At 48.5% G+C, this 57,368-nt stretch carries 54 protein-coding genes and 1 other RNA gene (1 of these 55 running past the window's edge); 34 read left to right on the top strand and 21 right to left on the bottom strand.

The genetic code is table 11. The features are described from left to right. Positions 1 to 330: 330 nt before the first annotated feature. Positions 331 to 1,605, top strand: coding sequence for a CinA family nicotinamide mononucleotide deamidase-related protein (locus tag M0415_RS17065; RefSeq protein ID WP_041416675.1), 1,275 nt, complete (start codon positions 331 to 333; stop codon positions 1,603 to 1,605). A 97-nt stretch (positions 1,606 to 1,702) separates the two neighbouring features. Here the strand turns inward: M0415_RS17065 and M0415_RS17070 are convergent, their stop codons facing one another. Next, positions 1,703 to 2,248, bottom strand: a complete 546-nt coding sequence (locus M0415_RS17070; protein ID WP_249556424.1) for a YceB family lipoprotein — start codon at positions 2,246 to 2,248, stop codon at positions 1,703 to 1,705. Next, positions 2,248 to 4,917 carry a phosphoenolpyruvate carboxylase gene (gene ppc / locus M0415_RS17075; RefSeq protein WP_249556423.1) on the bottom strand — a complete coding sequence of 890 codons (2,670 nt, stop codon included), beginning with the start codon at positions 4,915 to 4,917 and terminating at the stop codon, positions 2,248 to 2,250. Before ppc ends, M0415_RS17070 begins: the two co-directional genes overlap by 1 nt. Positions 4,918 to 5,587: 670 nt before the next feature. On the opposite strand from ppc, the gene argC reads away from it, so the two are divergent. The 5 genes from argC (at position 5,588) to argH (ending at position 11,035) form a co-directional block, all read left to right on the top strand. After that, on the top strand, positions 5,588 to 6,568 hold the full coding sequence (gene argC, locus M0415_RS17080) for an N-acetyl-gamma-glutamyl-phosphate reductase (protein ID WP_249556422.1): 981 nt from the start codon (positions 5,588 to 5,590) through the stop codon (positions 6,566 to 6,568). Between the two features lie 31 nt (positions 6,569 to 6,599). Beyond that, entirely contained in the window at positions 6,600 to 7,382 is a 783-nt protein-coding gene (gene argB / locus M0415_RS17085) for an acetylglutamate kinase (RefSeq protein WP_249556421.1), read from the top strand. A 12-nt stretch (positions 7,383 to 7,394) separates the two neighbouring features. Beyond that, a complete protein-coding gene (locus M0415_RS17090; protein ID WP_249556420.1) occupies positions 7,395 to 8,300 on the top strand; it encodes an ornithine carbamoyltransferase in 906 nt (301 codons plus the stop codon). 60 nt (positions 8,301 to 8,360) lie between these two features. Further along, a complete protein-coding gene (locus tag M0415_RS17095) occupies positions 8,361 to 9,584 on the top strand; it encodes an argininosuccinate synthase (RefSeq protein ID WP_011624428.1) in 1,224 nt (407 codons plus the stop codon). 83 nt (positions 9,585 to 9,667) lie between these two features. After that, complete coding sequence (argH, locus tag M0415_RS17100; RefSeq protein WP_086904086.1) at positions 9,668 to 11,035, top strand: argininosuccinate lyase; 1,368 nt, start codon at positions 9,668 to 9,670, stop codon at positions 11,033 to 11,035. 61 nt (positions 11,036 to 11,096) lie between these two features. Here the strand turns inward: argH and M0415_RS17105 are convergent, their stop codons facing one another. Continuing rightward, complete coding sequence (locus M0415_RS17105; protein WP_249556419.1) at positions 11,097 to 13,616, bottom strand: penicillin-binding protein 1A; 2,520 nt, start codon at positions 13,614 to 13,616, stop codon at positions 11,097 to 11,099. A gap of 191 nt (positions 13,617 to 13,807) precedes the next feature. On the opposite strand from M0415_RS17105, the gene M0415_RS17110 reads away from it, so the two are divergent. From M0415_RS17110 to M0415_RS17150, 9 genes are all read left to right on the top strand, one after another. After that, positions 13,808 to 14,887, top strand: a complete 1,080-nt coding sequence (locus M0415_RS17110) for a pilus assembly protein PilM (protein WP_249556418.1) — start codon at positions 13,808 to 13,810, stop codon at positions 14,885 to 14,887. Then, entirely contained in the window at positions 14,875 to 15,459 is a 585-nt protein-coding gene (locus M0415_RS17115) for a PilN domain-containing protein (protein WP_011718627.1), read from the top strand. Before M0415_RS17110 ends, M0415_RS17115 begins: the two co-directional genes overlap by 13 nt. Beyond that, entirely contained in the window at positions 15,456 to 16,082 is a 627-nt protein-coding gene (locus M0415_RS17120) for a type IV pilus inner membrane component PilO (RefSeq protein WP_248968594.1), read from the top strand. The genes M0415_RS17115 and M0415_RS17120 overlap by 4 nt, the downstream gene beginning before the upstream one ends. Next, on the top strand, positions 16,082 to 16,597 hold the full coding sequence (locus M0415_RS17125; protein ID WP_011718625.1) for a pilus assembly protein PilP: 516 nt from the start codon (positions 16,082 to 16,084) through the stop codon (positions 16,595 to 16,597). The genes M0415_RS17120 and M0415_RS17125 overlap by 1 nt, the downstream gene beginning before the upstream one ends. Before the next feature lie 21 nt (positions 16,598 to 16,618). Then, positions 16,619 to 18,673 carry a type IV pilus secretin PilQ gene (locus M0415_RS17130; protein WP_249556417.1) on the top strand — a complete coding sequence of 685 codons (2,055 nt, stop codon included), beginning with the start codon at positions 16,619 to 16,621 and terminating at the stop codon, positions 18,671 to 18,673. Positions 18,674 to 18,892: 219 nt separating this feature from the next. After that, a complete protein-coding gene (gene aroK, locus M0415_RS17135; protein ID WP_011718623.1) occupies positions 18,893 to 19,408 on the top strand; it encodes a shikimate kinase AroK in 516 nt (171 codons plus the stop codon). Positions 19,409 to 19,413: 5 nt separating this feature from the next. Further along, entirely contained in the window at positions 19,414 to 20,493 is a 1,080-nt protein-coding gene (gene aroB, locus M0415_RS17140; protein ID WP_089066711.1) for a 3-dehydroquinate synthase, read from the top strand. A gap of 18 nt (positions 20,494 to 20,511) precedes the next feature. Continuing rightward, on the top strand, positions 20,512 to 21,927 hold the full coding sequence (locus M0415_RS17145; RefSeq protein ID WP_249556416.1) for an AAA family ATPase: 1,416 nt from the start codon (positions 20,512 to 20,514) through the stop codon (positions 21,925 to 21,927). Between the two features lie 48 nt (positions 21,928 to 21,975). Beyond that, the gene (locus M0415_RS17150) at positions 21,976 to 22,815 is read left to right on the top strand and encodes a Dam family site-specific DNA-(adenine-N6)-methyltransferase (protein ID WP_011718620.1); all 840 of its coding nucleotides are present in this window, start codon (positions 21,976 to 21,978) and stop codon (positions 22,813 to 22,815) included. A gap of 24 nt (positions 22,816 to 22,839) precedes the next feature. Here the strand turns inward: M0415_RS17150 and M0415_RS17155 are convergent, their stop codons facing one another. Beyond that, positions 22,840 to 23,025 (bottom strand): DUF2970 domain-containing protein, encoded by a 186-nt coding sequence (locus tag M0415_RS17155; RefSeq protein WP_011624416.1) that lies wholly within the window; start codon positions 23,023 to 23,025, stop codon positions 22,840 to 22,842. Beyond that, a complete protein-coding gene (locus tag M0415_RS17160; RefSeq protein ID WP_249556415.1) occupies positions 23,025 to 23,390 on the bottom strand; it encodes a hypothetical protein in 366 nt (121 codons plus the stop codon). Before M0415_RS17160 ends, M0415_RS17155 begins: the two co-directional genes overlap by 1 nt. 262 nt (positions 23,391 to 23,652) lie before the next feature. Between M0415_RS17160 and rpe the strand changes: the two genes are divergently transcribed. The 3 genes from rpe to trpS are packed head-to-tail and all read left to right on the top strand — an operon-like array spanning position 23,653 to position 26,049. Next, on the top strand, positions 23,653 to 24,330 hold the full coding sequence (rpe, locus tag M0415_RS17165; RefSeq protein WP_249556414.1) for a ribulose-phosphate 3-epimerase: 678 nt from the start codon (positions 23,653 to 23,655) through the stop codon (positions 24,328 to 24,330). Continuing rightward, a complete protein-coding gene (locus tag M0415_RS17170; protein ID WP_249556413.1) occupies positions 24,330 to 25,013 on the top strand; it encodes a phosphoglycolate phosphatase in 684 nt (227 codons plus the stop codon). Before rpe ends, M0415_RS17170 begins: the two co-directional genes overlap by 1 nt. Positions 25,014 to 25,050: 37 nt before the next feature. Further along, entirely contained in the window at positions 25,051 to 26,049 is a 999-nt protein-coding gene (trpS, locus tag M0415_RS17175) for a tryptophan--tRNA ligase (RefSeq protein ID WP_011718615.1), read from the top strand. A 372-nt stretch (positions 26,050 to 26,421) separates the two neighbouring features. On the opposite strand, the gene M0415_RS17180 is transcribed toward trpS, so the two are convergent. Continuing rightward, complete coding sequence (locus M0415_RS17180) at positions 26,422 to 27,294, bottom strand: LysR substrate-binding domain-containing protein (RefSeq protein WP_249556412.1); 873 nt, start codon at positions 27,292 to 27,294, stop codon at positions 26,422 to 26,424. 120 nt (positions 27,295 to 27,414) lie between these two features. Between M0415_RS17180 and M0415_RS17185 the strand changes: the two genes are divergently transcribed. Further along, positions 27,415 to 28,335 carry a DMT family transporter gene (locus M0415_RS17185; protein WP_249556411.1) on the top strand — a complete coding sequence of 307 codons (921 nt, stop codon included), beginning with the start codon at positions 27,415 to 27,417 and terminating at the stop codon, positions 28,333 to 28,335. Between the two features lie 18 nt (positions 28,336 to 28,353). Here the strand turns inward: M0415_RS17185 and dolP are convergent, their stop codons facing one another. From dolP to M0415_RS17205, 4 genes are all read right to left on the bottom strand, one after another. After that, positions 28,354 to 28,920 (bottom strand): division/outer membrane stress-associated lipid-binding lipoprotein, encoded by a 567-nt coding sequence (gene dolP / locus M0415_RS17190; RefSeq protein ID WP_249556410.1) that lies wholly within the window; start codon positions 28,918 to 28,920, stop codon positions 28,354 to 28,356. Beyond that, positions 28,917 to 29,510, bottom strand: coding sequence for a phosphoheptose isomerase (locus M0415_RS17195; RefSeq protein WP_011070670.1), 594 nt, complete (start codon positions 29,508 to 29,510; stop codon positions 28,917 to 28,919). The genes dolP and M0415_RS17195 overlap by 4 nt, the downstream gene beginning before the upstream one ends. Positions 29,511 to 29,616: 106 nt before the next feature. Beyond that, the gene (locus M0415_RS17200) at positions 29,617 to 29,943 is read right to left on the bottom strand and encodes a YraN family protein (protein WP_023266395.1); all 327 of its coding nucleotides are present in this window, start codon (positions 29,941 to 29,943) and stop codon (positions 29,617 to 29,619) included. Further along, the gene (locus M0415_RS17205) at positions 29,940 to 31,826 is read right to left on the bottom strand and encodes a penicillin-binding protein activator (RefSeq protein ID WP_249556409.1); all 1,887 of its coding nucleotides are present in this window, start codon (positions 31,824 to 31,826) and stop codon (positions 29,940 to 29,942) included. Before M0415_RS17205 ends, M0415_RS17200 begins: the two co-directional genes overlap by 4 nt. Before the next feature lie 88 nt (positions 31,827 to 31,914). Between M0415_RS17205 and rsmI the strand changes: the two genes are divergently transcribed. Both rsmI and rnpB read left to right on the top strand, forming a co-directional pair. Beyond that, positions 31,915 to 32,760, top strand: a complete 846-nt coding sequence (gene rsmI, locus M0415_RS17210) for a 16S rRNA (cytidine(1402)-2'-O)-methyltransferase (protein WP_249556408.1) — start codon at positions 31,915 to 31,917, stop codon at positions 32,758 to 32,760. A 75-nt stretch (positions 32,761 to 32,835) separates the two neighbouring features. Then, an RNA gene (gene rnpB / locus M0415_RS17215) (RNase P RNA component class A) lies at positions 32,836 to 33,189 on the top strand. 116 nt (positions 33,190 to 33,305) lie between these two features. On the opposite strand, the gene M0415_RS17220 is transcribed toward rnpB, so the two are convergent. The 3 genes from M0415_RS17220 to M0415_RS17230 all read right to left on the bottom strand — a co-directional run bounded on the left by M0415_RS17220 (position 33,306) and on the right by M0415_RS17230 (position 36,979). After that, a complete protein-coding gene (locus M0415_RS17220) occupies positions 33,306 to 33,812 on the bottom strand; it encodes a hypothetical protein (RefSeq protein ID WP_249556407.1) in 507 nt (168 codons plus the stop codon). 132 nt (positions 33,813 to 33,944) lie between these two features. Continuing rightward, complete coding sequence (locus M0415_RS17225; protein ID WP_249556406.1) at positions 33,945 to 35,585, bottom strand: BamA/TamA family outer membrane protein; 1,641 nt, start codon at positions 35,583 to 35,585, stop codon at positions 33,945 to 33,947. 173 nt (positions 35,586 to 35,758) lie between these two features. Then, the gene (locus tag M0415_RS17230) at positions 35,759 to 36,979 is read right to left on the bottom strand and encodes a threonine/serine exporter family protein (protein ID WP_011624395.1); all 1,221 of its coding nucleotides are present in this window, start codon (positions 36,977 to 36,979) and stop codon (positions 35,759 to 35,761) included. Between the two features lie 155 nt (positions 36,980 to 37,134). Between M0415_RS17230 and M0415_RS17235 the strand changes: the two genes are divergently transcribed. Beyond that, the gene (locus M0415_RS17235) at positions 37,135 to 37,533 is read left to right on the top strand and encodes an MAPEG family protein (protein WP_249556405.1); all 399 of its coding nucleotides are present in this window, start codon (positions 37,135 to 37,137) and stop codon (positions 37,531 to 37,533) included. Positions 37,534 to 37,745: 212 nt separating this feature from the next. Then, positions 37,746 to 40,091 (top strand): YgiQ family radical SAM protein, encoded by a 2,346-nt coding sequence (locus M0415_RS17240; RefSeq protein WP_249556404.1) that lies wholly within the window; start codon positions 37,746 to 37,748, stop codon positions 40,089 to 40,091. A gap of 203 nt (positions 40,092 to 40,294) precedes the next feature. Here the strand turns inward: M0415_RS17240 and M0415_RS17245 are convergent, their stop codons facing one another. From M0415_RS17245 to speFL, 4 genes are all read right to left on the bottom strand, one after another. After that, complete coding sequence (locus M0415_RS17245) at positions 40,295 to 41,449, bottom strand: porin (protein ID WP_249556403.1); 1,155 nt, start codon at positions 41,447 to 41,449, stop codon at positions 40,295 to 40,297. 124 nt (positions 41,450 to 41,573) lie between these two features. Continuing rightward, positions 41,574 to 42,893: a putrescine-ornithine antiporter gene (gene potE, locus M0415_RS17250; RefSeq protein ID WP_249556402.1), complete on the bottom strand. Its 1,320-nt coding sequence runs from the start codon at positions 42,891 to 42,893 to the stop codon at positions 41,574 to 41,576. 85 nt (positions 42,894 to 42,978) lie between these two features. After that, positions 42,979 to 45,141, bottom strand: a complete 2,163-nt coding sequence (gene speF, locus M0415_RS17255) for an ornithine decarboxylase SpeF (RefSeq protein WP_011624390.1) — start codon at positions 45,139 to 45,141, stop codon at positions 42,979 to 42,981. A gap of 311 nt (positions 45,142 to 45,452) precedes the next feature. Continuing rightward, positions 45,453 to 45,569 (bottom strand): leader peptide SpeFL, encoded by a 117-nt coding sequence (gene speFL, locus M0415_RS21540; RefSeq protein ID WP_374897525.1) that lies wholly within the window; start codon positions 45,567 to 45,569, stop codon positions 45,453 to 45,455. Positions 45,570 to 46,036: 467 nt separating this feature from the next. On the opposite strand from speFL, the gene M0415_RS17260 reads away from it, so the two are divergent. From M0415_RS17260 to M0415_RS17285, 6 genes are all read left to right on the top strand, one after another. After that, on the top strand, positions 46,037 to 46,585 hold the full coding sequence (locus M0415_RS17260; protein WP_249556401.1) for a YbhB/YbcL family Raf kinase inhibitor-like protein: 549 nt from the start codon (positions 46,037 to 46,039) through the stop codon (positions 46,583 to 46,585). A 17-nt stretch (positions 46,586 to 46,602) separates the two neighbouring features. After that, positions 46,603 to 47,361: a helix-turn-helix transcriptional regulator gene (locus M0415_RS17265; RefSeq protein ID WP_249556400.1), complete on the top strand. Its 759-nt coding sequence runs from the start codon at positions 46,603 to 46,605 to the stop codon at positions 47,359 to 47,361. A 31-nt stretch (positions 47,362 to 47,392) separates the two neighbouring features. After that, positions 47,393 to 47,743 carry a YkvA family protein gene (locus M0415_RS17270; protein WP_249556399.1) on the top strand — a complete coding sequence of 117 codons (351 nt, stop codon included), beginning with the start codon at positions 47,393 to 47,395 and terminating at the stop codon, positions 47,741 to 47,743. A 178-nt stretch (positions 47,744 to 47,921) separates the two neighbouring features. Beyond that, complete coding sequence (locus M0415_RS17275; protein ID WP_249556398.1) at positions 47,922 to 49,319, top strand: hypothetical protein; 1,398 nt, start codon at positions 47,922 to 47,924, stop codon at positions 49,317 to 49,319. A 1-nt stretch (position 49,320) separates the two neighbouring features. Then, on the top strand, positions 49,321 to 50,358 hold the full coding sequence (locus M0415_RS17280) for an acyltransferase family protein (protein WP_249556397.1): 1,038 nt from the start codon (positions 49,321 to 49,323) through the stop codon (positions 50,356 to 50,358). 88 nt (positions 50,359 to 50,446) lie between these two features. Next, on the top strand, positions 50,447 to 51,049 hold the full coding sequence (locus M0415_RS17285) for a hypothetical protein (RefSeq protein WP_425383221.1): 603 nt from the start codon (positions 50,447 to 50,449) through the stop codon (positions 51,047 to 51,049). 78 nt (positions 51,050 to 51,127) lie between these two features. Here M0415_RS17285 and M0415_RS17290 read toward each other — a convergent pair whose 3' ends face one another. The 4 genes from M0415_RS17290 to M0415_RS17305 all read right to left on the bottom strand — a co-directional run bounded on the left by M0415_RS17290 (position 51,128) and on the right by M0415_RS17305 (position 53,701). Then, positions 51,128 to 51,709, bottom strand: a complete 582-nt coding sequence (locus tag M0415_RS17290; protein WP_249556396.1) for a YSC84-related protein — start codon at positions 51,707 to 51,709, stop codon at positions 51,128 to 51,130. A 138-nt stretch (positions 51,710 to 51,847) separates the two neighbouring features. After that, positions 51,848 to 52,780 (bottom strand): hypothetical protein, encoded by a 933-nt coding sequence (locus tag M0415_RS17295; protein WP_249556395.1) that lies wholly within the window; start codon positions 52,778 to 52,780, stop codon positions 51,848 to 51,850. A 55-nt stretch (positions 52,781 to 52,835) separates the two neighbouring features. Then, positions 52,836 to 53,237: a nitrous oxide-stimulated promoter family protein gene (locus tag M0415_RS17300; protein WP_249556394.1), complete on the bottom strand. Its 402-nt coding sequence runs from the start codon at positions 53,235 to 53,237 to the stop codon at positions 52,836 to 52,838. A gap of 104 nt (positions 53,238 to 53,341) precedes the next feature. After that, positions 53,342 to 53,701, bottom strand: coding sequence for a DsrE/DsrF/TusD sulfur relay family protein (locus M0415_RS17305; protein ID WP_249556393.1), 360 nt, complete (start codon positions 53,699 to 53,701; stop codon positions 53,342 to 53,344). Between the two features lie 252 nt (positions 53,702 to 53,953). On the opposite strand from M0415_RS17305, the gene M0415_RS17310 reads away from it, so the two are divergent. The 5 genes from M0415_RS17310 to M0415_RS17330 form a co-directional block, all read left to right on the top strand. Then, entirely contained in the window at positions 53,954 to 54,871 is a 918-nt protein-coding gene (locus tag M0415_RS17310) for a hypothetical protein (RefSeq protein ID WP_249556392.1), read from the top strand. A 217-nt stretch (positions 54,872 to 55,088) separates the two neighbouring features. Next, on the top strand, positions 55,089 to 55,400 hold the full coding sequence (locus tag M0415_RS17315) for a hypothetical protein (RefSeq protein WP_249556391.1): 312 nt from the start codon (positions 55,089 to 55,091) through the stop codon (positions 55,398 to 55,400). An 11-nt stretch (positions 55,401 to 55,411) separates the two neighbouring features. Beyond that, entirely contained in the window at positions 55,412 to 56,866 is a 1,455-nt protein-coding gene (locus M0415_RS17320; RefSeq protein ID WP_249556390.1) for a protein adenylyltransferase SelO, read from the top strand. A gap of 11 nt (positions 56,867 to 56,877) precedes the next feature. Continuing rightward, the gene (locus tag M0415_RS17325; RefSeq protein ID WP_086017278.1) at positions 56,878 to 57,171 is read left to right on the top strand and encodes a DUF3630 family protein; all 294 of its coding nucleotides are present in this window, start codon (positions 56,878 to 56,880) and stop codon (positions 57,169 to 57,171) included. Between the two features lie 10 nt (positions 57,172 to 57,181). Continuing rightward, on the top strand, positions 57,182 to 57,368 hold the start of the coding sequence (locus M0415_RS17330; protein WP_249556389.1) for a serine/threonine protein kinase. The gene runs 851 nt beyond the window's last position; the window shows 187 of its 1,038 coding nt (coding positions 1-187); the start codon lies at positions 57,182 to 57,184; its stop codon lies beyond the right edge, outside the window.

The raw sequence follows: 57,368 nt of genomic DNA on the forward strand, positions 1-57,368 counted from the left end.
TCAGAAGTGAAACGCAATCGCGCCGATGGTAGTGTGGGGTCTCCCCATGTGAGAGTAGGTCATCGCCAAGCGCCTAATTAAACAATAAAGCCAGCTGAATAAGCTGGCTTTTTTGTTTTTGGCGTTTGCCATTTTTAGATTGTGATTTTGAAATCATTCATTCCAATTTTCAGCCTCTTTAACTCGCACACTCCTAATGTTCGCTAAATCGCGACTTGTAACCTTATTTCCTTCACGCTACTGAACCCGACCTCCGATAGCGGGTATTGCTATTACTTCAGAGGTTACTTACCTTATGCAGTAATTTATTGGGGTAGCTAAGGATCTATGATGAAGTTAGAGATGATTTGTACTGGGGAAGAGGTGCTGTCGGGTCAGATTGTTGATACTAACGCGGCCTGGTTTGCCAGCACTATGATGGAGCATGGCATTGAGATCCAACGACGAGTGACTGTGGGGGATCGCCTCGAGGACTTAATTGCGGTTTTCCAAGAACGTAGCTTGCATGCCGATGTCATCTTAGTGAATGGTGGATTGGGGCCGACCAGTGATGATATGTCTGCAGAGGCAATGGCTAAGGCCAAGGGAGAGTCTCTGGTTGAGAATCGCGAGTGGCGTCAGCATTTAGAAGATTGGTTTACACGCAATAACCGTGAGATGCCCGTCAGTAATTTGAAGCAGGCGATGTTACCTGAGTCTGCAGTGATGGTGGATAACCCCGTCGGTACGGCATGTGGATTTAGAGTGAAGTTGAATCGAGCATGGTTATTCTTCACCCCAGGTGTGCCATTTGAACTCAAGCATATGGTGAAGGAACAATTTATTCCTTTTATCCGTGAAGAGTTTGACCTCGATGCTAAGGTGGCGCTGAAGAAGTTGCTGACCATAGGTCATGGTGAGTCTTCCCTTGCCGACAAAATTGAACCATTGGAGTTGCCTGAGGGGATTACCATTGGTTATCGCTCCTCAATGCCACATATTGAGATTAAGATCTTTGCCCGCGGTGAGAAGGCGATTGCTTTGCTGCCACGGGTGACTGGGCACATCAAAATGGTGCTGGGTACTGCGGTTGTCGCCGAAGATAAAGCGACGCTTGCCGAGGAAATCCATGCGAAGTTACTGAATTCTGGCTTGACCTTGAGTGTTGCCGAGTCTTGCACGGGTGGGATGATAACCAGTCAGTTAGTGGATTTCCCGGGCAGTTCTTCCTATTTACAACACGGTCTGGTGACTTATAGTAATGAGTCTAAGGTGCGAGTGTTAGGAGTTAATCCTGCAACCTTAGACGATCACGGCGCAGTGTCTATTCCCACGGTCGAAGAAATGGCTAAGGGCGCGCGTGCTATTTTAGACAGTGATTTTGCCTTAGCGACTAGTGGAATAGCGGGACCGGATGGTGGAACCGAAGAGAAGCCCGTCGGTACAGTAGCAATTGCCTTGGCTACCCGCAGTGGCGTCTACAGCCAAATGATAAAACTGCCGCGACGTTCACGGGATTTAGTGCGTAGCTTAAGTGCGGCAGTGGCCTACGATATGTTAAGACGTGAATTACTCACAGAAGCTGTGATTGTGGATTATCAATCGATAGGGCGTTTCAGCAAGTAACTTTTTGCGGACAGACGGGTTTAGTCAGTCTAGATGGATTAACAAAAATGCTCCCTCGGGAGCATTTTTTATGGCGAATGGTTTGCAACACAAGCCGTTATTTAGTGAATTTAAGGACCAATTTGCCAGGAACCACTTGAATACTCTCGGTCATCTTCGCCATCAACGCCTGATTACTGTCCTTCGTATCGAGCACATAAACAGGCTGATTCTCGAGGAAATGCCTTAAGTAGCCCATAACCTGTGGCGTCGCGCTACTGATGGCCTTTTCGATATCCTTGGGCGTTGATTCTACTTTCACCAATTCAAGCTGGCGCAGGTAGACGCTGTGGGTGGCACTGTCATACCAAGGCTTGGCCTCAAAGGTGGTTGAAAGTTGCGCCTTCAACGGAAAAATAGGATTAGTGATGGACACTTGAGTGGCCGCACTTACGCTCATAGTGTCAGGCTTTTCACCGAGTCTGACACTGATGTCGTTAATGCGCACTTGCGCGCCCACCAGTTGATTACCTTGTTTCACCTCAAAATGGATCTCTTTGCTGAGATACTGCTCCATTTCATGCTCGCTGATACTGTACTGCGTGACGCAGCCGCTAAGCAGTACAGATAATCCCAAGCAAAGGCTAAGCGTGAGTTTTTTCATTAACCTGTGTTTCTCATGCCCGCTGCGACACCGGCAATCGTCAGCATTAAGGCGAGTTGCACGTGTTCGGAAGCGGGAGCTTCGGTTGTTTCCTTGCGGGTACGAGCCAATAACTCGGTCTGCAGGAAGTTTAATGGATCGATATAGGGATTGCGCAGTTTGACTGATTCGCGATTCCACGGTGTATGCGCCATTAAGGTATCCGATTTAGTTAGCTCCAGCACCACTTTAATGCCGAGATCTAAACGCTGGCGTAAAGTTTCGCCTAAGTGATGTAGATTGGTCGGTACTAAGCAGCTTTCATAGTAACGCGCCAAGTTAGGTTCTGCCTTGGCGTATACCATCTCCAGCATGGAAATCCGTGTGCTAAAGAAGGGCCATTCGCGCTCCATATCCTGTAGCAAGCCCATTTCGCCACGTTGGCAGGCAGCCTGTAATGCTTCACCGGCGCCGAGCCATGCTGGCAACATTAAGCGGTTTTGTGACCAAGCAAAAATCCAAGGAATGGCACGTAAGCTCTCGATACCACCATCGACACGGCGTTTGGCTGGGCGACTGCCTAATGGTAGTTTGCCCAGTTCAACTTCCGGTGTGGCTGCACGGAAATAAGGCACAAAATCAGGCTCTTCACGGACAATACCGCGGTAAGCACTCACTGACTCCTCAGCAATTCGCTCCATACAATTGCGCCATTCCTGCTTAGGCTCGGGCGGTGGAAGCAAGGTCGCTTCTAATACCGCTGAGGTGTACAGGGCTAAGCTTTGCACCGCCAATTTAGGCAGGCCGAACTTAAAGCGGATCATCTCACCTTGCTCGGTGACGCGAATACGACCATCAACTGAGCCGGGCGGTTGTGACAGAATCGCTTTGTGAGCAGGGCCGCCGCCGCGACCAATACTGCCACCACGACCATGGAACAGCGTCAGCTTAACGCCAGCCTGTTTACAGACGGCGACTAACTGCTCCTGTGCACGGTATTGCGCCCAAGCGGCGGCCATTACACCCGCGTCTTTGGCCGAGTCAGAGTAGCCGATCATCACCTCTTGCATACCTTTGGTGTAACCACGGTACCAGTCGATATCGAGCAGTGCGGTAATACACTCGGCGGCGTTATTTAAGTCGCTTAAGGTTTCAAATAGCGGCACAACCCGCATTGGATGAGTACAGCCGGTTTCTTTGAGCAGCAATAATACGGTTAATACATCTGAAGGCTTGCTCGCCATCGAGATCACATAGGAACCCAATGCCTTAGCAGGATGTTTAGCAATTAAGCGGCAAGTGTTAAGCACTTCGGCCACGTCGGCGGAAGGTTGCCAGTTGCTCGGGATCAGCGGACGACGGTTACTGAGTTCGCGCAGTAAGAAGGCTTGTTTTTCAGTTTCATCCCAATGGTTAAAGTCACCCATCCCCAAATAGCGGGTTAATTCTGCAAGTACATCGCAATGACGGCCGGCGTCTTGGCGGATGTCGAGCCTTAACATATGGATGCCAAAACAAGCGAGTCGGCGCAGGATATCGAGCAGCAAACCGTTAGCTATCAAACGCATGCCGCAGTCACATAAACTCTTATACAGCATCTCTAGCGGCACTTTCAGGTCGCTTTCTTGCCAAATCAGCGTCGATTTATCCACTTCAGGATTGTGGCCCTCAATGCGGGCGTTTAAGTAGTCTATGGTGTCGCGCAGTTTTTGTCTTAGTGAGCGCAGCACAAAACGATAGGGTTCGCAGCTATTGTTGGTATACGCCATCAGCTCGCTGTTGGCTTCTTCCATCGATAACTCGCCAACCAGCAACACTATATCCTTGAGGAATAAACGGGCGGCGGCATGGCGATTACGATCTAGCACTTCTTGGGTGACTTTAGCGGTCACAAAGGGGTTGCCGTCGCGATCGCCACCCATCCAGCTTGAGAAGCGTACTGGCGCGATATCGATAGGCAATTGCTGGCCAGTGCGATCTTGCACTTGATCGTTGAGCTGCCTTAAAAAGTCGGGAACAGCATGCCAGAGAGATTCTTCAATCGTCGATAATCCCCAGCGGGCTTCATCCACTGGTGTTGGGCGTTCACGACGAATTTCATTGGTGTGCCAGATTTGGGCGATTAACTGGCGCAGACGCAGATTAATTTGGCGGCGCTCTCTGTCGGACAGTTGATTGTTTTCTTGCTCGGCGAGGCAATCCACAATCGCAGCATATTTTTGGATCAGTGTGCGGCGAGAGATTTCCGTTGGATGCGCGGTGAGGACTAAGTCGATATCCAGCGTCTTTAAGCAATCCAACATCTTGGTTTGATCGATGCGGCCATTAAGCATGCGGCCAAGCAACTGTTCGACCGGATCCGGTACGCAAACCAGTTCATCGCAGTTACGGCTAATAGTATGAAATTGTTCGGATAAGTTTGCTAAGTTGAGGAATTGGTTGAAGGCTTTGGCAAAAGGCACTAACTCTTCATCGGGGAGTGCGGTGAGCAGTTCTAGCATTTGCTCCCGTGCTGCTTCATCGCCACGGCGGGAATCTTTCGCGAGTTTACGAATTTGCTCAACCTTCTCGAGGAAAGAATCGCCGAGGTGGGTGCGCATTGTATCGCCCAGGATCTGCCCTAACATACTCACGTTCGATCTTAACGACGCATACATGTCGGTCACATTGTCTGCCACATTACCTGCCATAGTTACTCCGAATTGAAAAATATAAAAATCCGCAATATACCCAAACAACCTGTAGATGATGAAACTCGTCTCTTCAGGTCGCTTGGGTATATAGCCCGCTAGCACAATACCCACCACTGAGGGCAATGGTCAACAGCAGAACTTATAACTTATACGACTGGCCTATCTGATATGCAACTAATCACGATAATTGTTGAAGAATATTCAATATAAATGCGAGCTGACGCAATATTTTATTATGTTTAGTGGAAGTGAATATGAACTGCATCATTTGCGGCTTTGCGGGTATGTGTGTTCGGTGTTAATAAAAAGGACTGATTTTTCAGTCTTTCATCCATAGATAACTGAGTTATTAAGCAGTTAGTGAAGTATTGTGTTATTTGCTAAGCGTGCTTGAACACAGATAAAAGACAAAATTTAATAAAAATATATATTCACATATATTGCATAAATAGATCTTTGTGGTAGTCTAGCCAGCAGTTGAGATGAGTCACCCCTTGTGACCTGTAGAGTAAATATCATGATGTATAGCGCTAAGCCGTCAGTGAATAAAATAACGACCCATTACGATTTCCTACGACGATAGTCTTGTCATCATAGATATACGCTGGTGCGTGTACGCTATTCATCTATTCTTTAAGTCTCTTTGATTCGGTTTATAAAAATACATATGAAAAACATCGCCATTATCGGTGCCAGTGGTTACACAGGCGCACAACTAACAGCTTTAGTCCATGCGGAGTCTGAATTATCGATTCAGGGCCTGTATGTCTCTGAAAATAGTTTAGATAAAGGTAGAGCTTTAGCAGATTTGTACCCTGTCTATAGCCACATTGACTTAGCTCTGTCACCACTGACTGAAGAGGCGAAGACGAAGATCGTCGCCGAGGCGGATGCCGTGGTGTTAGCGACCGAGCACTCGGTGAGTTTGCATTTAGCGGCTTGGTTCTACAACCAAGGTTTAGCCGTGTTTGACTTAAGCGGTGCCTATCGTTTCAGCGATGTGGCGCAGTACCCTAAGTGGTACGGTTTTGAGCACGAATATCCCGAAGTGTTGGCCAAGGCAGTCTATGGTCTAGCCGAGTGGAATGTCAAAGAAGTCGCCGCGACTAAGATGATTGCTGTGCCAGGTTGTTACCCAACAGCATCATTAACGGCATTGAAACCATTAAAGAATTTACTGACGTCAGCCTATCCAGTGATCAATGCGGTTAGTGGTGTGACGGGCGCGGGTCGTAAGGCACAGCTGCATACCAGTTTTTGCGAAGTGAGCCTCACACCCTACGGCGTATTAGGCCACAGACATCAACCCGAGATTGCCACTCAACTGGGACAAGAGGTGATCTTCACGCCGCACCTTGGCAACTTCAAGCGCGGCATTTTAGCGACCATCACGGTACAGCTAAAACCAGGCACTACCACCGCCGATGTGGCTGCGGCATACAGTGTGTATGACCAAGCTCCGCTGGTAACGGTGAAACAGAACCAGTTCCCGAAAGTGGATGATGTGGTGCTGACGCCGAATTGCCACTTAGGTTGGAAGTTTGATGAGAACAGTGGCTACTTAGTGGTTGCCAGTGCCATCGACAATTTGATGAAAGGCGCGGCGAGCCAAGCCCTGCAATGCATAAAGATTCACTTTAACCTTTAACCGTTCATCCTTATTTAAGAGAGTCGTCAAGATGTCTACCAACAACTCAGTATTAGTTCTTAAAGTCGGCGGCGCCCTGCTGCAGTGTGAAATGGGGATGGCGCGTTTAATGGATACCGCAGCAGCAATGATCGCCAATGGTCAGCAAGTGCTGATGGTGCATGGCGGCGGCTGTTTGGTCGACGAGCAATTAGCCGCAAACGGCATGGAAACCGTCAAGCTAGAAGGCTTGCGGGTCACTCCGTCGGAGCAAATGCCGATTATTGCCGGTGCATTGGCCGGAACATCAAACAAGATCCTCCAAGGCGCAGCGACTAAAGCTGGGATTGTGAGTGTGGGCATGAGCTTAGCCGATGGCAACACGGTATCGGCCAAGATCAAAGATGAGCGTTTAGGGTTAGTGGGCGAAGTTTCTCCTAAAGACGCCACTTACCTCAAGTTTATTCTGTCCCAAGGTTGGATGCCGATTTGTAGCTCGATTGCCATGATGGACGATGGCCAAATGCTGAACGTGAACGCCGACCAAGCGGCGACGGTATTAGCTAAGTTGGTCGGTGGCAAGTTGGTGCTGTTATCGGATGTGTCTGGCGTGCTCGACGGTAAAGGTCAATTAATCCCTTCACTGAATGGTAAGCAGATTGCTGAGTTGGTTAAGCAAGGCGTGATCGAAAAGGGAATGAAGGTAAAAGTAGAAGCTGCGCTCGAAGTGGCGCAGTGGATGGGGCAGGCGGTTCAAGTTGCCTCATGGCGTGATGCAAGCCAATTAGTCGCATTAGCAAAAGGTGAGGCCGTGGGCACACAAATCCAACCATAAGCGGAGTAGGTTATGAAGCATTTACTATCGATAAAAGAGTTAACCCAGCAACAGTTGCTGGGTCTGATTACCTTAGCCAAGACGATTAAAGCGAATCCCGCTGAGTATCGTCATGCGCTGGACGGTAAGAGTGTGGTGATGTTATTTGAAAAGCCATCCCTGCGTACTCGTGTTAGCTTCGATATCGGTATTAACAAGCTCGGCGGCCACTGTTTATACCTAGACCAACAGAATGGTGCCTTAGGTAAGCGGGAATCGGTCGCTGACTTTGCTTCTAACCTATCCTGTTGGGCCGATGCCATTGTGGCGAGAACTTTCTCCCACAAGACCATCGAACAATTGGCCGAGTTTGGCACTGTGCCTGTGATAAATGCGCTTTCGGATTTATACCATCCCTGCCAAGCGCTGGCCGATTTCTTAACCTTGGCCGAGCATTTTGAAAATATCAGTGATGTTAAGTTAGCGTACGTAGGTGACGGTAATAACGTGACGAATTCATTGATGTATTGCGCGGCCATTCTCGGTGCCACCATGACAGTGATCTGCCCTGCGGGTCACTTTCCTGATGGCTACGTCGTGGCCGAAGTGCAAGAACTTGCCAGCCGATATGGCGGTAAGGTTGTACTGACTTCTGATATTGGTGCTATCGAAGGTCACGATGCTATCTATACTGATACTTGGATTTCCATGGGTGATCCAACACCGTTAGCGGAAATTAAGGATAAGTTTGCACCTTATCAGGTCAATAAGGGCTTGATGGCGAAAGCGGGTGCTCACTTCTTTATGCACTGCTTACCCGCTCACCGCGGTGTTGAAGTGACCGATGAGGTGATGGATGGCGAAGGCTCCTTGATACTGCAACAAGCAGAGAATCGGATGCACGCCCAAAACGCAGTACTGGTAACCCTATTTAGTTAATTTAACCCTGTTTAGCAGCCTACTTTCTCCAAGGTGAGAAACGAGTTATAGGAATTTAAGATGTCTATCGAGAACAAAAACACTGGCGTGAAAAAAGTCGTTTTAGCCTATTCGGGTGGTCTAGATACTTCGGCCATTATTCCTTGGTTAAAAGAAACCTACGACAACTGTGAAATCATCGCCTTTTGCGCTGACGTAGGTCAGGGTGAAGAAGAGTTAGTGGGTCTTACTGAAAAGGCATTAGCTTCTGGCGCATCTGAATGCCATATCGTCGATCTGAAAGAAGAATTCGTTAAAGATTACATCTACCCAACCATGGCAACGGGTGCTATCTACGAAGGTACTTACTTGTTAGGCACTTCAATGGCGCGTCCAATCATTGCTAAGGCGCAGGTTGAAGTGGCACGTAAAGTGGGTGCCGATGCCCTGTGTCACGGTTGTACTGGTAAGGGTAACGACCAAGTGCGTTTCGAAGGTTGCTTTGCGGCATTAGCGCCTGATTTAAAAGTAATTGCACCATGGCGTGAATGGACCATGCAGAGCCGTGAAGATCTACTGGCGTACTTAGCCGAGCGTAATATCAAGACGTCGGCTTCTGCGACTAAGATCTACAGCCGTGATGCCAACGCATTCCACATTTCCCACGAAGGTGGCGAGTTGGAAGATCCATGGAACGAGCCAAGCAAAGGTGTGTGGACGCTGACTGCCGATCCAGAAGATGCGCCAAACCAAGCAGAATATGTGTCGCTGGAAGTTGAACATGGCCGTGTGACTAAAGTAAACGGTGAAGCATTAACACCTTACGCTGCACTGATGAAGCTGAACGCCATCGCTGCACCACATGGCGTGGGTCGTATCGATATCACCGAAAACCGTTTAGTGGGCATGAAGTCTCGTGGTTGCTACGAAACTCCAGGCGGCACTGTGATGTTTGCTGCGCTGCGCGCGATTGAAGAGTTAGTACTGGATAAAACCAGCCGTACTTGGCGCGAGCAAGTGGGTGCCCAAATGGCACACTTAGTGTACGACGGTCGTTGGTTTACACCTCTGTGTAAGTCGCTGCTGGCGGCATCTGAGTCATTAGCCGAGTCTGTTAACGGTGAGGTTGTGGTTAAACTCTACAAAGGTCACGCGATTGCCGTTAAGAAGCGTTCGCCAAACAGCTTGTATTCTGAAGCGTTTGCGACCTTCGGTGAAGACCAAGTGTATGACCAAAAACACGCTGAAGGCTTTATCCGTCTGTACTCGTTAGCGAGCCGTATCCGCGCGCTCAACGCTAAGTAATAGGCAGACTCAAAGGGCGCCTAGCGCCCTTTTTTATATCTTAAGTTTTAACGTATTCAAAGCAGTGACCGAGGGGATTGAGCATGGCTTTATGGGGTGGAAGATTTCAGGGCGAAACCAGCGCGCTATTTAAATTATTCAACGATTCACTGCCTGTGGATTACCGTTTGTTTGAGCAGGATGTGGTCGGCTCTATCGCTTGGGCCGATGCAATTGCCAGCGTTGGCATTATCACTGCTACTGAATGCAGCGACTTGAAGAAAGCGCTGAACGAGCTGCTGGTGGAAGTGAAGGGCGATCCTGCGATTATTCTCGCATCGGGCGCGGAAGATATTCACAGCTTCGTGGAGTCGGCGTTGATCGCTAAAGTCGGCGATCTGGGTAAGAAACTCCATACGGGCCGTAGCCGTAACGACCAAGTCGCTACCGATTTAAAGCTTTGGTGCCAATCCGAAGGTGCGGCATTAGTGGCTCGCCTGCAAACCTTACGCAGCGAACTTATCGCGCTTGCTGAGCGTGAATTCGATGCTGTCATGCCGGGGTATACTCACCTGCAACGTGCTCAACCAGTCACGTTTGGCCACTGGTGCTTAGCCTATGTGGAGATGATTGAGCGCGATCTTAGCCGCTTAACCGATGCCTTAAAGCGCGCCAATACCTGTCCGCTCGGTTCGGGCGCCTTGGCGGGCACAGCCTATCAAATGGATAGACATGTGCTGGCAGCGGCACTGAACTTTGCATCGCCAACCTTAAACAGTTTGGACAGCGTGTCGGACCGCGACCATGTAGTTGAGCTATGTTCTACGGCTTCAATCAGCATGATGCACTTAAGCCGTATGGCCGAAGATTTGATTTTCTTCAACTCGGGTGAAGCGGGTTTTATCTCATTAAGTGATGAAGTGACCTCGGGTTCATCGTTAATGCCACAAAAGAAAAACCCTGATGCGCTGGAGCTTATTCGCGGTAAAACGGGCCGTGTGTACGGCAGTTTAGTGGGTATTCTCACCACGATGAAGGCATTGCCTCTGGCCTACAATAAAGACATGCAGGAAGACAAAGAAGGCTTGTTCGATGTGGTCGACAGCTGGGCAATCTGCTTGGATATGGCGGCATTAGTGTTATCTGGCTTAGTCGTTAACCGCCCGAATGCGCTGTTAGCCGCGCAGCAAGGTTATGCCAACGCGACCGAATTGGCGGATTATCTGGTGTCTAAAGGCATGCCATTCCGCGAAGCGCACCATGTGGTCGGTGTGGCTGTCGTTGCCGCGATCGCTAAGAAGATCCCGTTAGAAGCCTTCTCTCTCGCTGAGTTTAAAACTTTTGCCGATATCATCGAGGCGGATGTGTATCCCAACCTCACTATCGAAGCCTGTTTGGCAAAACGTGATGTCCTCGGTGGTACGGCACTAACTCAGGTGAAGCAAGCCATCGCTGCGAAGAAAGTTGTTTAAAGCTTTAATCGAGTAATAAAAAACGCGACTCTAGGGTCGCGTTTTTTTATGGTGATTTATTCTATTGGAATAAATCGTCTGTCGGCGCATCGATGAATAGGTTGTTTTCATCTTGGCTTTCACTGATATATTCCTTAGGTTCAGTGCCCGAGATAAAGTATTCAAATGCGCTAGTGTAGTCAGTCTTACGAGTCAACTTGCCGGTCGCCAGATCGATCCGCACCGAGACAATCCCTTCTGGCGGAATCGCTGTGGTTTCGGGTACGCCCTTCAGCACGTTATTCATAAACTCGTTCCAGCCTGGGCCTGCGGTCTTAGCGCCCGCCTCGGTACCCGTGATCTGATCCTTCTCACCGTTGGAGTTCCATGCGGTTCTGCCTAACTGGCGACCGTGGTCATCAAACCCAACCCAGAAGGTGCTGGTCAGTGTCGGACCAAAACCACTGAACCAAGTATCGCGTGATTCGTTGGTTGTACCCGTTTTACCTGCAATATCATGACGTTTGATTAACTGCGCCGCACGCCAAGCTGTACCTTGCCAGCCTGTGCCTTTACTCCAATCGCCACCACCCCAGATCACGCTCTTCAGCGCTTCGGTGATCAGGAATGCCGTTTGTTCAGAGATAATTTGCGGAGCATAACGGCCTGTTTGCTCGAAGCAATGGGCGACAGGTTCATCGGTTGGAGTGGTTGGCTCACCAAAACTCATTGGATCGCTGCTAGGCTGCACAGAGCTGTTGTTAGGCTTACAGGCTAAGGTTGGATTTGCCTTCTCAATCACATTACCGAAGGAGTCTTCTACTCGTTCGATATAGTAAGGTTCAACCAAGAAGCCACCGTTCGCGAACACGTTGAAAGCGGTTGCCACTTGCAGCGGGGTGACTGAAGGAGAGCCCAAGGCTAACGACTCGTTACGAGGTAAGTCGTTAGGGTCAAAGCCAAACTTAGTCAACTCGGCGATGGCTGCATCTAAACCAATATGGCGCATGGCACGAACCGACATCACGTTGATTGATTGCGCTAAACCCACACGCAGACGTGTTGGACCGCCATAGATATCGGGCGAGTTTTTAGGGCGCCACGCAGTACCTTGGCTAATATCGGGTTTGTTAATCGGTGCGTTGTTAATCAGAGTCGCGAGGGTAAAGCCTTTCTCTAATGCCGCAGCATAGATGAAAGGTTTAATATTCGAACCTAATTGACGTTTCGCTTGGGTTACGCGGTTGTATTGGCTTTGGCTGAAGCTGTAACCACCTACTAAGGTACGGATAGCACCATTTGTAGGATCGAGTGCAACAGTGGCACTGGCCACTTCTGGCACTTGCGATAATTGCAAGTACTGACCGTTATCGCGGATCCAAATGCGCTCACCGACTTTTAGCATATCCGAAGCCGATTTTGGTACCGAGCCTTGGCGTTTATCGGTGATAAATTTACGCGCCCATTTTAGGCCATCCCACTTAATGACTTTGGTTTCGCCCTTGGCGGTTAACACGCTGGCTTGCTGACCATCGATGTTTAATACCGCAGCAGGCTGCAACTCTTGTACAGGCGTAATTTTTGCGAGCTCGGCTTTGATTTGTGCATCGTCCGGCTTGGCGTCGGTCCAAAGAACCGCCGCAGGACCACGGTAACCGTGGCGCTCATCATAGGCATAGACGTTATTGCGTAATGCTTGCTGTGCTAGCAGTTGCTGCTCTGATGAAATCGTGGTGTAGACGTTATAACCATTCGTGTAGGCCTCTTCTTCACCGTATTTTTGCACCATGTAATCTCGAGCCATTTCAGAGATATAAGGGGCGTAAAGATCAATTTCAGCGCCATGGTATTTGGCGACGAGCGGCTCTTGCACCGCAGCTTGGTATTCAGCCTTGCTGATGTAACCCACTTCGTTCATTCGCATCAATACCACGTTGCGGCGTGCAAGTGCGCGTGAAGGAGAGGTAATTGGGTTTAGGGTCGACGGTGCTTTAGGCAGACCCGCGATCATGCTCATTTCGGAAAGCGTCAGATCTTGAACGTTTTTACCAAAATACACTTGAGCAGCCGCGCCGACACCATAGGCTCTCTGACCTAAATAAATACGGTTAACGTAGAGTTCTAAAATCTCATCTTTAGTTAACAATTGCTCGATGTGGTAGGAAATAAAAATTTCCTTCACTTTACGAATAATGGTCTTGTCGCGGGTCAGGAAGAAGTTACGCGCCACCTGCATGGTGATAGTACTCGCGCCTTGCTTCTTTTCGCCCGTGGTAAGCATGACGATTGCGGCACGCATCACCCCAACAGGATCGATACCGCCGTGCTCATAAAAGCGTGCATCCTCGGTGGCGAGGAAGGCTTGGAGCAGCGGTTTAGGCACTTCTTCGAGTTTCAGCGGAATGCGACGCTTCTCACCAAACTGAGAGATGAGCTTGCCATCGCTACTGTAAATGCGCAAAGGTGTTTGTAATTGCACATTTTTTAGTGTCGATACATCCGGCAGATCCGGCAAAACATAAAAGTATGCTGCAACAATGGCGCCCACGCCCAAAAGGGCTAGACTGAATAGAGCTATAACAATACGTTTTAACCACTTCACCTAAATTGATCCTAATGTTCAGTTAAGTGCGACAGTATATAAGGCGCGCACGTTTGGGTGAAGCAAAAACGTGACGTCCCTAAAATAGCGTTTGTAAAATCTTGAAACATTCTATACAAATACGTATAACGGGTTGATTTTGTGCTAATCTCTTTTACTACTGAATACAAATAATAAAGTGACAACGGACTATGCTTTCAAATTTATGGAAGCGTCAGGCTCCGCAAATGGTCGGGATTGATATTGGTTCCCATGAAGTAAAGGCTATTCTGCTGAGTAAGACTGCTGATGGATATAAAATACTAAGTCATGCAGCGGTTCCCGTAAAAAAGGGGGCTATTAACGATCATGATATTCGTGATGCCGATGCCGTTGTTGAATGTCTCAAACAGATTAAGCGTATTTTGCCTAAATCGGTTAAATATGCAGCGGTTGCGGTCTCAGGTTCTGCGGTGATGACTAAGGTTATCTACATGGATGCCTCGCTAAGCGAGGAGGAAATGGAAGCGCAAATTGAGATTGAAGCCGATAACCTTATCCCATACTCCCTCGATGAAGTTAGCATTGATTTTGAAACCTTAAATGTTAACAGTACCGATCCTTCTAAGGTCGACGTGCTCCTGAGCGCATGCCGCACTGACAATATTGATGCTAGAGTCGATGCGCTCGATGAAATTGAACTCGAAACCAAAGTCGTTGATGTGGAAGGTTATGCACTGGGCCGAGCCGTTGAGTTGGTGCTAGGGCAGTTACCCGAAGGCGCTCGGCAGAAGGCGGTGGCCATGGTCGATATTGGCGCCAACATGACGACCTTCAGTGTGGTGGAGTCGGGTGAAACGACCTTTATTCGTGAGCAGGCCTTTGGCGGCGAGTTATTTACTCAGTCGATTCTGTCGTTTTATGGCATGTCCTACGAACAAGCAGAGAAAGCCAAAATTGAAGGCGATTTGCCACGTAATTATATGTTCGAAGTGCTATCCCCCTTCCAAACGCAATTACTGCAACAAATTAAACGAACGCTGCAAATTTATTGTACGTCGAGCGGCAAAGATAAAGTCGATTATCTCGTATTATGCGGTGGAACATCTAAACTGGAAGGCATGGCTAACTTATTAACGAATGAGTTAGGCGTCCACACCATAATTGCCGATCCTTTCCAAGGATGTCTGCACGCAGATGAATCCGTTAAAAATATACTGCAACCTAGCATTAGCAAATATATGGTTGCTTGTGGCTTAGCGCTGAGGAGCTACGGTCAATGGCGAACATAAACCTGCTTCCTTGGCGTGAAGAAGCGAGAGAAAAGCAGAAGCGCGATTATATTGGCATATTGGCCGCGGTATTTTTAGGCTCAGCGATTTTAGTCTATGTGGCTCTGTCTTTACTCGACATGATGACCGATGAACAGCGCGGACGTAATGCTTATTTACAGTCCGAAATTCAGCAACTCGATGCTCAAATTGCCGAGATTAAAAAGATCACCGAGCGTAAGAAAGATATTGAGCGTCGCACCGAGATCATTTTGAACCTTCAGCAATCCCGTAATTTGCCGACACACGTATTAGATGAGCTGGTGCGTATCGTGCCGCCCGGAATATATCTATCTAGCCTAGAGAAAAAGGGCAGTCTATTACTGATTGAAGGCCGCAGTGAATCGAACAACAACGTGGCAAATATGATGCGTAAGGTGAAGGCGTCCGAATGGTTAACCGATCCCAATATGCAATCTATCGTGTCTCAAGATGATGAGCTAAGACAATTACAACGCTTTAGCTTAAGAGTGAGCATTAAAGGTGCCATGGCTGATGAGCCTATTAAAACGGCAAAAGGAGCGAGTAAATGAAGCTCGATCTAAGTCAGTTTAATGATATTGATTTTGAAAATATCGGCGGTTGGCCAAATCAAGTCAAAGTGTTTTTCGCTGTGCTATTGGCACTCTGTGTATTTGCTGCGGGTTATTTTCTCGTGGTTTCGGATGCTATTGATGTGTATAACGCGGAGCAACGAAAAGAAGAGCAACTCAGAGAAGATTTTAAAACCAAATATCAGCTTGCCGCTAACCTTAAATTGTACCGTGAACAGTTAGCTGTGATGGAGGAGCAATTTGCCGAGTTACTCAAAATGCTGCCCTCTGAAAATGAAATGCCAGGGTTGCTCGATGACTTAACCTTTGTGGCCACTGACGCTGGATTACGGATTAACAGCTTAAATTGGGAACCTGAGATTCAACGGGATTTCTATATTGAGTTCCCGATTAAAATGTCGGTTACAGGTGATTATCATCAAATAGGCAATATGGTCAGCGGCGTGGCTAAACTGCCTCGTATCGTCAGCTTGCACGATTTTACGATTAAGCGCGATGAGAGCGGTAATCTGGCCATGGATATTCTGGCGAAAACCTATCGCTTTAAAGAGGGCGCTGAATTACCTCCCGAAAAACCAGCCAATAACAAGGGGAAGAAATAATGAAACTCTTACCTCTGTTAGCATTAAGTCTTTTTTTAATGGGTTGTGTTGGCGATCGTAGTGATTTAGAGCTATTTGTTACTACTACCAAGGCACAGCATGTGGCGCATATTCCACCCTTAAAAGAGCCACCTAAGTTTGAGCATTTTGCGTATCAAGCCGAATTAATGCGTAGCCCCTTTGTCCCTCCTTCTCGAGAGTTAACGGAAGAAGTGGTTGATACCAGCAAAAACTGCTTACAGCCGGATTTAAAACGTCGTAAAGGCCGTTTAGAAACCTATGCTTTAGACAATCTAAAAATGCGCGGCACCTTAAGCGAAGGAAATTCGATTTGGGCGCTTATTGAAACCAATGATGGCAGTGTATATCGGATGGGCGTAGGTGAGTATCTTGGATTGTTTAATGGCCATATAGCGAAAGTGACTTCTCAGAATGTGGAAGTTGTAGAATTAATTCCCGATGGTTCTGGTTGTTGGTCTGAACGTACAAACAACATCGAACTTTCTGGAAAATAACAAGCGAAGGATGAGGGAATAATGAAATCTTCTGCCGCGATAAAAATCCCGTTATCGTTTTTATCTTCAGGCTTAGCCAAGTCTGTTATTGGGATCGCATTAGTATTTGGGTTTTTGCCATCGAGTTTTGCGGCAAATAGGTTGATGGATGTCAAATACCATGCTCTTGTCGATCATCAATTAGAAGTCGAGTTAGTATTTGAGGAGGCGATTAGCGCGCCCACAATTGACTCTAATGCTTCTCCTGCTCAGTTGGTATTAACCTTCGATGACAGTATTTCGGGTCTTTCTAAGGACCGTCTGCCGATTAACCAAGTCGGTGTGAAGGACATAGTGACAACGCAGCAAGATGCCCACCTAATGGTAACGTTGGGCTTATCTAAGGTTAAACCGTATCAAGGTAGTGTCGTTGGCAATTCTTACCGTTTAACCATTAACGATGAAGTTGCAGGCTCACAAGCGAGTAATAATCCGTTCGTTAATAGCGTTAAAAATATCGATTTTCGTCGCAACGCGAATGGTGGTGGTGATTTATTAGTCTATTTAAATAATCGCTCAGTTGCGGCTAACGTTGAACAAATAGGTGCCAAACTTGAGGTTCAGCTTTACAACACTGATATTAACAGCGACTTGTTATATGTGATGGATGTGCAGGATTTCTCCACACCGGTAAAGCATTTTGAAACCTTTAAGGACGATTTAACGACCCGGATTTTAGTCGATGTCTCGGGCAATTATGAGTTCAATTACAAACAGGAAGACAATCTCTTTAGGCTCTCAATCAACAAAGTAGAGCGCGCTGCTGCGACCAAAGAGGTGAAGAAATATAACGGTAAAACCCTTTCGTTAAATTTCCAGAATATTTCGGTCCGTACTGTGCTGCAGATTATTGCCGACTACAACAACTTCAACTTAGTTACCAGTGATACGGTTGAAGGCGATATTACTTTAAGGCTCGATGACGTGCCTTGGGACCAAGCATTGGACTTGATCCTGCAAACCAAAGGACTCGATAAGCGTATCGAAGGTAATATTCTGATGGTGGCGCCAAGTGAAGAGTTGGCGATTCGCGAAAGCCAAAACCTCAAGAATAAGCAGGAAGTAAAAGAGCTGGCGCCACTCTATTCTGAGTATTTGCAAATCAACTATGCCAAGGCGACGGATATTGCCGAGTTACTCAAAGGGGCGGATTCTAGCTTATTGTCACCACGTGGATCTGTGGCTGTCGATGAGCGTACCAATACCGTGTTAGTGAAAGATACCGCTGAAATCATCGAGAATATTCATCGTTTGGTCGAAGTGCTCGATATTCCTATCCGCCAAGTGTTGATTGAATCTCGCATGGTAACGGTAAAAGACGACGTGTCTGAAGATTTAGGTATCCGTTGGGGCGTGACTGACCAACAGGGGAGTAAAGGGACCTCAGGAACCCTTGAAGGGGCTGGAAGCATTGCTAATGGTGTGGTTCCATCTCTAGATAATCGTTTGAACGTGAATTTACCTGCGGCGGTAACTAACCCAACCAGTATTGCTTTCCATGTGGCCAAGCTTGCCGATGGCACTATTTTAGATTTAGAGCTGAGTGCGCTTGAGCAGGAAAACAAAGGTGAAATTATTGCGAGCCCTCGTATCACCACCTCTAACCAAAAGGCGGCGTATATCGAGCAGGGTGTGGAAATCCCTTATGTGCAATCCACTTCCAGCGGCGCCACATCGGTGACCTTTAAGAAGGCAGTATTGTCATTAAGAGTGACACCACAAATTACGCCTGATAACCGTGTAATTCTGGATCTTGAAATCACTCAAGACTCTCAGGGTAAAACGGTGGATACACCCACAGGTCCGGCAGTCGCTATCGATACTCAACGTATTGGTACGCAAGTATTAGTGGATAATGGGGAAACCATTGTGCTCGGTGGTATCTATCAGCAGAACTTGATCAGCCGCGTGAGCAAGGTGCCTATCCTGGGTGACATTCCTTTAGTCGGCTTCTTATTCCGTAACACTACCGACAAGAATGAGCGCCAAGAACTGTTGATTTTCGTGACGCCTAAAATTGTGAACGAGAAACTCTAATCGTTTGTTACGAGTCGAATAAAGCCAGCATTCCTTGCTGGCTTTATTGTGTCTGAAATACAATTCTTATCATAAATAGCGTGCATCACTTGCCAGACTAGACATGAAACTGAGATAATCCTCGGTCAAGTCTCATTAGAGCAAGGTAACATACAGTAGGTCGGCTTGTTCATGAGTCGACATAGGCATACTTTTCATTAAGATTCAGACGTACAAGAAATGGCTGAAAAACGTAATATTTTTCTGGTAGGCCCAATGGGCGCAGGTAAAAGCACAATTGGTCGCCATCTGGCGCAAATGCTGCATTTAGAATTCCACGATTCAGATCAAGAGATTGAGCAACGCACAGGCGCCGACATTGCTTGGGTGTTTGACGTTGAAGGCGAAGAAGGTTTCCGCCGTCGCGAAGCTCAGGTTATTGCTGATTTGTCTGAAAAACAAGGTATTGTCCTTGCCACTGGTGGTGGTTCAGTTCAGAGCAAAGATATCCGTAATCATTTATCTGCTCGCGGTATTGTGGTGTATCTCGAAACCACTATCGACAAACAGGTTGCGCGCACTCAAAGAGACAAGCGTCGCCCATTACTGCAAGTAGATGATCCGCGAGAAGTATTAGAAAACCTCGCAGAAATCCGTAACCCTCTGTACGAAGAAATTGCTGATGTGATCGTTAAGACCGACGATCAAAGTGCAAAGGTTGTTGCGAATCAAATCATTGAGCAATTAGGTTTCTAGGCAGAATGACAAAACAAATTCAGGTTGATTTAGGTGAACGTAGTTATCCCATTTATATTGGCCAGAGTTTGATGAGTGATGGCGAGACACTGTCTCGCTACCTGCTGAAAAAACGTATCCTTATCGTCACCAATGAAACTGTCGCGCCCTTGTATCTTAAGCCGATCCAAGACACGATGGCTTCGTTTGGTGAGGTAACCAGCGTCATCCTTCCCGATGGCGAACAATTCAAAGATTTAACGCATTTAGATTCCATTTTTACGGCTTTGCTGCAACGCAATTATGGCCGTGATTCAGTGCTGGTGGCTCTCGGTGGTGGAGTTATTGGTGACATGACGGGTTTTGCCGCTGCCTGTTACCAACGTGGTGTCGATTTTATTCAAATTCCAACCACGTTATTATCGCAAGTAGATTCCTCTGTTGGCGGAAAAACCGCCGTTAATCATCCGCTTGGCAAAAATATGATCGGGGCTTTTTATCAGCCACAGATGGTCATTATCGATACTGAATGCTTACAGACCTTGCCCGCGCGTGAATTCGCAGCGGGGATGGCAGAAGTCATTAAGTATGGCATCATGTGGGATGCTGAGTTTTTTCAATGGCTTGAGAACAATGTTCAAGCATTGAAAAGCCTAGATACTCAAGCTTTGGTCTATGCGATTTCTCGCTGCTGTGAGATTAAAGCCGATGTCGTGAGCCAAGATGAGACCGAGCAGGGCGTCCGCGCGCTATTAAACCTTGGACATACCTTCGGCCATGCGATTGAAGCCGAGATGGGCTATGGTAACTGGCTGCATGGTGAGGCGGTTGCGGCTGGCACAGTCCTTGCTGCACAAACGGCTAAGTCCATGGGATTGATTGATGAGTCAATTGTTCGTCGTATTGTGCAATTGTTCCACGCTTTCGATCTGCCAATAACAGCGCCGGAATCGATGGATTTCGACAGTTTTATTAAACATATGCGTCGCGATAAGAAAGTCTTAGGTGGTCAGATCCGGCTGGTACTCCCGACGGCCATTGGTCGAGCTGATGTCTTTAGCCAAGTTCCGGAATCTACCCTAGAACAGGTTATCTGCTGCGCATAAACCTTGTGTGGTGGATGAGTGACGTTTCAGGGGCAAGTCTTGCTTCCTTCACAGGAAGCCCTCGTAGAAAGATTGCATCATGTGGCCAGTTATAGCGACCAGCTACTGGTGCTTGTGGGCGTGCACGGCTCGGGTAAGACGACTCTGCTCACGGCGTTAGCCACAGATTTTGATGAGTCGAATGCTGCGTTAGTCATTTGTCCTATGCATGCCGACAATGCTGAAATTCGTCGCAAGATTTTAGTGCAATTGGTGTCATCTCCGATTTTTGATGACGAAATCTCCCTCGCTGAAACCATACTGCGTGTCGCGCCGAAACAAAGTAAGCCGCTGCACATCATTATCGATGATGCTCATTTGCTCTCTAAAGAATTGTGGGCCGAGTGCATCATACTCAATCAAGTGCAATGCGCGGGTCAGCGTATCGCCGTGACGTTAGCTGTACCGCCTGCATTTCTAGCCGACTTACTCCCTCAGCTGCCAGAGTCGTTAAGACGACAAATTCTGCCAGTCAGCATTGATCCCTTAAGCCTGCCGGAGCGCGAGGCGCTGTATCAAACCTTGCTGCGATATAGTGACCAAAATCCGTTTACGCCAAGGGACATAGTGCGCGCTCAGCTTGAGAAGCAAACGGGCACTCCTCAGGAGGTGGTGTCCTTGCTGGAGCTGGCTCTACATGGTCAGGGTGAGAAAAAATCAGTATGGACACAATACAAAGTCGCGCTAATTGGGCTCGCCAGTGTGCTGATTTCCATAGTAATTTGGCTTGGTCTGGCTAAACCCTTTTCCAGTGAGCCAATTCCTGAGATCGTGACTTATCCTGCTGTGGATTCCGCAGAGTTTCTTGCCCATGGCAAACAGATACTAGTGCCGTATTTTAAGCAGCGAGCCGAGTCGTTAGCGCAGGCATTATTAGCGGAAGCGGTGGAGCAAGCTGACCCATTGGCTAAGTTCCATGGGGAAGAGCCTCAAGTGGAAGGAGAGACAGACATAGCGCCACCAGTCGATGAAGCGACAAGTAAGGGCGACAGCACCGTCACCGAGGTTGATGAGGCAGAGCCTGCGCCAGCTCCTACAGAGCACGCGAAAGATGACTCCGCTACTCAGGTGGTGAATGCAACTCCTGAGCCTGCATCGCCAGTATCTGCGCGGCCGAAAACGGGCTATGCGATCCAAATTGCGACAGTCTCCCAGCGTGAAACTGTACAGTCGCTCCTTAAGAAACTGCATAATGTGCCAGAGGTGCGAGTCGCCAAATACAAACAGTTTTGGGTGGTGTTAGTAGGGCAGTTTAACGACAGTCAATCGGCACAGCAGGCGGCTGCAGAATTGGTCAAAGAGTATCATCTTAGCCAACCTCTGATAAAAAAATGGGCAGAACTCGGCGGTTATCAACTACAAGAAACGCGCTCAAGCGGTGAAATTTCAGAATAAACAGAGTACAATCATGGCCTTTATTTTTGTCGGCATTCATCAAGTTAAATGATCAAAAAACATAGAGCCTTCCTGAAATGGGCCGGCGGAAAATTTAAATTGGTGGATGAGCTCGCGAACTACTTACCGACAGGTGAGCGTTTAGTTGAGCCCTTTGTCGGCGCAGGTTCAGTCTTTTTAAATACTGACTACCCCAGCTATTTACTCTGCGACATCAATCAAGATCTGATTAATCTCTACAACATAGTGAAAGAAAGGCCTGCCGAATACATTGCGGCGGCCAAAAAGCTATTCGTCGATGAGATGAATCAAAAGGATGCCTACTACCGCGTGCGTACAGACTTTAATAAATCCCGCGATCCTTTTTTGCGCTCGGTTTATTTTCTGTACTTGAATCGCCATGGTTTTAATGGCCTATGCCGTTATAACCGCAAAGGGGGCTTTAATGTGCCCTTTGGCTCATACAAGAAACCGTATTTCCCTGAGAAAGAAATCCTAGCCTTTTCAAAGAAAGCTCAGCGCGCCGAGTTTAAGTGCATCGGCTATGAAAAAGCCTTCGAGCAAATCCGCACTGGCGATGTAATCTATTGCGATCCGCCCTATGCGCCACTATCGACCACTGCAAGTTTTACCACCTATGTCGGTGCCGGTTTTAGCTTGGATGATCAGGCGCTGCTGGCGCGTTATTCGCGGCATATGGCGTTAGAGCAACGCATTCCTGTCGTGATCAGTAACCATGATATTCCACTGACACGTGAGTTGTATCGCGGTGCCCACCTTGCCAAGATCCAAGTGCAGCGCAACATTAGCCAAAATGGCAGTGGTCGTAACAAAGTCGACGAGCTGATTGCGTTGTACGATGAGAATTATGATCCGCAGGATGATTGATACTAAGGTGTAGTATCGAGTGACTTAGCCAACGACTTGGCTAACAAGTAGAATCAGGCTGGCGACCAAGGCAATCGCTAGCACTATCCCCATCAAAATGTACGGTAATGGCGAGTTAGTCTGGAAGTCTTTTTGACGATTTCTATCTGACTGTACCCCAAAGAAGGCGGCTATCGTACTGTGAAAGACTTGCCAGATCCTGCTTAGCATCAATAGGACTGTTGTGAATTAGCGGGCTTCAGGTCATCGATAGGTTTATCTTGATGACCATGGAGTAATTCAAGCAAGTCGACAAAATGGAACTGGCTAGAGCGATTTTTGCCAGTGAGCCAGGTCTTCCAGCTTAAGGTTTGCGTCTGTTCGGCACAGCGGTTATTTGGATGGCTGCTAGGTAAACTGTTGTTGTAGCGAGTATCGCTGCTGCAAGCGCAGGCAGAGGTGTCGTTACTTGCGGTGAGTTTTTCCACGCCAAAGGCTAAGGAGGCGACTACCACTGCGGTAAATGCCAACATCATCGATGACTTAAATGTCACCGAGCCTAAAATGTGTGAAAACTGTGTTAACCGCCCCTTCATGATACTTCCTTTGAAACCACTAAATGACCCACGTTAGCGACCCGAGTATAACAAACTCGCTTAGTTTATGAACAATAATTTATCAATCTTCACTAAAAACTTTCTAACGCTTCAGCATCTCCTTGAGTTTACCGTACGTTATGAGTGCTCCAATTGTGTTTCTATTGGGTTTCAATCGCGATAAATGTGGCATTTGCTATAGAGGCATGGCCTAGCTAAGGGTAAAATAAGGCACTTTTTGTTCAATAGCAGCGAGTGTCCTATGCGCCCATTTTTAATTGCTCCATCGATTTTATCCGCCGATTTCGCCCGTTTAGGGGATGACGTTAAAGCCGTGTTAGATGCAGGGGCTGACGTAGTACATTTTGATGTGATGGATAACCACTATGTGCCCAACTTAACCATTGGCCCTATGGTGTGCAAAGCGTTACGCGACTATGGCATCACGGCCGATATCGATGTGCATTTAATGGTTAAGCCTGTTGACCGTATCGTGCCTGACTTTGCCAATGCGGGTGCGTCTATTATTACTTTCCATCCAGAGGCCTCTGAGCATATCGACCGCACTCTGCAACTGATTAAAGAATCGGGTTGTAAAGCGGGTTTAGTGTTTAACCCGGCGACACCGCTGCACTATCTTGACCATGTCATGGATAAGTTAGATGTGATTCTGCTGATGTCGGTCAACCCTGGTTTTGGTGGCCAATCCTTTATTCCTTCGACTTTAGATAAATTACGCCAAGTGCGTGAGCGTATCGATGCCAGCGGGTTCGATATTCGTTTAGAAGTCGATGGTGGCGTTAAAGTGGATAACATTGCTGAAATCGCCGCCGCAGGCGCCGATATGTTTGTCGCCGGCTCTGCCATTTTCGGTAAGCCTGACTATAAAGCCGTCGTCGACGAGATGCGCGCCGAGTTAGCGAAAGTAGAGGCCAAATAATGCGGGAACAGATTAAAGCGATTGCCTTTGATCTCGACGGCACACTGATTGACAGTGTGCCCGATCTTGCGGTCGCGACTCAGGCGGCACTCGCCGAATTAGGTTTAGCAAGGTGTACCGAGGCACAGGTGAGAACTTGGGTGGGCAATGGCGCTGAGATGCTGATGCGCCGCGCCATGAGCCACGCCTTAGGCGCAGACGTTGAGCAAACGGCATTGGATGCGGCTATGCCCATCTTTATGCATCACTATCAAGAAAACCTTGAGAAACACAGTGCACTCTATGCCGATGTACATCAAGTGCTGAAAATCCTGTTTGATGCGGGATTTAAGTTGGCGGTGGTGACCAATAAGCCCTATCGCTTTACCTTGCCTTTGCTTGAAGCCTTTAAGATTAATGACTTCTTTAGCCTAGTGCTTGGCGGCGATTCGCTGGCGAAGATGAAACCCGATCCATTACCGCTACAGCATCTATTAGCCGAATGGCAACTCGATAAAAGTGAGTTGTTGATGGTAGGTGATTCTAAAAATGACATTTTAGCGGCGAAAGCGGCGGGTGTTGCATCAATCGGCTTGACCTATGGCTACAACTACGGTGAAGATATTGGGCTCACTGGCCCTGACGCTGTATGCGAGCAGTTTGCCGAGATCCTGCGCTGGCTAAATCTCGCTCAGCCAGTTTAATCGAATCTTTTTTATCTTTATTTGGAGCAATGACGTAATGACCAAACCCATAGTACTCAGCGGTGCACAGCCGTCCGGCGAATTAACCATAGGTAACTACATGGGTGCATTGCGTCAATGGGTTGCCATGCAAGATAGCCACGACTGCCTATATTGCGTGGTGGACTTGCATGCCATTACCGTGCGCCAAGACCCTCAAGCATTGCGTGAAGCCTGTTTAGATACGCTCGCGCTGTATTTAGCTTGTGGTGTCGATCCAAAGAAGAGCACAGTGTTTATCCAATCCCAAGTGCCGCAGCACACTCAGCTGGGTTGGGCGTTAAATTGCTACACCCAAATGGGTGAATTGAGCCGTATGACGCAGTTTAAGGATAAGTCACAAAAGCACGCCAACAATATTAACGTCGGTTTGTTTGGTTATCCTGTATTGATGGCGGCGGATATTCTGCTGTATCAAGCGAATGAAATCCCGGTTGGCCAAGATCAGAAACAACATCTTGAATTAACTCGTGATATCGCGACTCGCTTTAACAACGCATACGGCGAGACGTTTACCATTCCTGAGCCTTTCATCCCTGAGCATGGCGCTAAGGTGATGTCGCTACAGGATCCGCTGAAGAAGATGTCTAAGTCGGACGACAACCGTAACAACGTGATTGGCCTGCTTGAAGATCCAAAAGCGGTTATGAAAAAGCTGAAAAAAGCCATGACTGACAGTGATGAACCGCCAGTCGTGCGTTTCGATATGGAAAACAAGCCAGGTGTATCTAACCTGTTGAGCTTAATGTCGGGTATCACTGGCCAAAGCATTGCCAGCCTCGAAGCCGAGTTTGAAGGCAAGATGTATGGTCACTTAAAAGGCGCCGCAGGTGAAGCGGTAGTGGGCATGTTAGAGCCTCTGCAAGAGCGTTACCGTGCGCTGCGTGCCGACCGTGCTTACCTCGATCAAGTGATGAGAGCGGGCGCTGAAAATGCTCAAGCTCGCGCCGAAGTGACACTTAAAAAGGTGTACGAGAAGATTGGTTTGTTAGTGTAATTTGAGCTAAAAAGTCATTACACAGCACGTTATTAAGCCGACCCACTCTTAGGTCGGCTTTTTTATGTCTGTTATTCATCGGGCTGTTTGATACAGAGCCAATACCAATCGTATTAAATATCTGTTCATTCAGCGGGAGTTAAACTGGCTTTAGACAAGGCGAAGGCTTGAAGGCATAGTGGCGCTCTGTCGAAAGCCTTAAACACAGTATAAAGCCCGTTCAACCCCGCCCTTCGGGAGCCTCACAGGCATCTCACTCCCGTGTTACATTGACTTAAAAGGGAATAACCATTTCTTCGTCAATGCGCCTTGGATTGAGATGCCTGTGAGGCTCTGAACTGATTAGATATTTAATGTGATTGGTATAAGCGTTTAGGCCTGTGATTTTAGCCAAGAGGAAAAGGCGGCGATGGCAGGCTCTGTGAGACGGCGTTGCTTACAGATAAAACTAAACTCAAAGCCCGTATGGACATCGGGCAGGTTAACCGCAACCAGTCTGCCGGTGCTGATATCACCTGCCACCATAAAATCGGGGGCGAGGGCGAGGCCTTGGCCAGCAATTGCCGCCTCAATTGCCATTACGATATGGCTAAAAATATGTTGTTGCTCGTTATTCAGTGGGATCTGGTGAGCCGATGACCATTTATGCCAATCGAGTCCTAGCGACCCCTCGTCCACAATCAGTAGCGCCTGTTGCTGAAAATTGCTTAAGTTAATATCACGCCACTTGGGGTAAAAACTCGGGCTACATACTGGGATGAGCCGCTCCTTATGCAGTAACTGTTGCCAATAGCCGCGCTGATTGAGTTTGCCCGCGATAAAGATATCGGCCGTGCTGGTGCTGAGATCGGGGTCTTGAGTGATCATCTCGAGGCGAATTTTAACGCTGGGATATTGGCGCCTAAAATCCGCTAATCTTGGGATCAACCATTTCACCGCAAAAGAGCTATACACCGCCAAACAGAGTTGTTGGTTTGGGGTATCACGGATCTTGAGATTAAGGTCGCTTAACTCATTAAAAATCCTTTCTAACTCAATAAATAGGCTCTGGCCTTTCGGCGTGAGTTGCAATTTTCGTCCCTGACGGTCGAAAAGCTGCTCGCCAAAATATTCCTCTAATACACGCACTTGGTGTGAAACTGCGCTTTGGGTAATGCAAAGCTCGGCGGCAGCCTTGGAAAAATGCTGTTGCCTTGCGGCAGTTTCAAAGACTTGTAGTGCGCGTAATGGAGGAAGCTTTCTCATGATTTTCAATGCCTAAAAGATTTGGTATGAATTTAATTCATCTAGCATGAGAAAGCATCATTTCAGCTTAAGTTTTGTGGGGATTATCATGCCAGCATCGAGATTTGCGGATGGTAAAAAATGCAGCGCCCTGTAGTTATCGGTTTGATTTTATTGATAGTGGGTAATCTATTTAGTGCTTTTTACGATGTATCGATCAAATGGCTGCCAGAAGATGCAAATGCGGCCACTTTTCTACTCGTGAGACAAATCACTTCAGTATTGATGTTAATTCCCATTTGGTTGTACTCGCAGCGACCCAAGACGGAACATATTTCGGTCCACCTTTGGCGTGCCAACATTGGCTCGGTTGGCGCGCTTTTTTTAATTATTGGCCTAATGGCTTTGCCGCTGGCGACGGTCAGTTCCCTGTTTTACTCGGCGCCGCTGATGATTATTCTGATGGGCTATTGGTTTTTAAAGGAGCGGATCACCACAGGACAAGTGGTATGCACATTACTCGGGTTTGTCGGGATCTTAATTATCCTCAGACCGAGTGAGATAAACTGGTTTGGATTAGCAGTGTTATTCTCGGCGTTTACCTTTGCCGTCAACCAGTTGACCCTGAAAAAAGTCCCAAATACTGAGCATCCAGTATTAACCTTAATGTTGTATAACCTGCTGGGTATTCCCGCCACCTTAATCATCTCGGCATTTCAGGGGCTTGAGGGGCTGAGCTGGGGGTTGTTAGCCGTAGCGCTGCTCAGTAATGCTTTCTTACTGATATATCACTGGTTCTGCGTGCTGGCCTATCGCCGCGCACAGGCGAGCGATATTGCGATAGCCGAATATACCGGCCTGTTATTTATCGTCTTTTTGGGCTGGCTGTTATTCGATGAATGGTTAGATAGCCTAAGTTGGCTGGGCGCCGCATTGATTGTGTTGCCGTCACTGTTTTTACCTTGGATTGGCATGTGGATGGCCAAGTCACCCAAGGTGATGGATAACATCCAAGTAAAAGCGTTAGGACTGGAAGCGGCAGAAGGCGAGCCTAAACCCTAAGTGCTTAGGCTCAATCGGTTATTCGATGTATTCGAATACTTTAACGACTTTACGCACACCTGCGGTGTTGCGCGCGATATCGACGGCCATATCGGCCTGAGAGCGGTGAATGAGTCCGAGTAGGAAGACTTCACCGTTTTCAGTGATGACCTTAATGCGGGTGACATCCAGCTCTTTCTCGTTGAGCATGCGACCCTTCACTTTCGTTGTCACCCAAGTGTCATTGCTACGGGTGGTGAAAGAGGTTGGGTTACCGATGCGGATCTGATTGTGGATCTTACCGCCAAGCTTAAGATCTTGTACGACCTTAATCGCCTTATCCCTCAACATAGAGTTGGGGGCTTGACCAATCATCAGCACATTACCGTTAACCGAAACACCCGTGATATTCGTTTGTCTCTTCAGATCTTCATGCTCTAGCAGGGCACTGGTGATCTTAAAATCGGTATTGGTATCGTCGAGCTGAGTCTTCACCGAACGCTCATCGTTGGCCATCATGGCGCCACTGACTGCGCCCACCATAACGGCACCGGCGCAACCTTGCAGCAGCATGCAAACCATTAACAGTGGGGCAGCATATCTCATTGCTGTTCGTCCTGCGGGAAGAGCGTGCGGTCGATATTGTCACAGAGACAGTGGATAACCAGTAAGTGCACTTCTTGAATGCGTGCCGTCACGTTAGAAGGTACACGGATTTCCACGTCGCCCACGCTCAGCAATCCCGCCATCGCGCCACCGTCTTTACCGGTTAAGGCAACGATAGTCATATCGCGGCTCAGGGCGGCTTCCATGGCTTTAATCACGTTGCCTGAGTTACCGCTGGTGGAAATCGCTAGCAGAATGTCACCGGGTTGGCCTAAGGCTAAGATTTGTTTTGAGAAAATCTCATCATAGCTGTAGTCGTTGGCAATCGCCGTGATGGTTGAAGTGTCGGTTGACAGCGCAATCGCGGGCAATGGTGGGCGTTCAATTTCGTAGCGGTTTAATAGCTCGGCCGAGAAGTGCTGAGCATCACCGGCACTGCCACCGTTACCGCAGGCAAGAATTTTATTGCCGCCCAAAAGACATTGCACCATCATCTCGGCCGCTTTGGCGATGGATTCTGGCAGTGCTTCGGCTGCATCGATTTTGGTCTGGATAGATTCAGTAAAGCTGTCTTTAATGCGTTCTAACATGGATACATCCTTTCAGGATAAAGTGTGGCTATGATGCCATATTTCCACGGTGGAGTTGAGGCATAAGCGTTAAAAATTATTCGATTAGCTGAGTCGAAGGCCTCGCTTAAAAGGCATCTACTAGCCAGTGGATTTGCGCGTCTTCGATGGCGACAACGTCGAATCGGCACGGCACATCCAGTTTATGCGTCTGTAAATAGTGGCTGGCCGCCATGCGGATCCTGCCGATTTGTGCTTTGCTAAGTGCTTGTATTGCGCCGCCAAATTGATTTGCTGAGCGATATTTTACTTCAACAAATACCCAGTGGTGTTTATGGCGCATGACGAGGTCTATTTCACCAAAGGGATAGCGGACATTGCGCTCGACAAAGGTTAACCCTTGCTGTTCGAGGTAACCTTGAGCGAGCGACTCTGCCTGCTGTCCGAGTGTCATAGTTGACGGAAACTGCCTCTCTGATAGCGTCCCCAGCTTAATTGGCGGTTAATCACGCCGTCAGGATTGACGGATAATACGCCGCTACGTCCATTGAACTGGTAACCCGTGAATGAGCGCATCTGCGCCAGTTTGCTGATCAAATCCATGGCATCATAGCCCATCACGAACAGGCGTTTCTGGCCGTTATTCCAACCCGACCACAGAGTGTTAACCATCAGGTTTTCTTCACTGTTTTGCATCAGCCAAGGTGCATCGCTCATGGTCAGGTTATTTAAATCCTGCGCCGTTTGGCTCGATTCGTTGTCGATGCGGCTGCGGCTTGAGGTGTACAACGGCACTGGCTGAGTAAATACGCTGAAGTTCACATCGATAAAGGCCTTGAGCAAGGTTAAATCCTGCGGCGTCGAGATCATATAGATCGCATCGATATCTTGGCGCGAACGAAAATCGGCCTGTACCGAATTACCGAGCAGCTCCTTGATCCGCGCGATACGCGCTTGGCTATCACGGACACCGAGTGCATCCTGCACTGTGGTTTTCATCTTATCGCCACCATCGTAGTAATAGACTTCGATAGGGGTATCGCTTTTCTTTTTCCAGGCTTGGATAAAGCTTTCTGCCATGCGTTTGCCTGTGGCATCGTTGCTGGCAAGCAGTAATGGCATAGTCACGCCATCTTGATACATACGCGTTGCGGCATCGGCAGCTTCTTGGGCTGGTGACAGAGCAAAGTAGAACTTATTGATATCGGGCACAAACTTATCGGTTTGATTTAAAAATAGCTGCGGGATCGGTGCAGTCGGTACCGTGGGCGCGGCAGGTGCAGAGCCCGATGGCGTGCTGATCGCAGGGCTGGTGTTGCTGTTCAGTGCCAGCAATTGATCGATTTCATTTGGCAGCAAGGGGCCAATAATAAACTCGGCGCCCGCGTTCACCGCTTGCTGATAGGCCGCTACGGCATCATTGGCGGTATCGTAAAAATTAACCGCAACCTGCTCATTAGGTTTGGCTAAATAGCTGGCCAAAATCCCTTGGCGAATCGCGTTGGCGGCACCCGCGCGCTGGCCTGTAAGCGGAAGCAGAACGGCGATATTCTTCGGCATAAAAGGCTTAGCATTTAGCGCCCGATCCAAATCGGTCGGTAATTTGGCTGCCGCTGGATGATAAGGATTCTGCTTTTGCCAGTCGCCTAAGTAACGAACCAGTTGATTGGGGTCGACCGCATAATGTTTGGCGATATAGGCGAGCTGCAACCAACCAGCAAATACTGGGTTGTTGGCATCGCGGATAAAGGTTTGCAGGGTTTGCTCATGCATTGGCTGCAACACTTGCCAGATTTGGTTATTGACTTCACTCGCCTCGGCGGGCGGTAAATAGGTGGTCAATAAACTCAGCTCGCGCACTTGCTCGATAGGTTGCTTATTCAGTTGGAACAAATGCGCTCTAAATTGATGATACGCGGCCATTTGCCAGCCGGGTAAAACCCAAGTGCTTGGATAGCTCAGGGTCTTGAGCGCCTCGACATAGGTCGATGTATGCTCTAATACCCGCGCCGTCAGGTATTTATGCTCGGCCACCAGAGTAGGAGTCTGAGTCAGGCTTGGCTGCATCGACTTCAGCAGTTTCTGCGCCGCCGAATAGTCATTGGCATTGATATAGGCATGCGCCGCCAGCAGCAGGTTGGTATCGCGCTGCTGCGGATCTTTGCTATTCGCGGCCTGTGCTAAATACACATTGGGCGCCAATGGTGCAGAGGCTAAAGAGGTGGCCACTGTGGGGGCTGTATCGGTTGAGCTGGGCGCTTGGCTGCCGCAACCCGCCAACACTGCGGATAAAATGGCCACGGAAACGAACTTAGTTGTATTCAGGCTTTTTAACACTGGGCTTCACTCTGGTAAGATGCTGCCTCTAGTTTAACCTTCTCTTGCGCTTGACGAAAGTCTTGGCACTGCCATTACCGAGGTATATATGGACCAAAGCGTCGCTCTCTACATTGTTCCCACTCCCATTGGTAACTTGGGGGACATGAGCCCACGTGCTATCGAAGTGCTCACTCAGGTCGCATTGATTGCCTGCGAAGATACACGTCACAGCGGCAAGTTATTGAGTCATTTTGGTATTTCTACCAAAACTATCGCCTTGCATGACCATAACGAGCGCGCTCGCGCCCAATGGATTGTCGAGCAGTTAGCCGCAGGGCAATCGATTGCGCTGATTTCCGATGCGGGCACGCCACTGATTTCAGACCCCGGCTATCACTTAGTCTCCCATGTGCGTCAGTCGGGATTTAGAGTGATCCCATTGCCCGGCCCTTGCGCGGCGATTACCGCATTAAGTGCGTCGGGTTTACCGTCGGATCGTTTCTCCTTCGAAGGCTTTTTACCTTCTAAAGAGAAGGCGCGCGCCGATAAGTTACTCGAGCTCAAGGAAGACCCTCGCACACTGATTTTTTATGAATCACCGCACCGCATCGAGCATAGCCTGACGACCATGGTCGAAGTGTTAGGCGGCGAGAGGCAAGTGGTGATGGCTCGGGAAGTCACTAAAACCTTCGAGACCTTCCTCTCTGGCCCTGTGGCCGAGGTGCTCACCACGGTCAGCAGCGATCCTAACCAGCAAAAAGGCGAGATAGTGCTGATGGTACATGGTCATCGCGCTGCGGAGGATGATGACGCCATTCCGACAGTCGCCATCAACACTTTGAAATTACTCTGTGAAGAATTGCCCCTCAAAAAAGCCGCCGCCATTGCCGCGCAAATTCACGGTCTTAAAAAGAATGCCCTGTATAAGTTCGGTTTAGAGTCGGATTTATAAGCGGATCTTTGAGATAGGCGCACATGGACGGGATTAACAGTGGTACGCGCAGATTGCTTAGGCTATAATCCGCGCCGAGTTGGCCAGACAGTCGCTGCGCTCGCAAGAGCGGGGAGGAAAGTCCGGGCTTCAAAGAGCGGGGTGCCAGGTAACGCCTGGGCGGTGCGAACCGACGACAAGTGCAACAGAGAGGAGACCGCCATCATAGCTTCGGCTAAGGTGGTAAGGGTGAAAGGGTGCGGTAAGAGCGCACCGTGCGGCTAGCAATAGTCCGTAGCAAGGTAAACTCCACCCGAAGCAAGACCAAATAGGGTTCCGTATGGCGTGGCTCGCGTTGGAACCGGGTAGGTCGCTTGAGCCTGCGAGCGATTGCAGGCCTAGATGAATGACTGTCCAAGACAGGACCCGGCTTATCGGCCAACTCATTAAATTCAGTAAAAAGCCCGTTTATCTAATTAGGTAAACGGGCTTTTTATTTGCTGAGTGGTTAGCGGGTTGGATAGCAATAAAAGAAGATTCTTCCCTATCTATCTGTCGCTATGGGCTTAATTATTCGGTGTTGGTTCTACTGCTGCCGATAAGTGTTTTTGTTCACTCGCAAGCACTTGCGCAATATTGATAAGATTCTGAGCGAGTTCTTTCGCTTTATCCTCGGGGAATTTGGTCGCCAGTGAGGCTTGCAGTTTTTCCTGCAGGTTTGCTAATACGGCTTGCTTATCGATATCTGTGACTGTCTGTTTGAGGTTAGTGACTCCACTGGCGAGAGCCTGTAGCTCTGGGAACAACTGCGCGTTTTTTAACGGGGCTAAAAGTGCTACGTCCTTTAAATTTGCGTCGTCGACTTTATTGTCTAAGGTGAGGAGCAGATTATCGACTCTGTCGAAGGTCTGTTCACTGCGACTAATTAAAGGCGCTATGGCGGCGTCTTCTATGAGTCCGGTGAATTTATCGACGGTGGCGTATAACAATCCCGCGACGATAATCAGCGGCAGCATGATCCCCGTGAATAATCCCACCCAAAAGTTGTTAAGCCCAGCGGCGAAGTTTTTCATTTTAGTCCCTTATTCCCGTTAAACGCTTAAGTTACGCTATGCGCTTTGTCGATGGCTGACAAGCGTTTACTGCTAAAACTGCGTGCTCAGCGATAAAACGAGGCGCATATCCGATGCGCGCTAAACTATAGATTAGAAGCTGCGTTTCACCAGAAAACGCCATTCCCAACTGTTGACCGAATCACCACCCGTGTAGGGCACTGAGAGGTCAATATGGGCGACGTTGCCGTAACTGGAGCGAGAGGAATAAATCCGTGCGCCAATACCGACACTGGCAAGCGGGCCGCTGACCTCGTTATTGGCCGCTAACGGACCACCCGAGGCTTGGCCGACATCGGCAAATACCGCCCAGCCGAGTTCGGCCAATTGGTATAGGTTGATATTGGGATAATTACGAATTTCGGCGGTGAGTAACCATTGGTTATCGCCCTGTTGATATTCGTTGGGATAACCGCGTACCCCAGTTTCATCGCCAAGCCCTTTGGTGAGATCGAGGTACGTGTTATTCGACACGCTCGCCCACGCCTTGCCATAAGCTATCCATTTAGGATTGATTTGATAGAAGTATTCAGCCTGAAGATTGGCTTGATAGGTATCTTTTTGGGTGGTGCCTAAGGTGCTGGTGGCGCCCATTTCGAGTAACCATAAATGCTCATCAAACTTATACCCGCGGGTAGTTTGCCATTTGAAGTGGTAGCCCACTGGGTTATTGTCGCCGATATCATTGGTTTCGATACCCAATTGAATATAGTGGTGCCAACCTAAGTTAAAGTCTTCGTTATTACGAATAAGGTGCACATTATTGAGTACCTGAAAGTCGTCCTGAATAAACTCATAGGCGACCCAAGGATACATAAAGTCCCTGTCCTGCGGTAACTCGGAAGTCGGGTAAACCTCTGAATTGGCAAACTCATGCTTATCTTGGGTAAAACCGGTGATAAAACGCGATAAGTGTTCGTTATTCTTATTGATTAACCAGCCATATTGCAGATTGAGATAGTCGACAGTGTGTTCAAACTCGTTCACCTCATGGCCGTTCTGGCGCAAGATATCGGTGCGGCTATCATCCAAAAACTCCGCCGAGTACATGGTCTCAGTATTCAATGAATAGAAGGGCTTACTGACATACACATGCTTAGCTTGGCCGTCGCTATTATCGTAAAACTCGGCGGCGACAATACCGTGGTCGATAATGCTAATGGGCGCTTCGAAGGCAAACTTATAGCCAGTACGGGATTCATCCGATTGATATTTTAAGCGGGTGCGTATGCCTGTACCGAAGAGGTTGTCTTCTTTCACGCCAAAGGAGTAACGGGTATCACCGCCCGAGCTACTAAAGCTGGCCGTGGGGAGCAGTGACCAGTTATCCCAGGTCTCGATAACAATCGATTCATCATCTGGGTGGACGTCGGACTCAGGATCCTTCTCGCTGACATAGACTTTTGCATCGCGGATATAGGGTTCGGCGCGCAGTAAACGTTGTGACTCGTCGAGGTCTTTTTGGGTAACAGTATCGTTTTCATCAAAGGTCAGCCTATCTCGAACCACATATTCCTTGGTGTTGATATGCAGATAGTTAGCCCAGCGGTGGATAAAAAATGCGTCGGGATCGGACTCATCGAAAATGGGGTTGCTCACTACGACAATCTTGCTGACTTTTTTAGGGGCTTCCTCGGGGGGCGTTTTAGGCAAAGCCTCATCCGCTCTGGCTAGGTTGACTAGACCACAGAGGCAACAAGGTAGAATCGATGCATACAGGGTAAACTTCTGCATAAAACCACTCCCGTAAACTGGATGGCGACAGCTTAAGGTTCTGCTGCGCTTCACAATTTAATAACACACGGGAAGTGGCCATTAGTCAAGGAAACATTTTAATAAGATTATGATTTTACTTAAGGTTGCTTTAAGAATCGGGCTGGAGTTCGCGCCAGCCCTGAGAGGAGATGTTACAGCGTACGTCTTGGTGGCACCACGACGTTGGCAAAAATCAGTCCGGCGATAAGCGACATAAAGATTAAAAAGATCTGCGACCCAATATGGGATTGGTTGAGCATGGTTTCGCCGGAGATCAGCGCGTTCAGCCCTATGTAGGTTTTACTGCCGGGCACCAAGATCACAATACCTTGCAGCAGTGCAATCGAGGCGGGCGCCTTCATCCAACGGGCATAGAGATTGGAATAGACCCCTACCGCCAAGGCGCCGAAGAAGATCCCCACCGAATCCCCAAAAAAGTGTCCGCCTAACATGGCGGAGAAGAATGCCACTATCCCCGCCAGTACGCCCCAAGGTGAATCTTGCATCCGTGCCTTAAAGATAAATACCAGTGCCATCGACAGGATAGGCACCGCCGACCAAATTGCCCAGCGTGGTAAGCCCTCAGGTTCGATATGAATGGCTTCACCGAAGAAGGCTTTACCAATCGCCATCCCCAGCACTGCGCCAAAGTACAGCTTAAACAACAACATACTAGCGTCCATAATCCGCGCTGTGCCCGAGATCAGGTCGCGTGCCGCCAGTTCTGCCAACCCTAAGGTTAAGGCTAAGCCGGGAATAAAGATGATGATGGAGGAGAGGATCACCACGGGAATATTAATATTGGGGTCAATGCGGGCAATGGCGCAGGCGGCAATGGCGCAAACAATCGTCGCGAAAGGCTCTAACACTTCTGCCATGCGCGTCGAACGCTCGGCGCGGTACACAAAACCATAGACTAGCAAGCCTAACAAGCCTGACCAAAAGACATCGTTCCAACCCGTGCCCATCAACATGGCAAAGGCGGCCGCCGAGGTGCCAAAGGAGAAACAGGTTAATGCTGGGCCGTAGGGGTTGGGTTTGTTGGCAATTTCCTCTAGCCTGTCTAAGGCTTCGGTGAGTGTGCGTTTACCCGAGGTGAGCTCATCTACCAGTTCATCGGTGCGGGCGAGGGAGCCTAAATCCAATTCGCCGGGTTTAACCCGCGCAACATGGTTATATTCTTGATCGGTATCGTGTTGTAATACGAAGGTCATCGAGGTCGGGGAGATTAAAAAATAACCTTCGATTCCGAGCGTCCGTGAGACGGTTTGCAAATGGGTTTCAAGACGGTAAGCGGGTGTGCCAAACTTATGTAAAGCCTTGCCTAGCTTAATGATAAATTTACGCTTTTCGAGAAACTGTTCGTTATCCAATCGGGCTATTCACTGTATAAAAAGTTGTAAGAGATCACGCGCGCATATTAACCTATCTTGTCGCTAAAAGGTTAATGGCTTTTAAGCTTAATACAAATAAATTGCTGAATTTTTGCGGTCTACACCGCGGTGATGTTAATCAAAAGGGAATCGTTATGCCGTTGATGGTAACAGGGTTTTACGCCAGCTTGACTGGGTTGTTGATAATAGCACTGGCTTATCGAGTGGTGAAATTAAGACGAAGCCAAAAAATCGGTATCGGCGATGGCGGCAACAATGCCTTGACGCTGGCGGGCAGGGTACATGCGAATCTGATTGAGAATGCGCCCATCGTATTGATTTTAATGCTGGTGGCCGAGGCGGGTGGCTTAGCGCATTTCTATTTGCATTGTTTTGGTACCCTGTGGATTGTGGCTCGCTTGCTCCATGCGATAGGATTAACTCAGGGTAAAGGCGGTTATCATTTCGGCCGTTTTTGGGGCGTGTTGCTCACTTGGTTAGTGACTATCAGCCTAGCCTTAGTCAACTTAGTGCATTTTGCCCAAAGTCTGTAATGGCTGAGATAGGGTAATGGCCGTCTAAGCCATATCCCTAGCCACTTTAGGGGTATTGAGCACATTGGTGCAAATACCCCGAAAAACACCTCGGCTGCTGTTTTTTTAATCGCACTTATCCCTGTTTGCCTGCTATACTCCGCGTCCCTAAATCGGTGCGGCCTGTTTTTGCCTGCACCTTTGTTTGACATTACGCTTTTGGGTCAAAATCGATGCAAGTTGAATCCACACTGTTTAGCCATCCCAAGTATTGGGCCGAGTCCTTCGGCACCGCGCCTTTCTTACCTATGTCTCGCAAGGAGATGGAGAAATTAGGCTGGGACAGCTGTGACATTATTATTGTCACTGGTGATGCCTATGTGGACCACCCAAGCTTTGGCATGGCGGTCATTGGCCGGATGTTAGAAGCCCAAGGCTACCGTGTCGGGATTATTTCTCAGCCCGATTGGTCGAGCAAAGATGCCTTTATGCAGCTTGGCCGCCCGAATCTGTTTTTTGGTGTCACCGCCGGCAACATGGATTCGATGATCAACCGTTACACCGCCGACCGTCGTATCCGCAGCGATGATGCTTATACTCCTGGCGATGTGGGCGGTAAGCGCCCAGACCGTGCCGTGACCGTTTATACCCAACGTTGTAAAGAAGCCTTTAAAGATGTGCCAGTGATCATTGGCGGCATCGAGGCGAGCCTGCGCCGTATCGCGCACTACGATTATTGGTCGGACAAAGTCCGTCGCAGCGTGATTTTCGATGCCAAGGCCGACATCTTGATGTACGGCAACGCCGAGCGTCCGCTGGCCGAAGTGGCGCGTCGTTTAGCGGCGGGTGAAGCCATTGGGGATATTCAGGATGTGCGCGGCACTGCCGTTATCCGTAAAGAGCCTATGCCCGAGTGGCGTGGGATGGATTCTCGCAAGATAGATCAACTGCATAAGATCGATCCGATCCCGAACCCCTATGGCGCCGACGATGTGGGCTGTGCCAATTTATCAGGCCCATCGGATGTTAAAATTTTCGATAACGATGCGCCAAAACCCATCAGTGTGCAGCCACCACGCCCTAAGCCTTGGGATAAAACCTATGTGCTGCTGCCAGCCTTTGAAAAGGTCTCTGAGGACAAATACTTATACGCCCATGCTTCGCGGATTTTGCACCAAGAGCAAAACCCGGGTTGTGCGCGAGCGCTGTTCCAGCCCCATGGTGACCGTGGTGTGTGGGTGAACCCACCGGCTTGGCCGCTCAATACCGACGAGATGGATGCCGTGTTCGATTTACCCTATCAACGGGTGCCGCATCCTGCCTACGGTAAGGACAAAATCCCCGCCTATGACATGATCAAAACCTCGATCAACATCATGCGCGGTTGCTTTGGTGGCTGTTCATTCTGCTCGATTACCGAGCACGAAGGCCGGATTATCCAGAGCCGTTCGCAAGAATCGATTATTAAAGAAATCAAAGATATTCAGGATAAGGTTCCCGGCTTTACTGGGGTGATTTCCGACTTAGGCGGCCCCACCGCCAACATGTATCGCCTCGGCTGTACCAGCGAAAAAGCGGAGAAAACCTGTCGCCGTTTATCCTGTGTGTATCCATCGATTTGCGGCCATTTAGGCACAGATCATAAACACACTATCGACTTGTACCGCGCCGCTCGTGCCGTGCCCGGCATTAAGAAAATCTTGATTGCTTCGGGCGTGCGTTACGACTTAGCGATTGAAGATCCGGCCTATGTCAAAGAGTTGGTCCAGCACCATGTGGGCGGCTATTTGAAAATTGCCCCTGAGCATACCGAAGAAGGGCCGCTCAGCAAGATGATGAAACCCGGCATGGGCGCCTACGATAAGTTTAAAGAGCTGTTCGACAAGTATTCTAAGGAAGCGGGTAAAGAACAGTTCCTGATCCCTTATTTTATTTCGGCGCATCCGGGCACAACCGACGAGGATATGCTCAACCTCGCGCTCTGGCTGAAGGAACGTAAGTTTAAGCTCGACCAAGTGCAAAACTTCTATCCATCGCCAATGGCAAATGCGACGACCATTTATCACACTGAGTTGAACTCGCTGAAAAACGTGAAGCACACCAGTGAGGTGGTGCCAGTGCCGAAGAAGGGCCGCCAACGTCGCCTGCATAAGGCGCTGCTGCGTTACCACGACCCAGCGGGTTGGCCTATCATCCGCGAAGGCTTGATTGCCATGGGACGTGAAGATTTGATTGGTAACAGTCCGAATCACCTGGTTCCACCAGAAGGGCGCAACGAACGTGGCCAGAAATGGATGAAGGATGCTAACCAAGGGCAAAAAGCCCTGACGCGCTTCTCGGGCAATCAGTTCGATGAGCGTAAGGGTAAAGGCGATGCCAAGGGCAAACCGAGCGCAAGCAAGCCTAAGGGACCTAAGTCTGGGGCGAATGCAACGCAAGGTCAGCAGCCTAAGAGCAGTCGTCCGGGAGCTAAGGCACCTTTTGGTCAGTCGGGCTTTAAGGGAAAATCAGAGCAGGGTAAGGCTGGCCACCAAGGTCGTGGAAACAAAGCCGCTTCAGGCCGTCAGCACGCTAAGTAACGGCGAAAAAAAGCCACTCCAGCAAACCTATTTGGAGTGGCGCAGAGATGATGGTAAACCAGCGGTACCATCCAATGAGTGTGTGGCGAGCGTTTGTAGACGGAACGTGCGCCGCACCTCAGTCTCAAATGGGCCCACGGATATGAGGAACGTGAGCCACTATCCCTCAATGTACGGGAGAGCCTGATGAAGACTTTCCATTCCTAAAAGAAGTAGTTAATCCCTACCGCAAAGCCATTATCTTCCTGCGCTTCGAGTGCTGGGTCATCCATGTTGCTGAAATCTAACTTCATTTCGGCAAACATCACAGTGTCGTTACTGTAACGGTAGTGCAGGCCAAGCATGGCGAATTGGCGGGTCCATTTGCCTTGGATGGGCGTGCTGGCATCTGTATCTAGGTCCAAATAGCTGAGGACAATCATAGGCACAAAGCCATTATCGAATTGATAGGCCGTCATCAGCTCAGCGCCAGTAGCGTCGTAGAGTTCGCCGCCGACCAACTCATTGTTCTTACTCTGATGGGCGTTAAAGCCGACGTAGAGACCGCTGGCTTCGCGGTTATCGGCGTAGTGATAGTAATCACCATACATGGCGCCGATACCGACGATTTCGTTGGTTTCATCGACTTGAGTGTTACCTAGATGGCCTTCAAAGTCGCCACGGTTAAAGCCGGCGAGCAGCTTAAATTTATCGGTGAGTGAGTAGGTCAGACTGGCGCCATAACTGCTGTCGAAATTAAGCTCAGAGTTGGTCATTTCGCTGCCGTCATCATTTTTTAAGGTGACATCACCATTGGTTTTGGCGGCGTATTGCAGGGCAATTTGCACTGGGCCAAAGTTATTGCGGTAGATAAACGCGGAGTCGGCACGGCCAGTTCCTGTTAGCCCGCCATCGCTAAAGGCGTAGGCGCCGACACTATATCCGGCGAACACGTTCGGTAAATCCGTCGTGCCTGCGACATCGTAGTAAGCGCCCCATTGCTTACCAAAACTGAGGCTACCCCATTCATCGTGCGACATACCAACATAACCTAAACGGTTATAGAGGAAGTCTTCGGTTTTTTCGGCGGCCAGTTTGCCACCTTGCATCACTAAACTGTCATCGCTGGATACCATGTTGATGCCCCATTCTGTGGTGGCAAAGGCGGTCCAGCCATTTCTCTCGCTGCGTTCAAAGCTAAATCGTACTCGGGAGGAGTCGTCAATGACTGAGGTATCGTGGCTGTCGTTGAGTGCCGCGAAGCCTAACCAACCACTTAAATCTAATGAGTTTTTTTGATCGTTATAGAGTTCAACCGCTTGGCTGCTGGTGGCGGCCAACAGCATAGGTAGCATTAACGCGATGCATGTTTTTTTCATAGTTCCACCGAAAATAGGCAAGTTTTGTCTGGGGACCTTAAGCACTGTGGCTTAAGGTCCCTGAAGACGGATTGGTTTTATGTTTCTTATCTAGTAAAGAGTGAGAATCGCAGGGGAGACGTGCTCACGCTGCTTTGAGCTCAGCTGTTGGTGTTTTATTGGAAATCACCCCGTAGATGGTCCAACCGAAGAAGGTCGCGATAGCGCCTAACATCACTGCGGTTTCACCAGAGCTATAGAGGGCGTAGAAGCTATACAGGGCGCCGATAACCGCAATCACGTTGGCAACACGGGCCTTGTTCGCTGGTACTTTGAGTTGTTTTTGCATCACACCTAGGGCTGCCATCGACAGGATGTAAGGCACAATGTTAGTCACCACGGCGAGGTTAACCAGGGCTTCAAACTGTTTGCTCAGTGATGGGCTAATAGTCATCAGAGACAGCAGGGTTTGAATCGAAACGATGATGGTCATACCCCAAATTGGTGCATCGGCTTTACTGACCTTAGAGAACACTTTAGGGAAGAAACCTTCATCGGCAGAGGCTTTAAACACTTGCGCGATAGTGAACTGCCAACCCAGCAGTGAGCCAGTACAGGAGATAATGGCGCAGGCCATCACGATTTTACCGACCACAGGGTTAAACATTTGCGCGAAGGCTAGACCGAAAGGTGCGTTTGAGTTGGCAAGGTCGGCGTTAGGCACAATACCGGCAATCACGTTGGTTGAAACGATATAGATAAGCGCTGCACCTAAGGTACCACCCATTACGGCGATAGGAACGTTTTTCTCTGGGTTATCAACTGTCTCTGAGTTAGCACAAGCTGATTCTAAGCCAAGGAATGCCCATAAAGTCATCGCGATTGAACCGCCTAAGGCTTTAAAGAAAGGCATATCGTGTGGGTTCCAAGCACCTTTGTAGAGGTCGATGTCGAACCAGAACCAACCGATTAACGACACACCAATCACGGGCAGAATAATCCCCCACACGGTGACGCTACTCACGCGACCCGTAATGCGGGCGCCACCAAAGTTAGCCACTGTTGCTAACCAAAGCACACCAATGGTGGCAAGACAGATAGCCATTGGGCTTAAGTTCACTTCGAGTAACACCGCGGCATAACCCACGGCAGAGATAGCGATGGCGACGTTAGCGATTAAAAGCGATACCGCATAGGTGTAGTTCGCCATAAAGTTACCGCTGCGACCGAAGGCATATTCGGCGTAACCGCCCATACCACCCGATTTTTTACTGAACATACCGCATTTGGCAAAGGCATAGGCAAGCGCCGTAGAACCCGCCGCCGTGACTAACCAAGAAAGGATAGAAATAGTACCGACTTGGGCTAATTGGGTAGGCAACATGATAATACCTGAACCCATCATGTTGACTATGGTGATAATAGTTAATTGGACGACACCAATTTTATTTGCTGATTTACTCATAATAATGACCTAATAATGTTATTCATTATAGAAGTTTGAAATTGACTGCAGAGCGGGGTTAATTAACTCTGCAGTCGGGTTTCAATTATTTATTTAATACATAACCTAGGGCTTGGATTTTTCCGTCTGGGGTGTTTTCGAGGTAAACACCTTGTAATTCAGGGGAGAATCCGGGTAATAAGTTGATGCCTTCTTCAAGGGCTAAGAAATAACGTTGTACCGCGCCGCCCCATATTTCACCTGGAACCACACATAGCACCCCTGGTGGGTAAGGCAATGCACCTTCTGCGGCAATGCGTCCCTCAATTTGTGACAGTGGCACTAACTCCACTTTGCCACGGATAAACTCGAGGTTGGCTTCCTGTGGATCCATCACTTTTGTTGGGAAATGCGCCTGACGGAACATTTCTTTTTGCAGTTGTTTTACGTCATGGCTGACATAAAGGTTGTGCATTTCTTGGCAGAGTTGGCGAATGGTATAGTCTTTATAACGGGCTTTATTAGCGTTATAGACGTTAGGTAATACTTCAGATAATGGTGCATCTTCGTCGACTAATTTCTCGAAGCGAGATATTTGCGACACTAAGTGTTGCATCTTCGCCATATCTTCCGCAGGCGTCATCAGGAATAAGATCGAATTTAAGTCGCACTTCTCGGGAATAATATTATTTTCACGTAAGAAGTTAGCCAGAATAGTTGCTGGAATACCAAACTCAGTATATTTACCGGTTTCGGCATCGATACCAGGCGTGGTTAATAGGAACTTACAAGGGTCTACGAAATATTGGCCTTTTTCGTAACCGTCGAAGGAGTGCCATTTTTGTCCGGGTTCAAACTCGAAGAAACGTAAATCATCGGCCATTTGTTCGGTTGGATAATCCTGCCATGGGCGTCCCTCGATCATGCTTGGGATAAATGGCTTGATATATTTACATTTTTTGAGCAGTAACTTGCGAGCTTCAATACCGGCTTTAACCGCCTCACGCCACAGATAACGGCCGCTGGCGCCTTCGTGCATTTTAGCGTTCACATCCAATGCGGCAAACAGCGGATAGAAGGGGCTGGTAGAGGCGTGCATCATAAAGGCGTTGTTGAAGCGTTTATGGTTGCAGTATCTGGCTTGGCCTTTGATATGTGAGTCTTTTTTGTGAATTTGCGAGGTTTGTGAGAAGCCAGCCTGCTGTTTGTGCACTGACTGAGTCACGATAATACCGGGATCTTCAGGCGTCAGTTCGAGCAGCAGAGGTGAGCAGTCATTCATCATAGGAATAAATTGCTCGTAACCTACCCAGGCTGAGTCAAACAGGATGTAATCACATAGATGTCCAATACGATCAACTACTTGGCGAGCGTTGTAGATAGTGCCATCGTAGGTGCCCAGCTGGATAATGGCTAAACGGAATGGGCGTTGTTCATCGGCACGCTCAGGTGCAACGGCGCGGATTTGTTCCCTTAAATAAGACTCTTGGAAGCAGTGGGCGTCGATACCGCCAATAAAGCCGAAGGGGTTACGGGCGGTTTCTAAATAAATCGGTGTCGCACCAGCTTGAATTAACGCGCCATGGTGGTTGGATTTATGGTTGTTACGGTCGAATAATACCAGGTCACCCTTCGCCAGCAGTGCGTTGGTCGCCACTTTATTTGAAGAAGAAGTTCCGTTGAGCACAAAGTAGGTTTTATCGGCGTTAAAGACTTTGGCCGCGTATTTTTGTGCATCCAGCGGTGCACCTTCATGGATTAACAGATCGCCGAGTTTAACGTCGGCATTACACATATCGGAGCGGAAAATGGTTTCGCCAAAGAAATCGAAAAATTGGCGACCCACAGGATGTTTACGGAAGAATTGACCACCCTGATGGCCTGGGCAGGCGAAGGTGGAGTTGCCCATTTCCACGTATTTTTTCAGTGTGCCAAAGAACGGCGGTAATAGAGCTTGCTCATATTTTTGGACGGCGGTTTCGACCTGTTTGCCATAGAAATCGGTATTGCTACCGCAGAGCTCAAATACCCCGGTAATAGAAGAGCAAATATCATCTGGGAAGGTTTCTTCACAACAAACTGAGACGAAAATAGGCAGTTTCAATCCGGTATTTTTAATTTTCTCAACAATACCATTTCTAACATCATCAACAGAGACTACAGCCGCACCCACATCGCAAAAATCTGTGGTTAATACATTGACGACTTCTCTGTCTATTTCAAAACATGATCTAACAGATAAGCTGGCGGCAACTTTTAATGATTTCATCGTTAATTTCCCTTTTGCTTTAAAAAGTTTTGGATACAACTTGGCCTATACCTAATTAAAAAATATTAATGGCATTAAATTAGATATGGCTATTCCGTGTGCAGATATGATGAGGCTATAAATCGTCCTAGAATAAAATAGATAGATTTATTCCGAGAGAATTATTTGGCCGCAGCTTGGCTGCACTGACTAAAGAATGCTTTGATTTAGGTGCGAGATAATAAACCTGTAAAAACAGTACGATAAGTGTATGCGCTTACAAGGGCAATACCACTTTAGACCTGTTAATTGGCCTACTACCTACGCGAGGATTAGCGAAGGAAGATGTATGAATGGTCGAAATAGTCACGTTGGCTTGGCATCATGATATGTCTGGTGCGCCGGATGTGAGCCATGATTTTTGATTTCCTCTTCATATACAACTCCATTATGAGATTAGAGAAAATGATTGATACGTTTTATTACGGTATGGAGTTTATCTGTGTGTTATCAATAAAAATATGTTCAGTGTCGTATTTTTAATTAGCTGTAATTATTTATTTCAATATTTTTACCAAATTAAATACAGTCAATCATCCTTAAGTATCATTATCTAAATAACGAAAGTAAATATTGTCAAATAAGTAATGAAATTTAAAAAATGCATAAATTAATAAATGATAAATATCTAATTGCTCGCAAACCACAGTATTAATTTGCTTGGTGATTTATAAGGTACGCTATATTTGAATAAAAATGCAGATAAAGTCTTTACAAAATCACTTTGGTGCTTAAAGATGACAAAAAGCCGCCACTTTTTCTCAATTTTGAGCATTTAGGGAAGAAACTTGGCGTTTTGAGGCAGGTTTGCCACTTAAGACTGACGTAAATTAGCCCTAATCTAAAGGAGATAATGATGATGCATTTACATAAGTGGATAGTCGGAATTGGGTTATTAACGGCGGTATTCAGCTCGGCGCAGGCCATGACCTTATCGAGTAAAGATATTGGCGAAGGTCAGCAATTATCGAATCAATTTGTTTTTAATGGTTTTGGCTGTAATGGCGAGAATCTTTCTCCCGAACTCACTTGGCGTGACGCCCCCAAGGGCACAAAAGCCTATGCGGTGACGGCTTATGATCCAGATGCGCCAACAGGCAGTGGTTGGTGGCATTGGGCCGTCTACAATATTGGCGGTGAGCAACAACAGCTAGCCCAAGGTGCGGGCTCTAAAGCCAACGCCTTACCTAAAGGGGCGATTGCGCTAAAGAATGACTTTGGCACCACCGACTTTGGTGGCGCTTGTCCGCCGCAGGGGCATGGCATGCACAGATATGTCTTTACTGTGTGGGCGCTACCTTCGCCATTAGAGTTACCTAAAGAAGCATCTCCTGCGCTGTTAGGTTTTATGCTCAATGCGCAGGCCTTAGGCAGCGCTAAGCTGACCGCTGTGTATCAGCGTTAATCGTGCAGGGCTGATGCATGATCCGCATGTTTGAATACGACTCTAAACTGGCGCAGTCACTTTCGCGGGTTCCAGTGCATCAGCCCTCGATTATCCGCGTTATTCAAGGCGAGAAGTCGCTGCTCTGGCAAGATGATGCCCTGGCCGTGAATGCTGAGCAGCTGTTATTGTTACCCGCCGGAAGCCATATCAGCTTCGTTAATCGGCCTATGAGCGGGCGCTATCGAGCGGTGCAACTCCTCTTACCCTATGAGTTACCCTCAGGCGTTACGCTGGCGGCAACCGATAGGATGATACCAAAGCCCACGCAAACGATTTCACGCTCGGTTGATTTTGCTTGGAATGCGTTACTGCACAGCCTGACCTTAGCACTACCCACATCGGTGCAGATGCATTATTTAGCCGCTTTGCTGCTGAGTTTACCGCAGCAAGCGAGCGTCAATTGGCTTTACAGTCATAAACCTGCAAACGTGAGCCAAGCGGTGCTGGGCATACTGGGACAACATCCTTCAGCCCCATGGCAGCAAGAGGACATCGCCGACAAGTCGCATATGAGCACTGCCAGTTTAAGACGTAAACTGGCGCAGGAAGACACCAGCTTTAGGCAATTGCTCGCCGAAGTGCGTTTGTGTCAAGGCTTAACCCTGCTACAAAACTCGACGGATTCCGTGCTACAAATTGCCTTGGCCTGCGGTTATTTGTCGGCAGAAAAATTCTCGGCGCGCTTTAAACAGGCCTTTGGCCTGACACCCGCCGCGTATCGCCGTACACTGTGAGGAGCGTTAATCGTCATTACAAGGAGTCGACATGGCAGAAGAACAATTCACTGAGACTGGTTTTTGGAACAAAATCAAAATGTTTGGTCGCCAAGCTGGGCGTGAAGTGGTTGAGCGTGCCCTTTGGCTTTACTATGCGGCGCAAAAGCCCAATACGCCTAAGTGGGCCAAGTCAGTGATTTTTGGGGCCTTGGCTTACTTTATCTCACCTTTAGATGCGATCCCGGATTTGACCCCTTTAGTGGGTTTTACCGATGACTTGGGCGCCTTAGCGGCGGCACTTACTATGGTTATGCTCTATATTGATGATGAGGTGAAATCCCAAGCAGCAGATAAGTTGGCGCTGTGGTTTGGTGATGAGCCTGCTGAGCCTAAGTCTTAGGCGCGAAAATGGCGACATCTTTTAGGCTAAAAATATGATTTTATTAGTGGTTAATGAATAGGCTTTATCCTAGTTTTTTAAGGGTAAAAATATTTTTTGTGAAACGTTTCACTATTGGTTAATTGCGCTATATGCTAGCGCTGTTTTGTGAACCCATTGTGTGTGTTTAGGCAAATAAATGAAAAATATTATGGCGGTGATCCTGTGGTTTTTAGGAGTCTCTGCCGCCACCCCCGTGTTCGCCGATAAGGCCTCGCCAGAACAACTCGCCCGCCTGTACCTCGATTTTATGGCTCAGACCAGTCGCCAGAGTGAAGCCCTGTGGCCAGGATTTCGTCTCGACGATAAAGTGCACCTCTTTAGCTACGCGGGCAACGTTTGGTTGCGCCAACCCGGCGGTGAAATTATCCAAGACAACAGCGTGTTAGAGTCGGTTAACTTGCACTCTGGGTTATCGATTAACTTTGGTTTTCCCCAATATCAAGGGCAAGCGGGTGTGCTTATCCAGCTCGAGTCGCCGACGATTCAATTCGAAAGCACGACCAAAACCGCCGATTTACCTTTTGTGATTTGGGCTGGCAACAGCGTGCACGAGGCGTTTCATTTTTATGCCCAATCCGAGTGGCGGGTGTTAGAGGATGCGCGTCGATATGAAGGCGAGGTTTATCCACTCAACCTCGATGCCCGTTATTACCGCTTACAACTGTTTAATGCCTTGATGTCGGCCTTAAAACAACCCGATCAGCAGGCGCAGTATTTAGGCTATGCCGCTTACTGGTTACAAGTGTGGCGGCAAACGGCGCCTAACGAAGATAAAGTCAGTTATGTAAATGACTTAGTCGAAGGCAGCGCCAGATATGTCGAGTTAATCGCGGGTGCGCGCTTCTTAAGTCAAAACCAGTCCTACCTCGGCTATCAGCAAATCCTGTTGCAGTACGTGCAGGATTATTATCAACAGCAGCAAATGCTCGGTGGCTGGACGGCCGAGGCCGAGAATATCGGCGCGCTGGCTGGAATATTGCTCGATAGCACTCAAGATGCCTATGTGTGGAAAGAGTCAGTGATGTCGGGCATGTTACCCGTGGATTTACTGCTGAGTCGCATCAAGCCGATTGCTCCGCCCGTTGCCCAGAATATGGCGCAGAAGAAACGGTTGCAGGACATGCTGGCCTACTATCCGGCGACTGAGCAAAAACTGACCCAGTTACTTAAGGATGTGCAGGACCCGAAAGTGCCGTTATTGGTGATGCCGAGTGTGAGCGATAGCAGCAGTTTTATCGATGTGGGTGAGGTGCGCTCTGGGTTTTATGTGGTGCCCTATCAAGAAGAAATGACCCAAGCCTATTTAGGTATGAGTTCACAATTCAGTAACTTAAATGTGAGTGGCAGTCCGTTGTTGGATGTGCCCTTACAGAATTATTGTGAGGGCATTGAAGCCGCAACTCTGTTACCTTTGGGGTTCACCTTTCAGCGCGAAGGTCAGTATTTGGTGTTCAATGAGCCGGAAATCCATGGCACCATCCGGGTTTCTGCAAGTGTTGTTGAGGGAAGAACCCTCTACTGTGCGATGAATTAATATGAGAAAAAATCAGCTCGAATTTACCTACATGCGCGGCATCGCGATTATTTTTATCGTGCTTGGCCACAGTATTTATAACTCTGGGGAAGGGTTTCCGTTACTGCTAGAAAATTTACTCAGGGGTGGCACGGCGTTGTTCGTGTTTATCTCTGGTTATTTTTTCCATCGGATTTTTTATAAGGACTTCGATTACGGCAAGTTTATGAAGAATAAGGTACAAAACGTACTTTATCCCTTTTTATTCGTTTCTGTTATTGGCTTGTTCTGCTTAAGTTTACGTTGGGTTTTCCTAGAGCATCAACCGCTTGAACAGGTGTTACTCAGTATTTTTTATACCGTGCGTAATGGCTACATCCTGTATCCGCACTGGTATATCCCGTTTATCATGGCGGTGTTTTTATTCTCGCCAGTGTTTTTGTGGTTTATCCGCTGCTCGCAGCAGATGCGTTGGACCCTATTCGTGCTGAGTTGTGTGGTGGCGATTCTGCTCCACAGACCCATAGGTAACGTCAACTTTATCCACTCAGTGGTGTATTTTATGCCTTTCTATTTGATTGGTATTTTATATTCCCAAGATGAACATATTGTGACGCGCTACGGCTCTATTTTCAGTGCGTTAGCGGTGATCTTTCTGATTGTGAGTCTAGTCGAGCAAAGCTACATAGTGCAGCACATTGGTAACTACCATAAGGCGCCGTTTGAATATAATGGCATCGACTGGCAGTTTATCCAAAAGCTGAGTCTGTGTGTGTTAGTGCTTAACTTCTGTGATTGGTTGTCGAAACGCAGTCGCATCCCTTGGCTAGTCGAAACCGCCGAGATGAGCTTTGCGATTTTCTTCATCCATCCGTTATTTGACATGTTGTTTAATACGGTCGCCACAGTGTTACGTTATCGTCTACCACCGGGGTCTTGGGTCACCAGTATCCTGTTCTCGGCAGGGATTTTTATCTTCCTGATGGTGGGCAGTATTATCACTGCACGTTTTATCAAAAAACGCTTAGGCAACCGTTCACGTCTGTATATCGGTTGGTAACGCCAAGCGAGCTTACGCAGGGGAATTAAGTTTAAATTTATTCCCCTGTGTTAGCGTGTTTTTCATCGAATTTTCCATGGAAAACATAATGAAAACTATCACCCTACCACGCCTTGGAATCGTCGGCCTTATGATGGCGACACCGGTATTTGCCAATGCGGCTACCGAACCTGCACTTGCCATAGAGCAAGAGACTTTCTTCAATCAATTAGCGTCCCATTGTGGCAAAGCATTTGCGGGTAAAGTGGTGTCAACGGACAGCGCCGATGCGGCTTTTCGTGATAAAGCACTGGTGATGCATATGCGCGAATGCAGTGATACTGAGCTGAAAATTCCGTTCCATGTGGGTGATGACCACTCCCGTACTTGGGTGATCACAAAAACGGCTCAGGGCTTAAGATTAAAGCATGATCACCGCCATCAAGACGGGACGGAAGATAAAGTGACTATGTATGGCGGCGATACGGCGAGTGTCGGCTGCAGTCAAAAGCAGTCATTCCCTATCGATCAGGCATCGATTGATAACTTTATGCAAAACGGCCTGACCCAGTCAGTCACCAATGTGTGGCATATGGAGGTTACGCCAAGTACTTTCAGCTACCTGCTGACCCGCGAGAATCGTCATTTCCAAGTAGATTTTGACTTGAGCCAACCGCAGCCGTTGCCGCCGACCCCTTGGGGACATAAGTAAGCGCTATCGGGGATAAAAGAAAACCTCCTAATCCTGTGGAATAGGAGGTTTTTTTATGGGGACGACATGGACTAAAACTTAGTTGCCTCTGGGCTCGAAGGAGAAGGATTGTCCCGCCAGCGCCGCTTCAAACATTAATCCACCTTTGGCAACGGTAAATACCGCCATACCATTGATATAGGCGGCAGTTGCCGATTGATTACCACCCGCTTGGCCTGCGCCTGCCGAGTTACCTGTGGTGCCCGCTTTCGCATTTGCGCCCATGTTAATCGCAACGGCCGAGGCCTGTGCATCGAACTCGAAACTGCCACTGGTGAACTCGTTGTAGGATTTGGCATCTTTAAAGAAGATGATTTCGCTATAGGCTTGTCCGCCTAGCTGAAAACCAATGGAGAGCTGGGTCAGGCTAGAGTCTCCCATATATTGACCCGCTTGAAAGACGCGACCTTTGCCGTAGGCGGCGCCAATACCAATTCCGCCTTTACCGACTGTGGGGAAAAGGGCATAACCATAGGCGGTATCAAAAAATTTGCGCGTTTCCTTTGCTTGGTGAAAATTATTTAAAGCCTCGGTGTAGCTATCGTCGGCCTGAGCTGCGGTTGCCATAAAGCTGGCAATCAGACAGGTTGATGCGACGATAAGGGATAAAAATGATTTCATGGCGTTCCTCCTTAATGCTTAGGTTCCATCAGACTACCCTTTGTTTTAACAAATGACAGCCTAAAGCTGAGTTCATGTCAGCTGGGGTTCAGTTTATTCAGAGTGGCATATTGCCAGTTTTGATTACTCAGTGCTGATTTAGTTCTGTGGCTTTGGGGGCGTATCGGTCGATTTTTCTTTGTTATCGGTCGATTCCTGCTGCAGTTGTTGCAGGAATTCAAACTCTTCGGGCGTGAGTATCTCAGAAGATTGAGGCTCTGCCTTTGGCTGTGGGGCCGACATATGTCCTCTTAGATAGGCGGTGCGGGTGATCTGCTTGAGGCCATAAGCCGCCAGCAGGTAAAAGCTTAACAGCAGGCTTAAGCGTGGCAGCGCATGGGATAGGGTCGAGAGTGAATCCCCAAGATAAAAGGGGAGCACTACCACAAATACCCTTAATAACCAGTTAAATAGCATGGCTAAGGTCAGGCCGAACAACCAGCGGAAACGGATCAGCTTTAAGGTTTGTTGTGGTGCATCGTTATTCTGTTGCTGGCGCAGTTTATGCCGTTGGAACAGTCGCCAGAGTGCAACAAAATAGGTTGCTGTCTGGATAAACAGCAGTAGCGGTAAGGCGAGGCTCCAATGGCTGAAATCGATATCTTGCCGATATTTAAAGAATTCCGCCTGAAACCAAATCGCATTTTTGTGTAGATTCAACCGCACCGCGATATCAATCATGGCCAAGCATAAGGTGAGTAGTGCTGGCCAATAATGCCGCGAAAAGCCAATGGGTGAGGTGTTTTGCTCTAGACTGCGTTTACAGTAGAGGTAGAGCAGCGGCATGAGTAAGAAGTAAATTGGGGTGATCAGGTTAAATAACACATGGATAGGGATCGGCGTGTTATCGCGGTTGAGCATGCCCGTCAGGAAGTACAAGCCGATAAGACTCAAGAAGCCCGCAAGCAGTTTTTGGTTATTGTTTGAGTGGTAGAAGTAGCGAATATAAATAGCTAGCGCGAGGCAATGTAAGCCACCAAATAAGGATAACCACCAATAGGCTTGAGCAAAAAACGTATTAAATTCGTTCATTTTAAGCACCTCGACGCCTTGTTATAACAGGGAATTTCGAGGTGCAAAAGTGTTACTAAAGGTTTTTCTGTGAAATTGCGATGCGTTGATGGCGATTAGATGCCGCCTCGGGTACAGATGCGGGTACTGGCTGACGCTCTGCCAGTAAGTGTTTGATTGCGCGAATGGGATGCGGTAACAGCATTCGTGGGCCAGCGAAAATCATGATCTCTTTGACCTGCGCCTTTTGCGCCGGTTTATAGCAGTGCACTGGGCACTTATTGCAGGTGGGTTTATCTTGTCCGTAGGGGCAACGATCGAGGCGAACGGCGGCATACTCTAGCAGCGCTAAACATTCTTCACACAGGCCGGATGCCATTTGGCCTTGGTGCTTAGCTTTGCAATAGATCTTCGCCATCGCGCTAATGGTTTCATGCTCGTAGCGCAGTTTACCTGTGAGTAGGGCCGCTGAGTCCATGGGAATACCTTAGTCTGTTACTCGGATAATCCCATCATAAGCAGCGGCGCGGGCTTGTTCAAAATTGAAGTGTCAATTTATGAAGGTGCGCACAAAATGAGACTTTAAATATGCATCACCTTATCGGCGGCCAGCGTCCAGCGAGTGAGATCCTGTAAAGTGCCAATTTCGGCGCCCTCTAGCAGCATCTCGGGGTTAACGCCCCGCGCTTGGGCGCAGGTTTTACAGAGTAAAATCGGGACTTGCTGAGCGCTTAGGATCTCAAACATCTGTTGTAGGTTGTAACTGAGGTCTGGAGTCGTTTGATGCTTAAGGGCGCCAAACACCGCATCTGACATTAAAAAGATTTTTAAATCAACTTGTTGCTCGGTGTGATCCTTCAGCGCCAACGCGATACGTAGGCTGTTGAAAAGTTTTTCTGTGCCATAGGGGCTGGCGTGGGCAACGATCAGAATGTTTTGCATTAGGCTTTCCTTAATTTTTGCAAATGGTCATAAACCCTAACAGTCTAGCCGAATTGCGCCTATCGATTTGCGTGCAAGATCGGATAAAACGGCATAAATACTTGATTTACACAGACACTATGGACTTTAATAGCGGTTAATCTCTGCTCAACTTTTGGACAGAATCCCTTGCCAGCTTCAGGTTATTGAGTCGCCCTGGCAAGCCAACTGCAATCGCTTCTGATGGGAAGCAGCCATTAAAGGTGAAGAAGAATGAAGGTCGTTGTCGTTTTTATACTGATCGCTATCGGAGTGTTTTTATTTCGTCGTGCCCAGCGCTTGGCGAAGGAAGAACAAGAAGCAATGATGGCGAAGAAATCAACCGAAAAGACAAGGGATACAAGCGCTTCGTCCGATGAGGCTGAACCTACGCCTGACATTGCTCCTGCTGCGACGAACGAGTCAGCGGCCGCTTCTGCTACGAAAGCACCCGAAGTTGAATTAATGCCAAGGGACGTTGAGCCGGCGAGTCGGGTCGAGATAAGCGAAGATATTATCGATGTCGAGCTCCCCGCAGCTAGCAATGAAAAGAGTGTGATTATCCTTGCCGATGTCCATTCTGCCGATGCCGATAAAGACTCTGCAATCCCTAAGGATGAAGCTCCGGTCACCAAGGCGAGTGAGGCCCAAGAAGAGTCGGTAGTCGTCGACACCCCAGTTAAAGCTAAAGAAAGCGCCGAGAGTTCGCCTGAGGTGGCAAGCACTCGTTTGGCAAAAGACGAGCCTCTTGCAGCCCTAGGTTCATGGGCGAATGTGACCCTGCAACGCGCAGCAGAAGAATATCAAAGTGCACAGACGGCATTGGCGCGCTATAACGCGTTACAAAACGTGATTGCCGAGTGCTACAAGCAGCGCAAATCGGCCGAATATTTAGCCTATGGTGCAGCGCTGCATGAGTTGTATCTTGCATTATTCCACAGTGCGAATGCCGAAAAGCCCAAAGATCTTGAGCTTAAAACCCCTGGTTTTATGCAGCTCGCGACCCTGTTAAATGATACCCAAGACTTTGATAAAGCGATTGCGCTCTGCCAAGAGGCGATCAAACTTGGTTTAACCGATGGCACAGTCACGGGATTTGAAGGACGAATTAGCCGTATCGAGAAGGCGCAGGCGAAAGCGGCGACGGCCTAAGGTCGTTGTCTGCTCGCGATTGTAGGATTCGAGCCTTTGGTACTCAAACGCGATTAACGATGCGCTTGAGATACCCTTAGCCGAAAAGCGGTTATTTAACTGGGTAAAGCCGTGTAGAATCCTGATACTTACCGCGCAAAAGGCGAACTAAGGTTCGCTTTTTTTATGGGCTATTTTTATGAAGTGTGTTGCGAGCTGTTTTAACCGAATCGGCAAAATGAAATTATCCTTGGCCATCTTGTTTGCCTGCCTCAGCCTTGGCTTGAGTGGCTGCACTAAAACCCCTGAATGGACGCTATTCTATTATCCTACGGCGACCTCACTGCCAACGACGCCATTACAAACCTATGATATCAATGGTTATTACGACACTCTCGAACAATGCCAACGCAAAGCCCAAGGGTTACAACGCTTAATGGGATCGGGTGTGAGTGGCTTCGAGGCCAGTGGTGCCGGCGTCTATCAATGCGGCCTGCAGTGCGAGTTTAACGACAACTCCGTGCTCGTGTGTAAGCAGCTCGTTCAATAGGGAAAGCATTGATGAAGTTTAAACAGGATTTTTTTACCCAGTTGCCTGAGTTTTACGCTCAAGTCTATCCGCAGGGGATAAGTAATCCCCATTGGCTGGCGTGGAGCGAGGATGCCGCCAAGCTAATCGACTTACAGCAGCCGACGGATGCCTTATTGCAGGGATTATCGGGTAACGCGGCCGTTGAGGGCGCAAGTTATTATGCGCAGGTGTACAGTGGCCATCAGTTTGGTGGCTATACGCCCAGATTAGGCGATGGCCGCTCGATTATCTTGGGTGAGGCATTAGGCCCCCAAGGCGCTTGGGATGTGGCACTCAAAGGCGGTGGGCCGACGCCCTATTCTCGCCATGGCGATGGCAGAGCCGTGATGCGCTCTGCGGTGCGGGAGTTTCTTGTCTCTGAAGCGCTGCATCATTTAGGCGTGCCGACGACCCGAGCATTGGCAGTGATCGGCTCTGATATGCCCGTCTGGCGTGAGAGCCAAGAAACCGCAGCCATTACCGTGCGTTTGGCGCGCAGCCATATCCGTTTCGGTCATTTCGAATTTTTCTGCCATAGCGAGCGTGGTCAAGCCGATAAGCTCACGCAGTTACTCAACTTTACCTTGAGGCAGCATTATCCGCATTTGAGCTGCGATCTGGCGGGCTATAAAGCCTGGTTTTTGCAGGTGGTACAAGATACCGCTAAGCTCATCGCCCATTGGCAGGCTATCGGCTTTGCCCACGGGGTGATGAATACCGACAATATGTCGATTCTGGGGAACAGTTTCGATTTTGGCCCGTTTGCCTTCCTCGATACCTTCCAAGAAGACTTTATTTGCAATCATTCCGACCCAGAAGGGCGTTACGCCTTTGGTCAGCAGCCCGGCATTGGCCTGTGGAACCTGCAACGTTTAGCGCAGGCGTTGACGCCAGTGATCCCATCCGATGATCTAATTGCCGCCTTGAATCAATATCAACATGCTCTAGTGCAGCATTATTTGATGCTGATGCGCGCTAAGTTGGGATTGACTGAGCGAGTGGATTCGACAGCCGAGCAGGATCAGCAGGACTTAGAACTGATTGGCCGCTTTACCGTGCTGATGGAGAAAAATCAGCTGGATTACAGCAACACGTGGCGCCGCTTCGGTCAGCTTGACCCAAGCTGTGTGCACTCGTCGCTGCGGGATGATTTTATCGATCTCAAGGAGTTTGATGCTTGGTATCAGACCTATCAGGCACGGCTGGGTAAAGTTACCGATGTTGAGGCATGGCAACAGGCGCGTGATAGCGTCAATCCCAAGTACATTCTGCGCAACTATTTGGCTCAAGAGGCCATTATTGCTGTGGAGGAGGGGAATCTTGCGCCGCTAGAGCGTTTGCATCAAGTATTGCGCCAGCCGTTTGCCGAACAAGTTGAGCATGAAGATCTAGCCAAGCGTCCACCCGATTGGGGACAAGGGCTGATTATGTCGTGCAGTAGTTGATGGAAGTAAAGATGAAATTAGAAGCCATTCAATTAGATAGAGCCGCGTTAAGCTTAAGTGTGAGCGGCGATATCGATTTTGACCATTTCGAGGCCTTTGCCGAGCCACTAGCCCATGCCTTAGACTGCCGAGTGCGCGAGCGCCAATGGGGCGCGGATCGCCATCAATGGCTATTGGAGTTTGAGGGCACCTCGCTTTGGCTCAATTATGAGTTTTACGGCAATATCTGTTGGCTGAGTGTGGAACGTGAGGCCGATTTTGAGGTGCTGGAATACCTTGCCACACTTTTAAAGTCCTATGTATGAGAGAGTCGCAATGAGCCAAGATAAGTTAGCCCCATCTCAGGGCGTCGTTGATGATGCGCATTCGGGCGCAGCCTTTGACTTTCAAGCCTTAACGCCGGATTTGATTTTAGATGCGATCGAGAGTCTTGGGGTGTATCCAGAGACAGGCCTACTCGCGCTCAATAGTTACGAAAACCGCGTGTATCAATTTCGCAGCG

The sequence above is a fragment of the Shewanella sp. 10B genome, assembly GCF_023475885.1.
GTDB classification, from domain to species: Bacteria; Pseudomonadota; Gammaproteobacteria; order Enterobacterales; family Shewanellaceae; genus Shewanella; species Shewanella mangrovisoli.

What these genes read in the sequence shown, in the direction of transcription:
- M0415_RS17170 (WP_249556413.1), top strand. Translation starts at nt 24,330, where the DNA reads ATGCGGGAACAGATTAAAGCGATTGCCTTTGATCTCGACGGCACACTG.
- M0415_RS17200 (WP_023266395.1), bottom strand. Translation starts at nt 29,943, where the DNA reads ATGACACTCGGACAGCAGGCAGAGTCGCTCGCTCAAGGTTACCTCGAA.
- M0415_RS17125 (WP_011718625.1), top strand. Translation starts at nt 16,082, where the DNA reads ATGAAACTCTTACCTCTGTTAGCATTAAGTCTTTTTTTAATGGGTTGT.
- M0415_RS17310 (WP_249556392.1), top strand. Translation starts at nt 53,954, where the DNA reads ATGAAGGTCGTTGTCGTTTTTATACTGATCGCTATCGGAGTGTTTTTA.
- trpS (WP_011718615.1), top strand. Translation starts at nt 25,051, where the DNA reads ATGACCAAACCCATAGTACTCAGCGGTGCACAGCCGTCCGGCGAATTA.
- M0415_RS17195 (WP_011070670.1), bottom strand. Translation starts at nt 29,510, where the DNA reads ATGTTAGAACGCATTAAAGACAGCTTTACTGAATCTATCCAGACCAAA.
- M0415_RS17290 (WP_249556396.1), bottom strand. Translation starts at nt 51,709, where the DNA reads ATGAAATCATTTTTATCCCTTATCGTCGCATCAACCTGTCTGATTGCC.
- M0415_RS17120 (WP_248968594.1), top strand. Translation starts at nt 15,456, where the DNA reads ATGAAGCTCGATCTAAGTCAGTTTAATGATATTGATTTTGAAAATATC.
- M0415_RS17285 (WP_425383221.1), top strand. Translation starts at nt 50,447, where the DNA reads ATGAAAACTATCACCCTACCACGCCTTGGAATCGTCGGCCTTATGATG.
- M0415_RS17065 (WP_041416675.1), top strand. Translation starts at nt 331, where the DNA reads ATGAAGTTAGAGATGATTTGTACTGGGGAAGAGGTGCTGTCGGGTCAG.
- M0415_RS17320 (WP_249556390.1), top strand. Translation starts at nt 55,412, where the DNA reads ATGAAGTTTAAACAGGATTTTTTTACCCAGTTGCCTGAGTTTTACGCT.
- M0415_RS17305 (WP_249556393.1), bottom strand. Translation starts at nt 53,701, where the DNA reads ATGCAAAACATTCTGATCGTTGCCCACGCCAGCCCCTATGGCACAGAA.
- M0415_RS17070 (WP_249556424.1), bottom strand. Translation starts at nt 2,248, where the DNA reads ATGAAAAAACTCACGCTTAGCCTTTGCTTGGGATTATCTGTACTGCTT.
- M0415_RS17260 (WP_249556401.1), top strand. Translation starts at nt 46,037, where the DNA reads ATGATGCATTTACATAAGTGGATAGTCGGAATTGGGTTATTAACGGCG.
- rsmI (WP_249556408.1), top strand. Translation starts at nt 31,915, where the DNA reads ATGGACCAAAGCGTCGCTCTCTACATTGTTCCCACTCCCATTGGTAAC.
- M0415_RS17275 (WP_249556398.1), top strand. Translation starts at nt 47,922, where the DNA reads ATGAAAAATATTATGGCGGTGATCCTGTGGTTTTTAGGAGTCTCTGCC.
- M0415_RS17185 (WP_249556411.1), top strand. Translation starts at nt 27,415, where the DNA reads ATGCAGCGCCCTGTAGTTATCGGTTTGATTTTATTGATAGTGGGTAAT.
- M0415_RS17110 (WP_249556418.1), top strand. Translation starts at nt 13,808, where the DNA reads ATGCTTTCAAATTTATGGAAGCGTCAGGCTCCGCAAATGGTCGGGATT.
- M0415_RS17300 (WP_249556394.1), bottom strand. Translation starts at nt 53,237, where the DNA reads ATGGACTCAGCGGCCCTACTCACAGGTAAACTGCGCTACGAGCATGAA.
- M0415_RS17150 (WP_011718620.1), top strand. Translation starts at nt 21,976, where the DNA reads ATGATCAAAAAACATAGAGCCTTCCTGAAATGGGCCGGCGGAAAATTT.
- speF (WP_011624390.1), bottom strand. Translation starts at nt 45,141, where the DNA reads ATGAAATCATTAAAAGTTGCCGCCAGCTTATCTGTTAGATCATGTTTT.
- M0415_RS17180 (WP_249556412.1), bottom strand. Translation starts at nt 27,294, where the DNA reads ATGAGAAAGCTTCCTCCATTACGCGCACTACAAGTCTTTGAAACTGCC.
- argH (WP_086904086.1), top strand. Translation starts at nt 9,668, where the DNA reads ATGGCTTTATGGGGTGGAAGATTTCAGGGCGAAACCAGCGCGCTATTT.
- M0415_RS17270 (WP_249556399.1), top strand. Translation starts at nt 47,393, where the DNA reads ATGGCAGAAGAACAATTCACTGAGACTGGTTTTTGGAACAAAATCAAA.
- M0415_RS17240 (WP_249556404.1), top strand. Translation starts at nt 37,746, where the DNA reads ATGCAAGTTGAATCCACACTGTTTAGCCATCCCAAGTATTGGGCCGAG.
- rpe (WP_249556414.1), top strand. Translation starts at nt 23,653, where the DNA reads ATGCGCCCATTTTTAATTGCTCCATCGATTTTATCCGCCGATTTCGCC.
- dolP (WP_249556410.1), bottom strand. Translation starts at nt 28,920, where the DNA reads ATGAGATATGCTGCCCCACTGTTAATGGTTTGCATGCTGCTGCAAGGT.
- M0415_RS17115 (WP_011718627.1), top strand. Translation starts at nt 14,875, where the DNA reads ATGGCGAACATAAACCTGCTTCCTTGGCGTGAAGAAGCGAGAGAAAAG.
- M0415_RS17095 (WP_011624428.1), top strand. Translation starts at nt 8,361, where the DNA reads ATGTCTATCGAGAACAAAAACACTGGCGTGAAAAAAGTCGTTTTAGCC.
- speFL (WP_374897525.1), bottom strand. Translation starts at nt 45,569, where the DNA reads ATGGAGTTGTATATGAAGAGGAAATCAAAAATCATGGCTCACATCCGG.
- M0415_RS17220 (WP_249556407.1), bottom strand. Translation starts at nt 33,812, where the DNA reads ATGAAAAACTTCGCCGCTGGGCTTAACAACTTTTGGGTGGGATTATTC.
- M0415_RS17130 (WP_249556417.1), top strand. Translation starts at nt 16,619, where the DNA reads ATGAAATCTTCTGCCGCGATAAAAATCCCGTTATCGTTTTTATCTTCA.
- M0415_RS17225 (WP_249556406.1), bottom strand. Translation starts at nt 35,585, where the DNA reads ATGCAGAAGTTTACCCTGTATGCATCGATTCTACCTTGTTGCCTCTGT.
- M0415_RS17245 (WP_249556403.1), bottom strand. Translation starts at nt 41,449, where the DNA reads ATGAAAAAAACATGCATCGCGTTAATGCTACCTATGCTGTTGGCCGCC.
- potE (WP_249556402.1), bottom strand. Translation starts at nt 42,893, where the DNA reads ATGAGTAAATCAGCAAATAAAATTGGTGTCGTCCAATTAACTATTATC.
- ppc (WP_249556423.1), bottom strand. Translation starts at nt 4,917, where the DNA reads ATGGCAGGTAATGTGGCAGACAATGTGACCGACATGTATGCGTCGTTA.
- aroK (WP_011718623.1), top strand. Translation starts at nt 18,893, where the DNA reads ATGGCTGAAAAACGTAATATTTTTCTGGTAGGCCCAATGGGCGCAGGT.
- M0415_RS17235 (WP_249556405.1), top strand. Translation starts at nt 37,135, where the DNA reads ATGCCGTTGATGGTAACAGGGTTTTACGCCAGCTTGACTGGGTTGTTG.
- M0415_RS17315 (WP_249556391.1), top strand. Translation starts at nt 55,089, where the DNA reads ATGAAATTATCCTTGGCCATCTTGTTTGCCTGCCTCAGCCTTGGCTTG.
- M0415_RS17090 (WP_249556420.1), top strand. Translation starts at nt 7,395, where the DNA reads ATGAAGCATTTACTATCGATAAAAGAGTTAACCCAGCAACAGTTGCTG.
- M0415_RS17155 (WP_011624416.1), bottom strand. Translation starts at nt 23,025, where the DNA reads ATGCTAAGCAGGATCTGGCAAGTCTTTCACAGTACGATAGCCGCCTTC.
- argC (WP_249556422.1), top strand. Translation starts at nt 5,588, where the DNA reads ATGAAAAACATCGCCATTATCGGTGCCAGTGGTTACACAGGCGCACAA.
- M0415_RS17280 (WP_249556397.1), top strand. Translation starts at nt 49,321, where the DNA reads ATGAGAAAAAATCAGCTCGAATTTACCTACATGCGCGGCATCGCGATT.
- aroB (WP_089066711.1), top strand. Translation starts at nt 19,414, where the DNA reads ATGACAAAACAAATTCAGGTTGATTTAGGTGAACGTAGTTATCCCATT.
- M0415_RS17325 (WP_086017278.1), top strand. Translation starts at nt 56,878, where the DNA reads ATGAAATTAGAAGCCATTCAATTAGATAGAGCCGCGTTAAGCTTAAGT.
- M0415_RS17160 (WP_249556415.1), bottom strand. Translation starts at nt 23,390, where the DNA reads ATGAAGGGGCGGTTAACACAGTTTTCACACATTTTAGGCTCGGTGACA.
- M0415_RS17265 (WP_249556400.1), top strand. Translation starts at nt 46,603, where the DNA reads ATGATCCGCATGTTTGAATACGACTCTAAACTGGCGCAGTCACTTTCG.
- M0415_RS17295 (WP_249556395.1), bottom strand. Translation starts at nt 52,780, where the DNA reads ATGAACGAATTTAATACGTTTTTTGCTCAAGCCTATTGGTGGTTATCC.
- argB (WP_249556421.1), top strand. Translation starts at nt 6,600, where the DNA reads ATGTCTACCAACAACTCAGTATTAGTTCTTAAAGTCGGCGGCGCCCTG.